This window comes from Parapedobacter sp. ISTM3 (assembly GCF_016533505.1).
In the GTDB taxonomy this organism is placed as follows: Bacteria; Bacteroidota; Bacteroidia; order Sphingobacteriales; family Sphingobacteriaceae; genus Parapedobacter; species Parapedobacter luteus.
On record NZ_JAENGN010000018.1, the window covers coordinates 1 to 57,671 of the forward strand.

Annotated in this window: 54 protein-coding genes and 3 pseudogenes (1 of these 57 running past the window's edge); 35 read left to right on the top strand and 22 right to left on the bottom strand. The window is 51.4% G+C overall.

Annotation, left to right across the window (positions count from 1 at the left end):
* Positions 1-280: hypothetical protein (locus JHJ32_RS19140; RefSeq protein WP_200122059.1), on the bottom strand; the 280-nt coding region annotated here is incomplete at its 3' end.
* 413 nt (positions 281-693) lie between these two features.
* On the opposite strand from JHJ32_RS19140, the gene JHJ32_RS19145 reads away from it, so the two are divergent.
* Entirely contained in the window at positions 694-915 is a 222-nt protein-coding gene (locus JHJ32_RS19145; RefSeq protein WP_200122060.1) for a DUF2281 domain-containing protein, read from the top strand.
* 208 nt (positions 916-1,123) lie between these two features.
* Positions 1,124-1,672, top strand: coding sequence for a hypothetical protein (locus JHJ32_RS19150; RefSeq protein WP_200122061.1), 549 nt, complete (start codon positions 1,124-1,126; stop codon positions 1,670-1,672).
* Positions 1,673-1,857: 185 nt separating this feature from the next.
* Here JHJ32_RS19150 and JHJ32_RS19155 read toward each other — a convergent pair whose 3' ends face one another.
* From JHJ32_RS19155 to JHJ32_RS19170, 4 genes are read right to left on the bottom strand one after another with little or no spacing between them, the layout of a single operon-like run.
* A complete protein-coding gene (locus JHJ32_RS19155) occupies positions 1,858-1,968 on the bottom strand; it encodes a hypothetical protein (protein ID WP_200122111.1) in 111 nt (36 codons plus the stop codon).
* A gap of 50 nt (positions 1,969-2,018) precedes the next feature.
* Positions 2,019-2,528, bottom strand: a complete 510-nt coding sequence (locus tag JHJ32_RS19160; protein WP_200122062.1) for a hypothetical protein — start codon at positions 2,526-2,528, stop codon at positions 2,019-2,021.
* Between the two features lie 8 nt (positions 2,529-2,536).
* A complete protein-coding gene (locus JHJ32_RS19165) occupies positions 2,537-3,016 on the bottom strand; it encodes a hypothetical protein (RefSeq protein ID WP_200122063.1) in 480 nt (159 codons plus the stop codon).
* 17 nt (positions 3,017-3,033) lie between these two features.
* Entirely contained in the window at positions 3,034-3,522 is a 489-nt protein-coding gene (locus JHJ32_RS19170) for a hypothetical protein (protein ID WP_200122064.1), read from the bottom strand.
* A 150-nt stretch (positions 3,523-3,672) separates the two neighbouring features.
* Between JHJ32_RS19170 and JHJ32_RS19175 the strand changes: the two genes are divergently transcribed.
* From JHJ32_RS19175 to JHJ32_RS19205, 7 genes and pseudogenes are all read left to right on the top strand, one after another.
* Positions 3,673-3,882, top strand: a complete 210-nt coding sequence (locus JHJ32_RS19175; protein ID WP_200122065.1) for a hypothetical protein — start codon at positions 3,673-3,675, stop codon at positions 3,880-3,882.
* Between the two features lie 57 nt (positions 3,883-3,939).
* Positions 3,940-5,139: a GTP-binding protein gene (locus JHJ32_RS19180; RefSeq protein ID WP_200122066.1), complete on the top strand. Its 1,200-nt coding sequence runs from the start codon at positions 3,940-3,942 to the stop codon at positions 5,137-5,139.
* 1 nt (position 5,140) lies between these two features.
* Positions 5,141-5,815, top strand: a complete 675-nt coding sequence (gene yidD / locus JHJ32_RS23070; RefSeq protein ID WP_200122067.1) for a membrane protein insertion efficiency factor YidD — start codon at positions 5,141-5,143, stop codon at positions 5,813-5,815.
* 46 nt (positions 5,816-5,861) lie between these two features.
* A pseudogene (locus tag JHJ32_RS23250) lies at positions 5,862-5,987 on the top strand (GTP cyclohydrolase I); the annotation flags it as partial.
* Positions 5,988-6,103: 116 nt separating this feature from the next.
* Positions 6,104-6,529 carry a Fur family transcriptional regulator gene (locus JHJ32_RS19195; protein ID WP_200122068.1) on the top strand — a complete coding sequence of 142 codons (426 nt, stop codon included), beginning with the start codon at positions 6,104-6,106 and terminating at the stop codon, positions 6,527-6,529.
* Between the two features lie 48 nt (positions 6,530-6,577).
* On the top strand, positions 6,578-8,119 hold the full coding sequence (gene cysS / locus JHJ32_RS19200; protein WP_200122069.1) for a cysteine--tRNA ligase: 1,542 nt from the start codon (positions 6,578-6,580) through the stop codon (positions 8,117-8,119).
* A complete protein-coding gene (locus tag JHJ32_RS19205; protein WP_200122070.1) occupies positions 8,103-8,234 on the top strand; it encodes a GTP-binding protein in 132 nt (43 codons plus the stop codon). Before cysS ends, JHJ32_RS19205 begins: the two co-directional genes overlap by 17 nt.
* Positions 8,235-8,274: 40 nt before the next feature.
* Here the strand turns inward: JHJ32_RS19205 and JHJ32_RS23255 are convergent.
* Positions 8,275-8,319 (bottom strand): annotated as a pseudogene (locus tag JHJ32_RS23255) (hypothetical protein); the annotation flags it as partial.
* Positions 8,320-8,516: 197 nt separating this feature from the next.
* Between JHJ32_RS23255 and JHJ32_RS19210 the strand changes: the two are divergent.
* The 5 genes from JHJ32_RS19210 to JHJ32_RS19230 all read left to right on the top strand — a co-directional run bounded on the left by JHJ32_RS19210 (position 8,517) and on the right by JHJ32_RS19230 (position 10,762).
* Positions 8,517-9,116 (top strand): hypothetical protein, encoded by a 600-nt coding sequence (locus JHJ32_RS19210; protein WP_200122071.1) that lies wholly within the window; start codon positions 8,517-8,519, stop codon positions 9,114-9,116.
* Positions 9,113-9,256 carry a hypothetical protein gene (locus JHJ32_RS19215; RefSeq protein WP_200122072.1) on the top strand — a complete coding sequence of 48 codons (144 nt, stop codon included), beginning with the start codon at positions 9,113-9,115 and terminating at the stop codon, positions 9,254-9,256. Before JHJ32_RS19210 ends, JHJ32_RS19215 begins: the two co-directional genes overlap by 4 nt.
* 48 nt (positions 9,257-9,304) lie before the next feature.
* Complete coding sequence (locus JHJ32_RS19220) at positions 9,305-9,898, top strand: TetR/AcrR family transcriptional regulator (protein WP_233632765.1); 594 nt, start codon at positions 9,305-9,307, stop codon at positions 9,896-9,898.
* A gap of 67 nt (positions 9,899-9,965) precedes the next feature.
* Positions 9,966-10,424, top strand: a complete 459-nt coding sequence (locus tag JHJ32_RS19225) for a hypothetical protein (protein ID WP_079718454.1) — start codon at positions 9,966-9,968, stop codon at positions 10,422-10,424.
* 11 nt (positions 10,425-10,435) lie between these two features.
* Positions 10,436-10,762: a DUF3817 domain-containing protein gene (locus tag JHJ32_RS19230; RefSeq protein WP_200122073.1), complete on the top strand. Its 327-nt coding sequence runs from the start codon at positions 10,436-10,438 to the stop codon at positions 10,760-10,762.
* A gap of 64 nt (positions 10,763-10,826) precedes the next feature.
* Here the strand turns inward: JHJ32_RS19230 and JHJ32_RS19235 are convergent, their stop codons facing one another.
* Positions 10,827-12,476: a right-handed parallel beta-helix repeat-containing protein gene (locus JHJ32_RS19235; protein ID WP_200122074.1), complete on the bottom strand. Its 1,650-nt coding sequence runs from the start codon at positions 12,474-12,476 to the stop codon at positions 10,827-10,829.
* A gap of 473 nt (positions 12,477-12,949) precedes the next feature.
* On the opposite strand from JHJ32_RS19235, the gene JHJ32_RS19240 reads away from it, so the two are divergent.
* From JHJ32_RS19240 to JHJ32_RS19300, 13 genes and pseudogenes are all read left to right on the top strand, one after another.
* Positions 12,950-16,021, top strand: coding sequence for a TonB-dependent receptor (locus JHJ32_RS19240; RefSeq protein ID WP_200122075.1), 3,072 nt, complete (start codon positions 12,950-12,952; stop codon positions 16,019-16,021).
* A gap of 5 nt (positions 16,022-16,026) precedes the next feature.
* Positions 16,027-17,709, top strand: coding sequence for a RagB/SusD family nutrient uptake outer membrane protein (locus JHJ32_RS19245; RefSeq protein ID WP_200122076.1), 1,683 nt, complete (start codon positions 16,027-16,029; stop codon positions 17,707-17,709).
* Positions 17,710-17,861: 152 nt separating this feature from the next.
* Entirely contained in the window at positions 17,862-18,737 is an 876-nt protein-coding gene (locus tag JHJ32_RS19250) for an SDR family NAD(P)-dependent oxidoreductase (RefSeq protein WP_200122077.1), read from the top strand.
* Positions 18,738-18,829: 92 nt separating this feature from the next.
* Complete coding sequence (locus tag JHJ32_RS19255) at positions 18,830-19,759, top strand: AraC family transcriptional regulator (RefSeq protein ID WP_200122078.1); 930 nt, start codon at positions 18,830-18,832, stop codon at positions 19,757-19,759.
* 138 nt (positions 19,760-19,897) lie between these two features.
* Positions 19,898-20,712: pseudogene (locus JHJ32_RS19260) on the top strand (DUF808 domain-containing protein).
* Positions 20,713-20,846: 134 nt separating this feature from the next.
* Positions 20,847-22,736: an alkaline phosphatase gene (locus JHJ32_RS19265; protein WP_200122079.1), complete on the top strand. Its 1,890-nt coding sequence runs from the start codon at positions 20,847-20,849 to the stop codon at positions 22,734-22,736.
* 149 nt (positions 22,737-22,885) lie between these two features.
* Positions 22,886-25,318 (top strand): S9 family peptidase, encoded by a 2,433-nt coding sequence (locus tag JHJ32_RS19270; protein WP_233632766.1) that lies wholly within the window; start codon positions 22,886-22,888, stop codon positions 25,316-25,318.
* Positions 25,319-25,338: 20 nt separating this feature from the next.
* Positions 25,339-26,910, top strand: a complete 1,572-nt coding sequence (locus JHJ32_RS19275) for a glycoside hydrolase family 43 protein (protein WP_200122080.1) — start codon at positions 25,339-25,341, stop codon at positions 26,908-26,910.
* A gap of 37 nt (positions 26,911-26,947) precedes the next feature.
* Positions 26,948-27,355 (top strand): (deoxy)nucleoside triphosphate pyrophosphohydrolase, encoded by a 408-nt coding sequence (locus JHJ32_RS19280; RefSeq protein ID WP_200122081.1) that lies wholly within the window; start codon positions 26,948-26,950, stop codon positions 27,353-27,355.
* Positions 27,356-27,382: 27 nt separating this feature from the next.
* On the top strand, positions 27,383-28,036 hold the full coding sequence (locus tag JHJ32_RS19285) for an HAD family hydrolase (protein WP_200122082.1): 654 nt from the start codon (positions 27,383-27,385) through the stop codon (positions 28,034-28,036).
* A 280-nt stretch (positions 28,037-28,316) separates the two neighbouring features.
* A complete protein-coding gene (gene kduI, locus JHJ32_RS19290) occupies positions 28,317-29,159 on the top strand; it encodes a 5-dehydro-4-deoxy-D-glucuronate isomerase (RefSeq protein WP_200122083.1) in 843 nt (280 codons plus the stop codon).
* Positions 29,160-29,195: 36 nt separating this feature from the next.
* Positions 29,196-30,323 carry a DUF4861 family protein gene (locus JHJ32_RS19295; RefSeq protein ID WP_200122084.1) on the top strand — a complete coding sequence of 376 codons (1,128 nt, stop codon included), beginning with the start codon at positions 29,196-29,198 and terminating at the stop codon, positions 30,321-30,323.
* 7 nt (positions 30,324-30,330) lie between these two features.
* A complete protein-coding gene (locus JHJ32_RS19300; RefSeq protein ID WP_200122085.1) occupies positions 30,331-31,101 on the top strand; it encodes an SDR family oxidoreductase in 771 nt (256 codons plus the stop codon).
* Between the two features lie 67 nt (positions 31,102-31,168).
* On the opposite strand, the gene nadD is transcribed toward JHJ32_RS19300, so the two are convergent.
* The 6 genes from nadD to dnaN are packed head-to-tail and all read right to left on the bottom strand — an operon-like array spanning position 31,169 to position 35,655.
* The gene (nadD, locus tag JHJ32_RS19305) at positions 31,169-31,747 is read right to left on the bottom strand and encodes a nicotinate (nicotinamide) nucleotide adenylyltransferase (protein ID WP_079718418.1); all 579 of its coding nucleotides are present in this window, start codon (positions 31,745-31,747) and stop codon (positions 31,169-31,171) included.
* 5 nt (positions 31,748-31,752) lie between these two features.
* Entirely contained in the window at positions 31,753-32,331 is a 579-nt protein-coding gene (gmk, locus tag JHJ32_RS19310) for a guanylate kinase (RefSeq protein ID WP_200122086.1), read from the bottom strand.
* A 2-nt stretch (positions 32,332-32,333) separates the two neighbouring features.
* On the bottom strand, positions 32,334-33,209 hold the full coding sequence (locus JHJ32_RS19315; RefSeq protein ID WP_079718416.1) for a YicC/YloC family endoribonuclease: 876 nt from the start codon (positions 33,207-33,209) through the stop codon (positions 32,334-32,336).
* Positions 33,210-33,269: 60 nt separating this feature from the next.
* Positions 33,270-33,845 (bottom strand): CAP domain-containing protein, encoded by a 576-nt coding sequence (locus JHJ32_RS19320; protein WP_079718415.1) that lies wholly within the window; start codon positions 33,843-33,845, stop codon positions 33,270-33,272.
* Positions 33,846-33,875: 30 nt separating this feature from the next.
* Positions 33,876-34,526: a DedA family protein gene (locus JHJ32_RS19325; RefSeq protein WP_200122087.1), complete on the bottom strand. Its 651-nt coding sequence runs from the start codon at positions 34,524-34,526 to the stop codon at positions 33,876-33,878.
* A 4-nt stretch (positions 34,527-34,530) separates the two neighbouring features.
* Positions 34,531-35,655, bottom strand: coding sequence for a DNA polymerase III subunit beta (dnaN, locus tag JHJ32_RS19330; protein ID WP_079718413.1), 1,125 nt, complete (start codon positions 35,653-35,655; stop codon positions 34,531-34,533).
* 127 nt (positions 35,656-35,782) lie between these two features.
* Between dnaN and JHJ32_RS19335 the strand changes: the two genes are divergently transcribed.
* From JHJ32_RS19335 to ybeY, 3 genes are read left to right on the top strand one after another with little or no spacing between them, the layout of a single operon-like run.
* Positions 35,783-35,983 carry a hypothetical protein gene (locus JHJ32_RS19335; protein WP_079718412.1) on the top strand — a complete coding sequence of 67 codons (201 nt, stop codon included), beginning with the start codon at positions 35,783-35,785 and terminating at the stop codon, positions 35,981-35,983.
* A 51-nt stretch (positions 35,984-36,034) separates the two neighbouring features.
* Positions 36,035-36,454 (top strand): Holliday junction resolvase RuvX, encoded by a 420-nt coding sequence (ruvX, locus tag JHJ32_RS19340; protein ID WP_079718411.1) that lies wholly within the window; start codon positions 36,035-36,037, stop codon positions 36,452-36,454.
* A 34-nt stretch (positions 36,455-36,488) separates the two neighbouring features.
* Positions 36,489-36,914 carry an rRNA maturation RNase YbeY gene (gene ybeY, locus JHJ32_RS19345; RefSeq protein ID WP_200122088.1) on the top strand — a complete coding sequence of 142 codons (426 nt, stop codon included), beginning with the start codon at positions 36,489-36,491 and terminating at the stop codon, positions 36,912-36,914.
* Positions 36,915-37,194: 280 nt separating this feature from the next.
* Here the strand turns inward: ybeY and JHJ32_RS19350 are convergent, their stop codons facing one another.
* Positions 37,195-37,620 (bottom strand): nucleoside-diphosphate kinase, encoded by a 426-nt coding sequence (locus tag JHJ32_RS19350; RefSeq protein ID WP_079718409.1) that lies wholly within the window; start codon positions 37,618-37,620, stop codon positions 37,195-37,197.
* A 151-nt stretch (positions 37,621-37,771) separates the two neighbouring features.
* Between JHJ32_RS19350 and JHJ32_RS19355 the strand changes: the two genes are divergently transcribed.
* From JHJ32_RS19355 to JHJ32_RS19365, 3 genes are all read left to right on the top strand, one after another.
* Positions 37,772-38,620: a 4-hydroxy-3-methylbut-2-enyl diphosphate reductase gene (locus JHJ32_RS19355; RefSeq protein WP_079718408.1), complete on the top strand. Its 849-nt coding sequence runs from the start codon at positions 37,772-37,774 to the stop codon at positions 38,618-38,620.
* Positions 38,621-38,691: 71 nt separating this feature from the next.
* Positions 38,692-39,753 carry a ferrochelatase gene (gene hemH / locus JHJ32_RS19360; RefSeq protein ID WP_079718407.1) on the top strand — a complete coding sequence of 354 codons (1,062 nt, stop codon included), beginning with the start codon at positions 38,692-38,694 and terminating at the stop codon, positions 39,751-39,753.
* A complete protein-coding gene (locus JHJ32_RS19365) occupies positions 39,754-41,028 on the top strand; it encodes a metallophosphoesterase (protein ID WP_200122089.1) in 1,275 nt (424 codons plus the stop codon).
* A gap of 10 nt (positions 41,029-41,038) precedes the next feature.
* On the opposite strand, the gene JHJ32_RS19370 is transcribed toward JHJ32_RS19365, so the two are convergent.
* Positions 41,039-42,205, bottom strand: coding sequence for a VCBS repeat-containing protein (locus tag JHJ32_RS19370; RefSeq protein ID WP_200122090.1), 1,167 nt, complete (start codon positions 42,203-42,205; stop codon positions 41,039-41,041).
* Between the two features lie 179 nt (positions 42,206-42,384).
* On the opposite strand from JHJ32_RS19370, the gene JHJ32_RS19375 reads away from it, so the two are divergent.
* Entirely contained in the window at positions 42,385-43,170 is a 786-nt protein-coding gene (locus JHJ32_RS19375; RefSeq protein ID WP_200122091.1) for a prolyl oligopeptidase family serine peptidase, read from the top strand.
* Positions 43,171-43,227: 57 nt separating this feature from the next.
* Positions 43,228-44,475 carry an ABC transporter permease gene (locus JHJ32_RS19380; protein ID WP_079718403.1) on the top strand — a complete coding sequence of 416 codons (1,248 nt, stop codon included), beginning with the start codon at positions 43,228-43,230 and terminating at the stop codon, positions 44,473-44,475.
* Between the two features lie 130 nt (positions 44,476-44,605).
* Here JHJ32_RS19380 and JHJ32_RS19385 read toward each other — a convergent pair whose 3' ends face one another.
* The 7 genes from JHJ32_RS19385 to JHJ32_RS19415 all read right to left on the bottom strand — a co-directional run.
* Complete coding sequence (locus tag JHJ32_RS19385; protein WP_200122092.1) at positions 44,606-45,973, bottom strand: Gfo/Idh/MocA family protein; 1,368 nt, start codon at positions 45,971-45,973, stop codon at positions 44,606-44,608.
* 67 nt (positions 45,974-46,040) lie between these two features.
* A complete protein-coding gene (locus JHJ32_RS19390; protein WP_200122093.1) occupies positions 46,041-47,879 on the bottom strand; it encodes a gamma-glutamyltransferase family protein in 1,839 nt (612 codons plus the stop codon).
* A gap of 303 nt (positions 47,880-48,182) precedes the next feature.
* Positions 48,183-50,993 (bottom strand): excinuclease ABC subunit UvrA, encoded by a 2,811-nt coding sequence (uvrA, locus tag JHJ32_RS19395; RefSeq protein WP_200122094.1) that lies wholly within the window; start codon positions 50,991-50,993, stop codon positions 48,183-48,185.
* Between the two features lie 209 nt (positions 50,994-51,202).
* Entirely contained in the window at positions 51,203-52,537 is a 1,335-nt protein-coding gene (locus JHJ32_RS19400; RefSeq protein WP_200122095.1) for a DUF5125 domain-containing protein, read from the bottom strand.
* An 11-nt stretch (positions 52,538-52,548) separates the two neighbouring features.
* The gene (locus tag JHJ32_RS19405) at positions 52,549-54,054 is read right to left on the bottom strand and encodes a glycoside hydrolase family 30 beta sandwich domain-containing protein (protein WP_079718398.1); all 1,506 of its coding nucleotides are present in this window, start codon (positions 54,052-54,054) and stop codon (positions 52,549-52,551) included.
* Between the two features lie 18 nt (positions 54,055-54,072).
* Positions 54,073-55,596, bottom strand: coding sequence for a RagB/SusD family nutrient uptake outer membrane protein (locus JHJ32_RS19410; protein WP_200122096.1), 1,524 nt, complete (start codon positions 55,594-55,596; stop codon positions 54,073-54,075).
* Positions 55,597-55,609: 13 nt separating this feature from the next.
* A protein-coding gene (locus tag JHJ32_RS19415) for a TonB-dependent receptor (protein ID WP_079718396.1) crosses the window boundary here: on the bottom strand, positions 55,610-57,671 show its 3' portion. The gene runs 929 nt beyond the window's last position; 2,062 of the gene's 2,991 nt are visible here — the last part of the coding sequence; the start codon falls outside the window, past its right edge; it ends in the stop codon at positions 55,610-55,612.

Below are 57,671 nucleotides of genomic sequence, written 5' to 3' on the forward strand. Positions count from 1 at the left end.
CGTCAACGAAACTATGGCCATGCCGTGATACCAAACGCATGCCGGTGAACGAGCAGGTGCTTTGGTAAAGCCGTAGGATGTGCCGATTGAACAGCCTGTTGCGTACAAAGATATCTTCCTCGGTGTCGATGCGAATGGTTTTATATTGCGCCTCCGGTTCTTGAAGGATATACGCCTCCGCATCGTGCAGATAACCTTCACCACTGTGCTTGGCCGCAAGGAAGTAAGCTTTTTGCTCGGGGAAGTACGTATCCAGTAGGGCAGTCTGCAGGATGGACACGGTTTGGTTTTTCTAACAATCTTATGGCGTTGTCATAGGTCTTAAAAAGGTTGCGATTTCTTGGCTTGGCGAGTAGCAAGTCAAATGCGTAGTTGTTTTCCGTGGCCACGTCCTCCAAATCCAGAAACTGCCCATAATATTGGTAGGCTTTGCGGGTGATGACATCCTGCCGGCTCAAATCGAAGCTCACCGGTTTGACTAAGTGCAACGCATCTTTGCTGCGCCATGCCACGTCAAACTTCACCACGGTAGCTGGCCGCGGCTCTACTGCGTAATCTAATTTGAGGCGTTGGTCGTTGGTAAGACTAAAATCTTTTCCAGAATACTGCTTAGGTATTTGCGGTATTTGGAGAGTAAATGGCCTTCATCTAGTTTTAGAAAAAATAGCTTATCTTTGCGTAAAGGAGATAGCTATGTACACGGCGATAAAAGGAATCTATGAAAATGGTAAAATAACGTTTATCGAAGAGCCTCCAGTAAAGTCTAAAGCGGAAGTAATGATTACTTTTCTCACGGGGCAGGACAGCGCTGAAAAGGTTCTGAAAGGGAAAGTGAAAATTGGACTGCTGGAAGGCAAAATAAAGCTTCCTGAGGACTTCAATGAGCCGTTAGATGACTTAAAAGATTACATGTAAATATGTACTATCTGCTTGACACTCACGTATGCATTTGGGCTTTAGCAGACCAAAGTAAGTTGTCCGATCGAGTACGGGAAACCCTTGAAAGCAATGACAACGGTTTTTTTTAGCTACGACTTTTCAATTTCCTCGTAGCACTACGGAAAACACCGACTGCGGTGTGGTACGGAGAAATGCGCACTAACCGCACGCTACCTTTGTGGCGATGAAAACACTGCTATTACTTTGTGCCGCTTTGCTGACAAGCGGAAAGACAACTCCTGAAGTGACCTTGCCGGCCGCTGACACCTATTTTTACGGTACGCTCAACGGAAAAAAATTCACCGGCAGACCCGGCGAATTCTACTACTGGTTTGCAGGCGAAGATTTGTTTCTGTCTTGCAATTTTTCGGAAAGCGAAATGTTCTACGCATGGATAAACGGCATGGGGCCCACCGCCCGGACGGGTACTTTTGCATGGTACGACGGATCTTCCTATGCAGGGCAGAAAGGTAAAGCCATCCTGCAGCAAATTATTCATGGCGACTCTTATTCTCGCCCAGATACGTGGCGGAAAGTATGTGAACCCGGCGGGCACACTAAATACCAGGCATCGGAAGGTGGCATCACGATCTCCAAGATTGAGACGGCCAACGGTGAGACCTATCTCGAAGGCACGATGACAGCGACTTTGTGGGATAACCGGAATCGGTGCAATGCCGCGAAGGCTGCTGATGTATCGATTGCCTTCCGCATCGCTGAATCCAAATTATAGCGTTGCGGGCTTCGAGTGGGGGAGGAGCCCGTTCATGTCGTGCTAAATCACCTACAGGCAGCTTCGTTTGCGTGATACGCCCGCTGGCCATGCCTGCTCCCAGCCCCATCGATGGAGACAAAGCTTGGGAAAACGGAGCGTATTATTTCGGCGTGGGCCATCAGCGAGGTATCCAGTACCTGGTCTTAAAACGAAAAATCACCCGATGGGATCAGGTCAATACCGGCATCCCGTTGCAGGAGCCAGTTTTTCCGGCGGATTTCCTTCCCCGAGTCGATCAGTTCCTGCCCGCTTATCCTCCCGGACCAGTAGGCCTCATTGCTCTATATTCGATTATTTAATTGTATCATTTGCTTTCTGCCAGTTTCGTGGCCCCACGCAGCTGTATTTCGGCGCGGTTTTCATCTTCCCCATTCAGAAAGACAGTCCCTTTGATGGTAATGGGCTCCTCGCCGAACGTGAGCTTGGTGTTGTCGGCCATGGTTATTTCAGCCATGGGCGGGATGCCGTTCTGTCCGCAGAACATGCACTGGTATATGGGCAGCACCGACAGCAGGAAGACATGGTGGCGACGCCCCGGCTCGATGGGTACCATGTACCCCTTTAGGGTTACCGTTTTACCGTCGAGACGCTTAAGCGATTCGGGGAAATGAGGTGTATAAATCGTTTGCCCGTCTTTGTGCGTCACTTTGTACATCAGCTGATCGAACGTTTCCCAGACAGCGTTCATCAAGGGTTTGTGATCAACGAGATGGGTCGGATCCGCTTGCTGCGCACTTACTGTCAATGACAGCAGCATCAGCACACATGCCGGAAACCCTCTTTTGCAGAACCAAGTTAAAAAACGCAATGCCATTGTCAGGATTAACTTAAATTGCCGGAATACATACATACCAAATCGGAATGTATGGGTCTAAAGTCCTTTGTATGCACTGAAAATAATTTCCCGTTAATCAAAGGTGGAGTGGTAAGAAGCCCCTGAAGCCCTGCTTTTAATTCTTTTATTTTTTGATTCAGGTGATGCGAAAGAATCAAGGTGTGTTGGTGTTCTGCATCCCAGGAACTTAACACATGTTTTTTGTGTTTCTGCAAATGGGCGTAAGGTCCATTTAACCCTTTGATTGTAAGGAAATGTTGATTTTTTAATGCGTCCAGAACGATGCAATTGTCTTCAGATAATATAAATGTAATTTTCCTAATGCTGTTTTTATCTAAAAGTGCCACGATTTGCCCAACTGTATTTTTATCCAAAATCAGCGTGTTGCCGAGCGTGGTATAAAAATAATTATGGCCTTCAAATCTGGCATTGATGGCAGATTCAAGCTGGTCAGTTGGGCAAATCATATATAAGCACTTTCGCATTAGGCAACAGGCCCCGGGTTATAGGGCAATGATGATTGATGTAAAATGATTCTAATTTTATCGTCGTCACAGACTTTGAATACAAAGCTTTTGTTTACAAAAATGTGGCTATCATCGGCCCCAATAAAATGAACGTTGCATTGGACAATAGCCAGATCGTTATGCAGTATGTAATCAAGCTTATTAAACCAAACCTTTACCCATGGCTTTAATTTGAATCCTTTGTCGTCAGGGAAATTGCTGTTTCCTCCGATGAAATAAGCAAGGGCTCCCTCTTTGGTGGGTCTGAATGTTTGCGGCCCATAGGCCAGTGTCGGCTTGAATAGGACTTTGCCACTGTCATAGTCATAGTTGTCACTCAGCACTTTATCGGCAGCTGAGGCTACATCTCCACCTTCAGAATAGATTTTACCGATCAGAACCACATTGTCGCACCAAAGTTGCAAGGTGTCAATCACCATTTTTTCGCTGAATTGTTTTTGTTCCATTTTTTGATTGTTACAGTTTAATATTAAGTCAATGCCACGTTATTTGATTTTCTCCAAGCCCAACAAAGGTAATACATTGTTTTTTCGATTGCAACTTAGTTGCTTTTGTTAAATTTAATTTATAGTTTTGACCGACCAGAACGCAACGATATGATACCACAGGATTTCGAAAGCTGGAAAGATTGCATCGAGCGGCAGTGCCGGATACCGCTGACGGCAGCTTTTGCACGGCAACGGCTTAACGTCTACAACAACCCCGAGCTGCCGGAAACGCAGCAATTCATCCGGCTCTATGGTGAGGAGCACCACAAGCGCGTAGTGGATTGGTTCAGCCGTATCGCCCTTGAACGGATACGTTGAATAAAGACAATGCATGGAACATTTAGATAACGATACAACTATAAAAAAAGGAAATCTATGGGAGCAAAAAAATTACCCGTAACTGTATTGAGCGGATTCCTCGGAGCGGGAAAAACCACCCTATTGAACCATGTGCTGCACAACAAGGAAAACCTCAAAGTCGCCGTCATCGTCAATGACATGAGCGAAGTGAATATTGACGCCCAACTGGTAGAGCGGGAGAACACGCTTTCGCGCACGGATGAAAAGCTGGTGGAGATGAGCAACGGTTGTATCTGCTGTACACTTCGGGAGGACCTGATGGTGGAGGTGGAACGGCTGGCCAGGGAAGACAGGTTTGACTACCTGCTTATCGAAAGTACGGGTATTTCAGAACCTGTACCGGTGGCACAGACATTCAGCTACGTGGACGAAAACAACGGCATCGACCTTTCCCGGTTCAGTTACATCGACACGATGGTGACCGTGGTAGACTGCTATAATTTTTTCAGGGATTTCGGAACCGACGAGACCCTGCAAGACCGAAACATGACCGACGATGAAAGCGACACGCGGACAATTGTGAACCTGCTTACCGACCAAATTGAGTTTGCCAATGTCATTGTGCTCAACAAGACGGATCTGGTATCGGATGAAACAGTAGGCACCTTGGAGGCCGCCATACGGAAACTGAACCCCGATGCAAGGATCATCCGGTCGCATTTCGGGAAAGTGGATACCAGCGAAATATTGGGTACCAAGTCATTCGATTTCGAGAAGGCGGCATCCTCCGCAGGCTGGATAAGGGAACTGGAAAACGAGCATACGCCCGAAACGGAAGAGTACGGTATATCCTCCTTTGTTTTCCGCACGCAGCGGCCTTTCCATCCTCAACGCTGGTACCGGTACCTGAATGAACATTACCCGACAGGAGTCATACGTGCCAAGGGGCTTTTCTGGATGGCCTCCCGGCCCAACATGGCCATCAGCTTCAGCCAGGCGGGCGGCAGCCTCCGTATCGAGAGTGCGGGCGCATGGTGGTGCAGTATTCCGGAGGCCGAACGCTACCGCTATGCGGATTACCTCGAGCACCGCGATTCCATCGAGGGCCGCTGGCACCCGCAATGGGCCGACCGGAAAACGGAACTGGTCTTCATCGGACAGGATCTGGACAAAGAGAAGCATCTGCGTGATCTGGAAAAGTGCCTGCTCACGGAAGAGGAGGCGGACGATTGGCGTTACACGCTGTGGAAGGACGAATTCCCCGAAAATATCTGAAATGGAAACATCTTCTTCATTTCTACGTACACTGGTAATCTTACCCATCCGGGCTTACCAAGTGCTGGTTTCACCACTGTTCCCTCCATCCTGCCGGCATGTACCCACTTGCTCGCAGTATATGGTGGAGGCCATCGGCGAATGGGGCATAACGAAAGGTGTGCCGATGGGGCTGGAACGACTGGCGCGCTGCCATCCCTGGGGAACATCAGGATATGATCCCATACCCCGAAAACCATCGGCGCCTGTGACAAGCACATCTCCGGCAGGGACACCGCCGGAAGTGCTGGAGGAAACCGACCGGCTGGAACTCCAGTTCGGCAAACGGAGCGGACTGATTCCGGTGACCGTACAGGAGAGCGCTTCGGGTCAGATACTCATGCAGGCTTACACCGACCGCGACGCATTCGAATTTACCTGTACCCACGGTAAGGCTGCATTCTGGAGCACTTCCCGAAACGAACTGTGGGTCAAAGGTGCCACCTCGGGTAATACGCTATCTGTAGACCGGATCCTCGTGGACTGCGATCAGGATGTGCTGGTTTATCAGGTCACCCTCGACGGTGCGGGCGTATGCCATACGATCGGCAGGGATGGCAGGAACCGCAAAGCCTGTTTTTACAGGGATTATGACATCGATACAGGTAAATTGAAATTCATCCCGGGTATGGAATAGGAACCCCGGTAAAAAAAGAACCGATCATATGGAAGAACGACTCATCGGGCGGGCACATGTGGGATACATTGGGGAAAAACAGGTCATAGGTCTATCCAAAATCAACCGTGTTGTGGAATATTATGCCCGCAGGCCGCAGGTACAGGAAAGACTGACACTGCAGATATTTAACGAACTCAGGGCATCCGCGATCCATATAGCGGGACGACCACCCTGGAATACGGAGGTGCATTCCTTGAGGCGGAGTGCAGGGAAGAATTCTTCAAAATGATATAAACAAAAGCGATTATGGAAGATCTGTCAAACCTGTTGCGGGAACACGGAATGCGGGTAACGCGTATGAGGCGCACCATATTGAAGATGCTCATCACCTCGAATCGATCGTTTTCAGTGCCGGAGTTGCAGGCCCACTTCGGTGATAAAGCGGACAGGGTGACCTTGTACCGCGTATTCTGGGACTTCCATTCCAAAGGCCTGGTTGAGCGTATCGTGGATATCGACGGCGTGGCGCGCTATATATACCACGATGACGAATGCAAGGCGTTGCATCCCCATTTCCGCTGTAAGGATTGCGGGACGGTCCATGGCCTGCCACAGCTTCCAAAATCCTACATGGAGGCGATGCGGGAGCACCTCGTCGACAGCGCTGTACTTTGGTTTTCCGGAACCTGCCAGGACTGCCTCAGACGGAATCGGCTGCCCATTAATAAGTAAATTTATGAAGAAAATTAGACTCGGACATTCATGAACTTATAACCACGCATGGAGGCCAAGCCAGTAAAAAAATATCCGCTCCTTATCTACAATTCCCTGACGAGAAAGAAGGAGCCGTTTATCCCCCTCCAACCGGGTATGGTGGGTATGTACGTTTGCGGTCCGACGGTTTACGGTGAACCTCACCTTGGTCACGCCCGATCGGCAATAACGTTTGATTCTATTTTCCGCTATTTAACTTTTCTGGGATACAAGGTGCGATATGTGCGGAACATCACGGATGTCGGGCACCTCGAGGATGAGCTTAACGGGCTGGGCGAAGACAAAATCTTACGCAGGGCACGAACCGAGCAACTTGAACCAATGGAAGTAGCCCAGCATTACACCAATCTATACAGGGAAACCATGCGCCGGCTTGGTGTCCGGCCCCCGTCCATTGAGCCGGTGGCGTCAGGCCATATCCCTGAGCAGATTGCCATCATTTCCCGGATCATTGAGCGCGGTTTCGCCTATGTGGCCAACGGATCCGTGTATTTTGACGTACACCGGTATGCGGGGGAATATCCCTATGGCGAACTTTCGGGTCGGACAGTTGGAGGCCAGCTTACCGCAACGCGGGAACTGGAAGGAACCGACGGGAAAAAGAATTTCGAGGATTTCGCGCTCTGGAAGAAAGCAGACCCCATTCATATCATGCAATGGGATTCGCCCTGGGGACGTGGTTTCCCCGGCTGGCATATCGAATGTACCGCGATGAGCCTGAAATATCTCGGTCTCCCGTTCGACATCCATGGCGGGGGTATGGATCTCAAATTCCCGCATCACGAAGCCGAAATCGCGCAGGCCAAAGCGGCATTCGGTAAAGCACCGGTTAATTACTGGATACATAATAACATGGTCACGCTGGAAGGGCAGAAAATGTCGAAATCAAAGGGGAATTTCATTTCTTTACCGCAACTGTTTTCCGGCGAACATTCCCTACTCGAAAACTCCTACGATCCGCTCACCGTGCGGATGTTTATCCTGCAATCCCATCATGGAGGTGAACTGGATTTTTCGAATAAGGGACTCAAGGCAGCCGAATCGGCGTTGGAAAGGTTGAACAATTACCTGAAGACGCTGGACCGGATGGAAATGCTGCCTCTGGGAGAACCGGATAAGTCGCTGGATATGCAGGTGGAATTCCAGTGCGACGCTTGCTATACGGCCATGGGCGACGATTTCAATACGGCAAAAGCAATCGCCGTGCTCTTCACGCTCGGCAAGGCCCTTCAATGGATCGGGACGAATTTTACGCGCATTCCCCTTCAATCGGAAACATGGCAGCTTGCTTTGCATACTTTCCGCGGTTTCATGGAGCATGTGCTCGGTATTGCAGACGGGAACAGTACAGTGGACGTGGATACGGACCTGACGAGGGAATTGCTGAATCTTCTTGCAGACATCCGGACGAAGGCAAGGGCAGAGCGGAATTTTGCACTTTCGGACGATATCCGCGACAGGCTTGGCAAACTTGGCTTAACCACTTATGACATTGCATCAACGGAATTGACTTCAAAACAGGAGAACAATCATGGAAACATATCGTGAAAACACGACGGACGGAACATCCCGGCCGGTAACCATTCTTACCGGATATCTCGGTGCTGGAAAGACCACGTTCCTGAATAGTCTGATGGCTGCAAATCCCAACGCGGCCAAGTAAGCTCAAAAGCGGGCTTTAGGTAATACTTTCGGAAATATTCCCTGTCTGACAGATGCAGCGCTAATTGTAGTTTTTCTCTGTCCATTTCGTTCCTTTGGTGTTATCTTGGTTGACGTCCTGTTTTCAAGTGCTATTTTATCGAGCAGGCTGCAACCCAGGGTTGACCTCACGGCAATGGTAGACCTGGCATTTTTGCTGATTACCTTCCGCACTCGACCGTAATGGGCAAAGCTGGTATCCGGGAAGTGCTATTATGAATACAGCGGAAATACAGTGACCGTGGTGGCACACCAACGTTTGGATCCGATAGTTTACCAACGGGCAACATTCACGATGGGGGACAACGGTTATCCTGCGCATTTGATTTATAATTACGACTGGAACGGCGCAGAATATGAGGCAACCTATACCTACAATTCGGCTGCGAACCTTGTGAAAAAGGAAACGAAGGGGGCGCCGTGGGATGGGCCTGGTGTGCTGACTGGGTCGAGCGACCCTACTGCGTACCAACATACCTACAGCTACGAGTATGAAAACGGCAACCTCATCAAGGCGGTTACAACCGGCACTTTCAACGAGGAAACGACTTATGAGTATCATACCGATAAAGCCAATTATGAGGATTGGAACCAAGGGCTAATTCGTTTTCAGGTCAACTCCCACGCCGGATCGGGATGGGAGCCCGGCATGGGCAAACATAGTAAGAACTTGCTGAAACGATCGCGCTATCGCTCATTCGACTATGGGTATACTTCGGACGTCGAATACCAGTATGAATTCGACGCCGCTGGTCGCGTAACGGCTGTTAATCGGTATACTCAGGTGGATGGCCAGCCAATCGACGGGCGCCCGATGCGGATCGAATTCAGTTACAGTAAATGATTGGACGCTTTAATCCCGGGATACTCGGCGATGGGCTTTACGACGTTCTCGATTGCGGTATTGTTAAAGAAGGTATCGACTTTCCCGAAGGCGTCGGCGGCATACCGGGCATGGATGTTGGTTTAAACAAATCCAACTAAAAATCAGCGGAAAATCCCTTACTTTGTAAAAAATACCAGGTAGTATCCATGATGAAAAAGGCAGAAGCTACCCGTTTAAGCATCCTTCAGAAGGCTTTCGGATTGATTTACGTACGGGGTTATCAAACGACCAGCATAGACGATATCCTGGCGACCACCAACGTGACGAAGGGGGCTTTTTACTACCATTTCAAAAATAAGGATGAAATGGGAGTGGCCATCATCAGGGAATTGCTGGTGCCTACGTTTGAGGCGACGTTTATCAGGCCGCTGCAATCGGATGGCGATCCGGTACGGATCGTGTACAACATGATGGAAGATATACTCATGGCCAATGAATTTTTGAAAGTGGAACACGGCTGCCCGGCGGCAAATTTTACCCTGGAAATGGCACCCTGGCATGTGGATTTTACCAAGGCACTAAACGACTTGTCAACCAAATGGAAAAACGGAATAATCCAGTGCATAGCGAATGGTAAAAAAAGGGGTGAAATAAAAGAGGACGTTTCGGAAGAAGAAGTGGCAGTGTTTATCATGTCGGGGTATTGGGGTATCCGAAATATGGGGAAACTGGCCAACAGCAAATCGGTATACCGGGCTTACCTCCAACAGCTTAAGCTGTACCTGGAAACACTGAAGTAATTTTTTTGCCTTAAAACATACTAAGTGGTATGTTTTTTTTATACCTTTGGCTGTCAAAAAAAATCAGATGTATCAGGTGCTTATTGTTTTGCATTCTTCATTGCGCTGGCTGGTATTGATTAGCCTCGTCGTTTCGTTATACAGGGCTTGCCGGGGATATTACGGTGGTGCGAAATTTTCAAAAGCCGACAATGCCATACGGCATTGGACAGCGACGATTGCGCATATTCAGCTGATGGTGGGAATGACGTTGTATTTCCAAAGTCCGCTGACCAGATTTTTCATGAAGGACTTTCACAATGCCAAGGAGCGTGCTGACCTTTTGTTTTTCGGCTTGATACATGGCTTGCTCATGCTGCTGGCTATCGCCGTGATCACCATCGGCTCGGCTGTGGCCAAACGGAGGCTGGCTGATAAGGAAAAGTTCGGGGCCATGCTTGCGTGGTATTTGGTGGCGCTTATTGTTATTTTTATTGCCATCCCGTGGCCTTTTTCGCCCCTTGCTGGCAGACCTTATTTCAGATAGACAGAACAGAAATGAAAACATTGTTGAAAACACAGGTCGGACGCTTGCGCCTTATCGGATATTTGGAGGGCGCTTCACTGCTTATTCTTGTATTCATCGCCGTGCCTTTGAAATATTGGGCGGATGTCCCTGAGCTGTCCAGAATGATGGGACCCACCCACGGCGCGCTGTTTCTGCTGTTTGTGTTCAATACGTTAAGTGTAGGTATTGAGCAGAAATGGAAATTCAGCGAAACGACCTGGAAAGTACTGCTTGCGTGCCTGGTTCCTTTCGGAACGTTCTACATAGACCGCAAAGTGCTAAGGTACGCTCATGCGCGATGTGAGGACGGTAAGTGAGCCTGGCCGTGAGGCGCTAAGTACGGCATAAGGCATCGGGAAAATGCGTTTTTGCCGCCAGCGGTTATAACAGTGCCCGAGCTACGCTATCCATCGTCACCGAACCTTCTTGCTCAATGACAATGAGCCGCGGGGCTTCAATGCCTTCGTGCTGGGGATAGATGTTGTCCTTGAGCAGCAGCGCATTGGGGCTACGGGAGACAAAGGCGGGCGCAGGGGCATTCCCGGGGCTGCGGGCAAACGTATTGCCGACAACCTTTAGCTCCGGTGCCCCTTCATCCCGGATGCAGGCGGCCGTTGATAGGATGGTGTTGGCTTCGACGACTACGTTTGAGGCTTCGCCATGGATGGTCAGCGCATCGACGGCCGTATCGGCCGTAATCTCATTGCCGCTCAGGATTGCTTCGTTTACCTTGCGCAGCGAAATGGCACCGCGGGGCGACCGGCTGGAAAGCAGATTGTCTTTGAAGACGAGGCTGCCCTCCAGGTGGAAATTGATGTTGCCTTTGAGGTTGTTGCCGATAAACACGAGGCTGTCTACCTGGATGTCATTATGCAGGGCCAGGTAGCCGATATGGTTGGAGTCGAGCTGCAATTTTTCTGCCCTGAGGTCGCGCAGGACACGCAATCCGGTGAAGGTGTTTTTGACCAGGCGGATCTGGCCCTGCCTGCCGACGATCTCGGCAAAATTGTCTGACTTGTTGTCTATCACGTTCACGCCGTCGCACTCGCGGATGTAGACGGCCGGCCGGTTGCTCTGCTCAGACCGGTTGCCCTTGACCAACACCTGCTTGAGACCTACCAGGGTGGCAATGCCCGAGCCATCGCGGGTCTCGGTGCCGTTGACCCAGCCGTTGCCTTTGCTGATGTTTTCTGCGATGTAAGCGTTGATAGCCACTGTACGGGAGGCTTCAGGATTGTTGATATCAATCGCATCGGCCGCATTTTCGAAAAGCTTGTTGCGCGTGATACGGTAATCGCGCTCGACACCCATGGATCCGAAGGCTACTTGCACGCCGCTCATCCCGTTTCGGTGAATGTCGTTGCCATGGATCGCCACATCGCTGCAGCTATGAAGGAAAATGCCGTTTTCTGCATTGTCATGGATATGGCTGCCGCGGATGCGGATTTGCTGGCAGGTCTGTATCCGTATGCCGGTGCCGCGCTGGTAATAATCGGGGCTCCGCCGCTTCATGCCGTAGCCGGCCACCTCCACGTGGTCTATATGGATAGCGCGGCTTTGGTGGATGTAGAACCCCGCGAAGGAAAGCAGCTTGGTGGAGTCGCCGATCGCCTTGGCGTGATGGATGGTGATGCGCTCGCAACTGTCCAGACGCACGGCCTCTCCGTAGGTATGGGCTTCCCGGAAGCTGATGTGGATGTCTTTGACGTTGTGCCCGTAGAAAAGGGGATAATCGGAGTATTGCTTGGCCCAGGTGAAGTCTTCGGCCACGTGCGGCGGCAGCTGCTTGATCATCCCGTTGCTCCGCAGGCTTACCCCCTGCCTGAGGTGGATGGTGCGGATGCGGTATACCCGGTCGCCCGGCAGGTGCACGGTATCTCCCGAAGAGGCGTTGTCGATGAGTGTCTGTACAAATTTGGTGTCGTCTCTTGAAATTGATGTGTCTGCACTGCCCGCCTGCCCGTGGCCTTTCGTGGGATGCATGTTGGCCAGTGCGAGCAAAAGCAGTGACACGAACGGTAGCTGCTTCATGTAAAACCCTTTGTTCTAGTATCCTATAACGCCTGGATAAACCAGGTGACTTCTATTAATAATAACTCAAAATCACGGAAACTATTGCCCCTGCCGCACAGCTTTGCCGGCGAGGGCCGGCCTGATGGGTGCTGTTTTGCGGCGTAGTAAAAACCTATGCGCCATAAACGCTACTACAACGTTTTCGTAAAAAAACCCTTAAACAGGTCAAACCTTGGGGTTTTCTTGTGCGTTTTACCCTTGTCTATCAGCGACGGTCTGCACCCGTGAAGGGACGGACTTCGCCTGTGGAGCCAATTATAAACAGGGGGATTGCATAGGCTCCCGCGGTTCCGGCCAACATTGCTAAATGGGTTTTGCGATAACCTTCCAGATACGAATGGCAGATACTGGCTTGTCGGTGGTTTTCCGTCAACGTGGTTTTCAGAAAAGAAGTAAATGTAATATCCAGTTAATGTCTAAATGCTTAATTTATGAGACAAGTAAAATCCGTTGTTTTTTTGGGATGCTGGCTGATGCTGGCTACTTACCCGTCTGAGGCGCGTAGCCCCGATATGATGGGCAACCGGCATGTGCCGAGCCGCCAGCAGGAGGTGCGCGGAAGAGTGGTGGATGACGCGCAGCAGCCCCTTTCGGGGGCTACGGTGAGCGTCAAGGGAAGCGAAACCAAAGCTTCGACCGATGAATGGGGCAATTTTGCCATTACGCTGCCGGCGGATACGGCCACCTTGGTGGTATCCTACATCGGCTTCGTGACGCAGGAATACCCTGTGTGGGCGGATCGCTCCGGCGAAATCGTGGTAACCATGGAGGCCGAAGCGGCCAACGAACTCGACGAGATCGTGGTGGTGGGCTACGGCACGCAGCGCAAACGCGATATCACGGGCGCGGTATCGTCGGTGGATGCACAGGCGATAGCGGAAGTGCCTGTGACCCAGGCGTCGCAGGCGCTGCAGGGTCGTGCGGCGGGGGTGCTCGTGACCAATACGAGCAACAAACCGGGTGCCGGCGCTACGGTGCGCATCCGTGGAAACCGTTCGTTTTCTGCGGGTAATGATCCGCTGTATGTCATCGACGGAATACCCATCACGGGCGGATTGCAGGACATCCCGCCCCAGGATATCGCCTCGATGGAGGTGCTCAAGGATGCTTCGGCCACCGCTATCTACGGCTCGCGGGGGGCCAACGGGGTGGTCATCATCACTACCAACCGCGGCGCGACCGGTGCAACCGTGGTAAGTTATGACGCGTGGTTCGGCATGTCCAACGTGTATAAGCAGATTGAGATGATGGACGGGTCAAGGTTTGCCGAGTTCAAGCGCGAATCGCGCCGGGCCACGGGCGATTATGACGACAGCGACCCCAACGCAGACCGCAATACGCCGGGGCTCTTTTCGCCCGTGGAGCTGGAGTCCATAGCGCTGGGGCGGAGCACCGACTACCAGGACCTGATGCTGCAAACCGGCCACAGCATGAACCACTCGCTCAGCGTGCGGGGCGGCAGTGAGAAAACCCGTTTCAACATCAGCCTCAATTACATGAACGACCAGGGGATCATCCCCATCCAGGACTTCAACCGCTATGCGCTGCGCTTGAATCTCGACCACGACATCGGCGAGCGGATACGCATCGGTGCCTCCATATTGGGCAACTACAGCATCACCAACGGGCAAAACCTCAACCCGTATGACGATACGCTGCTGGAAAATCCGCTCGGGGTGCCGTACGACGAAAATGGTGAGCTTGTCTTCCTGCCTACGCCCGATGGGCTGCGGAGCAACCCGCTGAGCGAGCTGGTGCCGGGCGCACTGCTCAACCGCAACAAGCGCATGCGCTTGTTTAGCAGCCTCTACGGTGAGGTGCAGCTGGCCGAAGGGCTCACCTACCGGCTCAACTTCGGGCCCGACCTTATTCAAAACCGCGTGGGAAACTTTCAGGGCCGGTATACCAATGCCCGCCTGGGTGGGTCTACTGCCGCGCAGGGCAATGAAGACCTCGTATTCAACTATACGCTCGAAAACCTGGTGCGGTACAACAGGGTCTTCAACGACCGGCATTCATTGGAAGTGACGGGCTTGTTCGGCATCCAGCACCGGCAGTTTGAAGCGACCAACATCAGTGTGCGCGGCATCCCGGTGGAGGAGATGCAGTATTACAACTTCGGGGCGGCGGAAGAGATCCTCGGCACGGGCAGCTCTTTCGAACAGTGGGATATCCTCTCATACATGGGCCGTGTAAACTATGGGTATGACGACCGCTACCTCGTAACCCTCACGGCCCGCATCGACGGCTCCTCGCGCTTTGGGCGCAACCACCGCTATGGGTTTTTCCCTTCGGTGGCCGTGGGATGGAACATCAGCAACGAGTCGTTTATGGAGGGCGCCGAATTTTTTGATCTGCTCAAGCTGCGCGCCACGTACGGCGAGACGGGCAACACCGGCATCGCCCCGTACGGCACGCAGGGGCTGCTGGCGCGCACCACCTATGCCTTTGACGAAACGGGCGCTTTCGGGTTCAGGCGCAACCAGCTGCAAAACGATAACCTGAAATGGGAGACGACCCGCCAACTCAACGTGGGGCTGGATTTTTCGATCTTCAACGGCCGGCTTTCCGGAAGCGCCGAATACTACCGGCAGGATACCCGGGATCTGCTCATGCAGCGGCAGCTGCCCTTTACCAGTGGGTTTGGCTCGGTACTGGAAAACATCGGCGCTACGCGTAATGTGGGCGTTGAGTTCAGCCTGTCAACCGTCAACATCCAGGCGGAGGATGAGCGGGGGTTCAACTGGACGACCGATCTCAATTTTGCAACCAACAAGGAGAGTATCCTGGAGCTGTACGGCGGTGCGCAGGACGACGTCGGCAACCGGTGGTTTATCGGGGAGCCGATACAGGTGTACTATGATTTTGAGAAAATAGGCATCTGGCAAGCCAATGAGGCTGAAGCTGCGGCGTCTTACGGCCGGGTGCCCGGCGAGATCAAAATCAAAGACCAAAACGGCGACGGGGTCATCAATGACCTGGACCGCGTGATCCTGGGCAACAACCGGCCGTCGCTCACCGGGGGCTTCACCAACCGCTTTGCATACCGTGGATTTGACCTGTCGGTCTTCCTCTTCTTCAACGTGGGCAATATGATATACAGCACGTTTCACGAAGCCAATAATACGTTGTTTGGCCGGTACAACAACCTCAACGTGGACTACTGGACGCCTGACAACCCGACCAACGCATACCCGCGGCCAAACCAGAACCAGGAGCGGCCGGTGTATAGCACGTCCATGGCTTACTTCGACGGCTCGTTTCTCAAAATCCGGAACATCAACCTGGGATATAACTTTCCCTCAAGCTGGGCGGCGCGCATCAAAGCGCAATCCCTGCGCTTGTACGTGAGCGCACAGCAACCGCTTATCGTCTCGTCCTACGTCAACAGACACCAGGGCGTCGACCCCGAGGGAATCGATTTCAATAGTGACAGCGAGCAGCTGCCGGTGGATACCCCGCCGGTACGTACTTGGCTCCTCGGTTTGAATGTTAAATTTTAAAAGTGATGAAAAACAAGATTTCAATCCTATATGCCGTGCTGGTGATCGCTTTTGCCAGCTCGTGCCAGCGTATGCTCGACGAAGAAATCCGCTCCCAGGTGAGCAACAACCACCTGTCTACTCCCGAGGGGTTTGAAGATGGTGTCAAAGCGGCCTACTCCACGCTGCGTACGTTCCATGCCAACGAAATGGGCATGACCATGACCGTCTTTGGCACGGATACCTACACCATGGGCTCGGATGGGGCGTATAAATTTGTGAATGAATATACATCGCAGTTTGATCCGCGGACGGGCTTTGTACGCGACCTGTGGAACAACCTGTACATCGGCATCAATGCCTGCAACACGGTTATCGACCGTGCCGACCGCGTGGAGGGGCTTGCCGAGGAAGTGAAGATCATCCGCACGGCGGAGGCGCGGTTCCTGCGGGCTTACTACTACTTCACACTTGTGCAGCAGTTTGGGCCGGTGCACCTGGCCACCGCCGAAACGACGGAAGTGACGACCGAGGCGTCGCGCGCGCCTGTACCGGACATATATGCGGTGATCGTGGATGACCTCCGGACAGCGATAGCCCAGCTCCCGGCTACCACGCCCGACTACGGGCGCGCCACCAAGCCGGCGGCGGAGCACCTCCTCGCCCGTGTGCTGCTCACCCGCGCGACTTCGGAAGCGGCTGAAGATACGGACTATACGGAAGCCGCCGCGCTGGCTGAACAGGTCATCACGGGCTACCAATTCCGCCTGCTGGACAACTTTGCCGATGTATTCGTGCAGGGATCCGGCGAGCGGAATGATGAGGTCATCTGGGCGGTGCAGTATACCCGAAATGCGATCACCAATGGCGCTAATTCGGACGCCGATGGCACGGGCAACGCCGCTCATCGCTACTTCCTCATGGAATATGATGTGCTGCCCGGCATGAACCGCAATGTACGCGACGGGCAGCCTTGGAAGCGGTTTATGCCGACCATGTATACGCTGGGATATCTTTTTGCCGACCGCGAGAATGATACGCGGTACCGCAAGAGCTTTGTGGATGTGTACCTGTGTACCAACCCCGGCACGTATACCGTAGACGGCAAGGAGGTAACCTATGAGCTGGGCGATACGGCGGTGTGGCTGCCGGGGTATGAGCTCGACCCTGAAGTGCGCGCCGCCAAGGACTTTATGGTCATCGAACCGTCGGACTATACGCAAAAGTTGTATCCGACGCTCACCAAATTTCTCGATCCGGAGCGGCCGGATATGAACTATGAGTTTGGCTCACGGGATTTCCTGGCCTTCCGCTTGGCGGAAACCTGCCTCATCGCCGCGGAAGCGTTTATGTATGCCGGTGACCCGGCGAAGGCTGCCGAGTACCTCAACAGGGTGCGCGGAAGGGCTGCATATGACGGGCTGGATGAGGCGGAGGACGCCCGGCGGCGTGCCGCGATGATGGTAGACCCTGGTGATCTTTCGCTGGATCTCATCCTGGAGGAGCGCGGGCGCGAACTTCTCGGCGAGCAACTGCGCTGGTACGATTTGGTGCGTACGCATACGTTGGTGGAACGCGTGCGCGCCCACAACCCCGATGGGGGCGACAATATCCGGGATTTCCACGTGCGGCGCCCCATCCCGCAGGATCAGATAGACCGTACCGCCGGCGGCGCCGAGGCTTTTCCGCAGAATCCGGGCTACAACTGATCGGACCGAGCACCTACCTGTGCGGCCGCCCTGCGTTTGCGGGGCGGCTTTTATTGTCGCCCGTTTTGACTACAAATATCCGCAATTTGACTACAGGCAACCTGCCGTACATCCTCACCTTTGTGATATCATGAAATCTCAAAATATATTATATGATACAGCAACAGGAAAATAACGGCACCCCGCCGACGGCAGGCGGGGCTGGTAAGGTGTGGTTCATCACGGGCGCTTCCCGGGGTTTTGGGCGCATTTGGGCCGAAGCCGCGCTGAGACGCGGCGACAGGGTAGCGGCTACGGCACGCGCCCTGCCGAGCATCGCCGATTTTAACGATAAATATGGGGCAAACGTGCTGACGCTGGAGCTCGACGTCACCCGGCCCGACCAAGTGACGTCTGCCGTGGAACAAGCGCATGCGCACTTCGGAAGGCTTGATATTGTGCTGAATAATGCGGGATATTCGCTCGTAGGCACCATCGAAGAGGCCAGCGTGGAGGAAGTACGGGCACTTTATGATACGAATATTTTCGGCCCCATTTCGGTGATTCAGGCGGCGCTGCCATTGCTGCGAAAGCAGGGCAGTGGCCATATCATGGGTACATCGAGCAACCTCGGCCATGTGACGTTGCCGGTAATCGGCTACTACTGCTCATCGAAATGGGCATTCGAGGCTATCCATGAAAGCTTGGCCGAGGAGGTCAAACCGTTCGGGATCAAGGTAACGATTATCGAACCGGGTGCCTATGCTACCGAATTCGGGAGCCAGCAGTCCCTGAAATTTGCGGCTAGCCTGGATAGCTACACCGATTTGAAAGCACAGTTTGCCGAACGGCTGAAAACGATGGAAAGGGGCGATCCGGAAGCGACGCCGGAAGCGCTGTTCAGCGTGGTGGACGCTGAGCATCCGCCGCTGCGGTTTTTCCTCGGCAGCCATAACCTGCCCTGGGTGCGTGCTGCGTATGCCGAGCGGCTGGCAACGTGGGAGGAATGGGAACATATTTCCAGCTCCGCACAGGGTAAATCGGTATAAACGATACGGAAACGAAAAAAAATTTGGTAACGGTGCCACGATAGCCGATATTTAAAACAGTATCGGTCATCGTGGCATTAAGGGCTTAAAAAATGAAAAAGGAAGAAGTAGACCACCGTAAGTTTGATTCGCTGTCAGACGCGCATCGGGTGCTTGGCTTACCGCAGCCACAGCATCCGTTGATAAGCTTAATCAATGGGGCGAATAGCCCCGGTGGGGTAGGCGGGCCTTGCCGCCCTCACGTGCTGAGTTTCTACAAAATATCGTACAAGCCGAAACTGGGCGGAAAACTCCGGTATGGCCAGGCGTATTATGATTTTGATGAAGGCGGGTTGTTGTTTGCTTCGCCCAACCAAATAATCGGTGGCTCGACCGGCGATGGCGTTGATGGGGGCAACTGTTCGATGTATACGCTGCTCATCCATCCGGATTTCTTGTGGAATTACCCGTTGGCGAAGACGATCAGGCAGTTTGGCTTTTTTTCTTACTCGGCCAATGAAGCGCTGCACCTTTCTGAACAGGAGAAAACAACCGTGATTTCCATTTTCGAGATGATCGAAAATGAGCTGCATGGCAGAATCGATGATTTTAGCCAAGATGTGGTGATCTCACAGATTGAGCTGTTGCTCAACTATGCCAACCGTTTTTACAAACGGCAGTTCATTACCCGAAAGGCCATGAACAATGAACTGCTGCAACAAATTGAAGATCTGCTGGACGATTATTTTGACAGCGAAAAGTCGCTGAGCCAGGGTTTGCCCACGGTTCAGTACCTCGCTGAGCATGTAAACCGGTCGCCCAGTTATCTAAGTGACATGCTGCGATCGTTGATCGGGCAGAACGCGCAGCAATATATTCATAACAAGCTCATCGAAAAAGCGAAAGAGAAACTGTCTACCACCAACTCATCGGTGAGTGAGGTTGCTTATGCGCTGGGTTTTGAACATCCGCAATCGTTTAGCAAATTATTTAAAACGAAAACAAACCTTTCGCCGCTTGCCTTCAGGCGGTCGTTTAATTAACGTGGATAGCCCCCCGCTGCCAGCCTTGTTGAATACCTGATCGGTTGAATGATTTTAATTGATATTTTTATAGCCAGATAAACCAACGACAACATGGCATCGGGATTTTTTGCAATTCTGGACGATATCGGCGCTTTGATGGACGACGTGGCCGCGACGAGCAAGATAGCGACGCGCAAGACCGCCGGTATATTGGGCGACGACCTGGCGGTGAATGCCGAAAAAGCGACGGGCTTCCTGGCTTCCCGGGAACTGCCGGTGCTCTGGGCTATCACCAAGGGATCACTGCTCAATAAGCTGATCATCATTCCGGTAGCCTTGGCACTCAATGTGTTTCTGCCGGTGGCGATTAAAATCATCTTGATTTTGGGTGGATTTTACCTGGCTTATGAAGGTGCTGAAAAAATTATCGAATACCTTTTCCACCGGCCGAAGAAGGGGCATGAAGTGATTGAAGAGCGGAGTACGAACGGGAGGGATGCCGAAAGGGCAAAAATAAAGGCGGCGGTGACCACCGACTTCATCCTGTCGATAGAGATCGTGATCATTGCCCTGGGGACGGTGCTGGATAAAAGTCTATCGATACAGATCCTGACGTTTCGGTGGTTGCGCTGCTGGCGACGGTCGGGGTGTACGGCATTGTAGCGCTTATCGTAAGGATGGATGACGTGGGCTTCCGGCTGATTAAACATTCGCACGATAAGGGGTGGTTGGCTGGGCTGGGGCATCTGCTGGTAAACGCCTTGCCGGTGGTGATCAAGTCGTTGGGTGTAATCGGTACCATCGCGCTCATCTTGGTGTCGGGCGGTATATTCGTGCACAATATCGACTACCTCCACCATTTTCTGCCCGTGTTGCCGCCATTGCTTAAAGAAATGGTGATCGGCCTGGTGGCGGGAATCATCGCGGTTGCCGTCATGACAGTGGGCAAAAGGGTATTTGCAAAGGGGTAGCAGTGGCATGGGTTGCCGGAGTCAGTCTTTACCTAAAGACAATTTTGGTTCAACATTAAGTTAACACAGCTCCGCCACTTTTGCGGGCGTATACTGCTTATTGTCAAATGAGGCAATGATTGAATCGATAAAACATGAAAAACATCATCCATATACTGGGGCTGGCGGCGGCATTGCTGGTGGCGGCATCGGCGTCTTCTCAAATCCGCCCCGTGGCCTACGTGGGCAACGCGCACTCCCATAATGATTACAGCCGCAACAACCCGTTTACCCTCGCCTATAGTCTGGGGTTCGGCTCGATTGAGGTAGACTTGTTCTTCCGCGATGGGGAACTGTATGTGGCTCATGAAGCAAAGGAAATCAGCAGTGAACGCACGTTTGACAACTTGTATCTCCAACCGATACTCCAAGCTTTCAAGGACTCGGAAGACGGGTATCTTTATCCCGACCAGGGGCAACTGCAACTGCTGATAGACCCGAAAACGGATGGTACGGCTATCCTCAACGTGCTGACCGAAAAATTGCGGCCTTACCGGAATCATTTCGACAGCAAGAACAAACCCAAGGCGGTAAAACTGGTCGTGAGCGGAAAAAAACCAAAAGCCGCCAACTTTGCCGACTTCGATGAGATCTTCTTTTTTGACGGGGATTTGGGCGTACATTATACCCCCGAGCAGCTGGCACGCATCGGCTTATTCAGCGCGTCTTTCTCTTCCGTCTCCAAGTGGAACGGCCTCGGAAGGCTCACCGAGGCGGATTTGAAAAAGATAACGGCTATCGTGGATTCGGTACACCGCCTTGATAAAAAAATACGCTTTTGGGCAACCCCGGATACGCGAACCACATGGTACGAATGGGTGAAGCTGGGGATTGATTACATCAATACCGATGACCCGATTGGGGTATCGGAGTTTATGCGCAACTACCCGCGATATGCTTACCAGGAACAAGCGCCTTATGTGCCCTACCAGCCTCGCTATGGCGCCAAACCGGGCGCCGCCGTACCGCGCAACGTTATCCTGCTCATCAGTGATGGAGCCGGATTGTCACAGCTTTGGGCGGCGGCCATTGCCAACCGCGGATTGCTGAATGTGCTCAATATGCCCTACACGGGTTATTTATATACCGGCTCGACGGATAACAGCCATACCGACTCTGCCGCGGGAGGCAGCGCGCTGGCTACGGGCGTCAAAACCCGCAACCGCCATATCGGCGTGGATACCTTAGGCAATCCCGTGACTAATATTCCCGACCGCCTCGCCGTGAAGGGGATGGTGAGCGGCATTGTGTCGAACGACCGCGTGACCGGGGCGACGCCGTCTTCGTTCTATGCCCATGTGAGCGAGCGCGACTTGTCGGACAGTGTCGCCCGTGGCCTGCTCGACTCCAAGCTTTCGCTGGTCGTTGGGGGCTTCCATCCGGCGTTTGCCAAAGCCGACAGTGCCTTGCTCCGCCAGCTGCGGAGCAAAGGGTTTGACGTGCAGCAAGGGGTATCGGGTATCGAAAACAGCAGCAGCAAACGCGTGCTGGCGTTTGCGGAAGACCAAGTGAGCCAAGAATGGGATAAATTGAGCAAGGAGCAAGGGCGCATACGCACCGACTACCGCATGATCGAACATGCATTCCTGCCTTCGGTGAAATTCCTGGAAACACAGAGCGGCGGCAACGGCTTCTTTCTCATGGTGGAGGGAGCCAAGATAGACGGCGGCGGCCACGGCAACTCCATGCCTTTCACCGTAACGGAATACCTGAGCTTCGACAGGTTGGTGGGCCAGGCGCTGGAATATGCAGACGCCGACGGCGAGACACTCGTCATCGTCACCTCCGACCATGAAACCGGCGGCCTCGTGGTGCTGGATGGCAACGATAAAACCGGCCATGTGCTGGGAAGGTTTGCCACGACTGACCACACGGGAATCCCTGTGCCGCTGGCTGCGTATGGCCCCGGTGCTGAGCATTTTCAGGGATTCGTGGATAATTCGGAAATAGCGAAGCGCATCTACGGGTTATTGGGGGTCGAGTAGTGCGGTATGTGCTGATTCGGTGGCTATAGGCCGGCTGAAAATGTATAAAATTTTTGTTATGTGTTATCGGTTTGCCCGATAACTGCTTATAAATGCCTACGTTTGAAGGGCTGAAAAGCAGAATCTAAGTAGGTAAATAAGAGAAACAAATGGATTTTATACGTATGTACAACCTGAAAATGCGCAGGGTGGTCGTATCTTGCCTGTGGCTGTCGCTACTTCCTCTGGCGCAGGGCGCGATTGCTCAACAGCAGATAAAATACCAAGTGCCCCCGCAAAGTATCGTTGATTTGGTAGATGCACCGCGCGCCGCCGTGTACCGGTTCAGTACCGACGGCCGCTGGCTGATGATTTTGCACCCACCGGGCTACCAGTCGATCGAGCAGGTGGCGCAGCCGGTACTGGGTATTGCAGGCTTGCGCATCAATCCAATCACCAACACTTGGGTGGCCGAACAGACGGATACCTACAAAGCGGCAACCATACGAGACTTAAAGACGGGCGAGGAGTTTGAACTAACCGGACTGCCCAAGGATGTACAGATGGCCGATGTAAAGTGGTCTCCCAAAGGGAATGGCATCGCTTTTTTAAACAAATCCCTCAACGATACGGAGCTATGGGTGGCTGATCTTGACCAGCGCTCAGCAAGAAGAATCTTGAGCCAGGTGAATGATACCTACGGCGAATCGTTTCTTTGGGCAAAAGGAGGCGACGCGCTGCTCGTGCGCCAGGTGATCCGCAATCGTGGGCCTGTTCCGCCGCCGCCCGTGGTGCCCGAAGGGCCAATCGTGCAGGAAAATCTCGGAGGCAAGGCTCCTGCCCGTACTTACCAAAACCTGCTTGCCAATGCCCATGACGAGGCACTGATGGAATATTACTTGACTGCGCAATTGGTGGAGGTAGCGCTGGATGGCACGGCCAAGGATGTTGGTGAACCGGGTATCTTTGAACGGGTATCGTATTCGCCAAACGGGAAATACCTTTTGGTGGAAAAGGTCGTCCGCCCGTATTCGTATGTAGTGCCGATCTCCAGTTTCCCCACTGCGGTGGCTATCTGGTCGGCGGACGGCGCGCCGGTAAAAGAACTGCACACTACTCCTTTGGCAGATAACCTGCCGCCGAGCTTCGATGCCGTCATTGCTGGCCCACGGAATTTTGCCTGGCAAAAGAATGCGGAGGCAACGTTGACCTGGCTGGAAGCGCCGGACGAGGGAAACCCGGAGCGGGAGGTTGAGTTTCGGGATGAACTGTTTGCCTTAGATGAGCCGTTCGATATGCAGGCAAAGAAAAAGCTATATGCGGCAAACTACCGGATTAGAAGTGTGTACTGGAGTGAGGATCGGGCAATTGTGAGCGAAAACTGGCGCAAGGACCGGAGTACGAAACTGACATGGATAGATCCGGCGTCGGCAACGGTGATAAAAACGCTGTCTACCCGCAAATCGGAAGATACCTATACTGATCCGGGTAACTTCATCATCGGAAAAAAGGGGCTACTGTTGACTGATAAGAAAGGTCGTGTGTTTACAACGGGTACGGGGGCCTCTCCGGAAGGTGACCGGCCGTTTGTGTTGAGATGGCAGCTGAACGACGGAAAAGTGGACACACTGTTCAAATCGCAGCGGGGGTATTACGAAGAGCCGGTTTTCTTTAACGACAGCGGGATTGTGTACTTCACACGCGAATCTGCGACCGAATCGCCCAACTTGTTTGCGGTGGCACTGCGGGGCAAAAAGGAAAGCCGACTGACTGACTTCCCGGATCCGTATCCGAGCTTGAAATCCGTACAGAAGCAACTGCTGTCATACCCGCGAAAGGATAGTTTGATGCTCAGCGCGACGCTGTATTTGCCTGCTGACTTCAAAAAAGGCGACCCGCCGCTGCCGGTATTGATTTGGGCGTACCCACGCGAGTTTAAGACCAAAGCGGCTGCGGGCCAGGTAAAAGGCTCCGCGCACCGCTACCCGGTGCTCGCATTCCGCTCGCCGGTGTACTGGGTGACGCGGGGCTATGCGGTGCTTGATCAGGCGGATATGCCCATCGTTGGCGAGGGCGACAGCGAGCCGAACGATACCTTCATCCAGCAAATAGAAGATAACGCCCGTGCGTTGATCGATTATGTGGTGGGTATGGGCGTGGCCGACAGGGATAGGATTGCTGTTGGTGGGCATTCCTATGGTGCTTTTATGACGGCAAACTTGCTTGCCCATACCGATTTGTTTGCGGCAGGGATAGCGCGCAGCGGCGCGTATAACCGTACCTTGACGCCCTTCGGCTTCCAGGGTGAAGCCCGTACATACTGGCAAGCCAAGGAGGTGTATGACGCCATGTCTCCTTTTACGTATGCCTCGCAGATTAAATCGCCATTGCTGATGACCCACGGCATGGACGATGAAAACTCCGGCACCTTCCCGATCCAGAGCGAACGGTTGTATGCCGCAATCAAAGGTCATGGCGGTACGGTGCGCTTGGTATTGCTGCCCAAGGAGTTTCACGGCTACCGAAGCCGCGAAGGTGTGCTGCACACATTCTGGGAACAAGATCAGTGGTTGGAGAATTATGTAAAAAACCGAAAAAAATAAGCACAGTAAACGTTGAAGCGATGAAAAACACCGTACGGATATGCCTGGCGATATTGTTGCCAATCGTGTACAACTGTACCGGCAATCGGCCTGCCGATAGGCAGCCCGCTGGACTGGCCATTGTAAACCCGGTTTTGCCCGGCGACCACCCCGACCCGACGGTCATTAAGATCGGCGATACGTACTGGGCGTCCGCCACATCCAACGAATGGGCGCCGTTGTTTCCGATTTATAAATCTACAGATTTGATCAATTGGGAGCAGGTCTCCTATGCGTTTGCTGACCTTCCCCTGTGGGCAAGGAACAATTTTTGGGCGCCTGAATTGGCTTATGACGAGGAACAGGGCAAGGTGTACCTGTATTATACGGCCCGAGATAAATCGACCGGGCGCCTCGCCGTGGCCGTGGCCAGCGCTCCGGCCCCGGAAGGGCCTTACACGGATCACGGGCCGTTGGTGAGCCAGGAGCTGGGTTCTATCGATGCCTACGAGGTAAAGGACGAAGACGGCAAAATCTATTTGCTGTGGAAAGAGGACGGCAACAGCAAAGGCCAACCTACTCCGATGTGGGCACAGGAAATCAATCCGGAGCGAACCGAACTGCGCGGTGAACCTCATCAGCTGTTTGCAAACGATAGCGAATGGGAAGGCAGGCTTGTAGAGGGGATAAGTGTATTTAGGCACAATGATTATTACTACGCGACCTATTCGGCAGGGGCATGCTGCGAAGTGACGTGTAATTATAAAACCGGTGTGGCCCGGGCTAAGCACCTACTGGGACCGTGGGAGAAGTATGAACATAACCCGGTATTGGTAGATAACGAGCATTGGAAATGTGCGGGGCACGGGACGGTGGTAGCACATGGGGATGATTTCTACTACCTCTACCATGCTTATAACCAGGCCGGAAGTGTATACGTGGGCAGGGAAGGGGTTTTGGAAAAGATCAACTGGACAGCCGATGGCTGGCCGGTGTTTGCCAATGATGCCGCCTACGACCGGGATGCCGAGTCAATAAACTATACCGATGATTTTCGGACCATGAGTCCGGTATGGCGATGGCGCGTAAACCAGCCCGCGGAATACCGAGTGGGTGACGAGGGGATCTTCTTGACGGCTTCCGCGGCGAACGATGGCATCGGTTCCCTGCTGGTACAGCCCATCACTTCCATTGATTATGAAGTGACGGCAGACGTGGTGCCGCGCACAACCAATGAGCAAGCGGGCGCTTCCATAGCGATGATTGGCGGCGCGGATAATCGGTTTGGCGCGCCCATTGCCGGTATAGGCGTGGGGGTGTTTGGTAAAAAAGTGAAGGTGTGGCGAATCAAGAAAGATGATATACAGCACCTGCAGGAGCTGGACCTCGCTGGAACGGAGGAGACCATTGCCTTGAGGATGGCCGTGGCCGATGGCCATGTCGTGACGTTTTCGTGGAAAGAGGGTGAGCATGGCGCGTGGAAAACAGCCTTGGAAGGCTATGACGCCGCGCCGCTTGTGCCCTGGGGGATGGGATTTAGGGTGGGCATCGCGGCGCGCGGAAACGGCGGCGATCAAGTCAATATCCGGCGGTTTGAAATCAAGAACGAATGATTGAGAAACAGCCCGTTATGTAATAAACGATTCGACTATGTTGGAGGTCACCTGCGCAATCATTCAAAACGGCCAACAGCTCTTGATCTGCCAACGGTCGGAGGCGATGAGGTTGCCCTTGAAATGGGAGTTTCCGGGAGGGAAGGTGGAGAACAACGAAACAACTGAATCGTGTATCGTCCGGGAGATCAAGGAAGAGCTGAACCTGGATGTAGCGGTATGGAAGGCGTTAAATCCAGTGACGCATCATTATCCGGAGTTTTCCATCAGGTTATATCCTTTTGTTTGCCGTCTGCTCGGTGGCGAGTTAAAGCTGAAAGAGCATAAGCAGGCCTTGTGGGTGGCGAGGAGCGAGCTGCGAAATTTTGATTGGGCGGCGGCTGATCGGCCAGTTGTGGATGAGGTGGTGCACGCCGCTATCGATGGGAACACGTTTTCTACATGACCTCCAAATAACGCTATATTTACTTCTATGGAACAACTCAGTACAGTCATTTTTGATCTAGACGGCACGTTGGCCAACACGCTGCCCTTGTGCATCAGGGCGTTCCGGGCCTCCGTAGAACCGCTGGCTAACCGCGTATTTTCGGACAGCGAAATCATCGCCACGTTCGGGCCTTCGGAAGAGGGTACGATCATGGCACTGGCACCCGACCATTACGAGCAGGGAGTTGAGCGTTATTTGAGGTATTATGAGGAATTCCATACGATGTGCCCCACCGTGTTTGAAGGAATACCCGCATTGCTGGATATGCTTAAGCGGCAACACGTGGCGCTGGCGCTGGTGACGGGTAAAGGGCCGATAAGTACGCGGATTTCATTGGAATATTTCGGGCTGAACTCGTATTTTGACGTCATTGAAACGGGTTCGCCAGCGGGCCCCGTGAAAGTCAGGGGGATAAAAAGGGTTTTGGAGGCGCTGGAGATAAAAGACAAGGAGACGGTAATCTATGTGGGGGATGCGCCAAGCGATATCTCCGCTTCGAGGGAAGCGGGGGTGCCCGTCATCGCTGCGGCATGGGCGGATACCACCGATGCGGAGGCGCTGAAGGCGATGAATCCCGACGGAATATTTTATTCGGTTGGTGACTTTTCGGCATGGGTGGAACGCAAATTAGCGGGTTGATGGGGTTGCTTTAACAATTCTTAACAAATTGGTTATTTTTTGGAAACGTATGCTTCGTATCTTTGCTGCATAAAATTTGTCTTTTCATAATTTAGGTTTATAATTGGTTAGTTAATAGCCCCGATTCTCCCCGTTTCGGGGCTTTTTCGTTTACCAGCTTTCAGAAAATGGATTTGCTAATTCCTTGATTACCGATAGCGTAAACGTTTGCATTGTTGTGATAATGTGCTTAACTTAGCGCAGATTCAATGATACTTTTTGGATACCAAAACGAAAGACTATGAACGTAAACTATGAATCCCGCTATGCGATAGGACCTAATGAGGCCAACGCGTTGGATACGGCGGCACTGCGGGCTAATTTTTTAATTGAAACGGTGTTTGCCGATGACGCCGTCCAACTGGTATACTCACATTACGACCGCTATATTGCCGGAGGGGCCAAGCCGGTAAGCAAGCCGCTCCCGCTCGAGACCATCGATCCTTTAAAAGCAGCTTATTTCCTTGAACGGCGCGAACTGGGGGTCATTAATGTGGGAGGCGCTGGTAAAGTAACTGTGGACGGCGAGTTGTACGAGCTGGGATTTAAGGAGGCATTGTACATCGGGAAGGGCAACAAAGAAGTTGTTTTTTCCAGCAACGATGCGAGCACTCCGGCCAAATTTTATCTCAACTCGGCGCCGGCACACCAAGCTTTTCCGACCAAGAAGGTGACCAAGGCTGAAGCGGAAATCGTAGAACTGGGAAGCTTGGAGACAGCGAATCACCGGACAATCAACAAGCTGTTGGTCAATAGCGTCATTGAAACCTGCCAATTGCAGATGGGAATGACGGAACTAAAGACCGGGAGCGTATGGAATACCATGCCTGCCCACACGCATGACCGCCGTATGGAGGTGTATTTTTATTTTGAAGTGCCCGAAGGCCAGGCCGTGAGCCATTTCATGGGGCAGCCGGATGAAACCCGCCATATCTGGATGCATAATGAACAGGCGGTCATTTCGCCTCCGTGGTCTATACATGCGGGGGCAGGCACGAGCAACTATACGTTTATTTGGGGGATGGCGGGTGAAAACCTCGACTATGACGATATGGATAAGCGTGCGATTGCCGATCTGAAATAACCACTAATACAGATAGACCTGATAATGATTAAAAAAATGAGTTGGACGGGCTGCGTCCTTTGTGTTTGCATGCTATTTGCCGCATGCGGTGGCAGCGAGCGAGGGCATACCTTGGTGGTGAGTAACCCGTTGAATGCCGATCGCCAGGAGCTGGTAAGCGTGCCTTACAGCGAGTTTTGCACTTCCTTTGGCGTAGACAGCTTGTTTCGGGTTGTGGACGCGGCAACAGGTATGGAAGTGCCCTACCAGCTGGAGATGCTGGGGGCAGAGGAGCCTCAACACGTGCTCCTACAGGTATCCGTCCCTGCTTCAGGGACGATAACGCTTGCCGTTGATGCCGATGCTCCGACGACAGCGCTGCGGCCGATGGCCTATGCCCGCTACGTGCCCGAACGGTATGACGACTTTGCTTGGGAGAACGATGTGGTGGCATTTCGCATGTATGGCAAAGCACTGGAAGGACGACCTGATGACGCACAAGGATTGGATTTGTGGTCAAAACGGACCACCGACCTCGTCATAGACAAGTGGTATGCCCATGGCGACTATCATACGGACCATGGCGAGGGGATGGATTATTATTCGGTGGGCCAGACCTTGGGTGCGGGTGATATCGCGCCGTTTGCTGAGGGGGATGTTGTGTATTCTAAGCACTACCGGACATACGAAGTGCTCGACAATGGGCCGTTGCGCACCACATTCAGGCTGGACTATGAGCCTTGGCAGGTGGCAGGTAAAACCGTGTCGGTAAGCAAGGTGTACAGCCTGGACGCCGGCTCACAGCTGAACAAAGTGGCGGTGACGTATACCGTCGATGGCGGCGGTGCATTGCCCGTGGCGATTGGCGTAGCCCGCCGAGCGGACCAAGGGACACACATCGGCGAGCAGCATCGGGGTATCTTCGGCTACTGGGAGCCGGAACAGGGAGACCACGGCATCACGGGCGTAGGTGTGATATTGGACAATGGCGGCTTTGATGGGCTGGAGACCACGCCTACGCAGTACCTCAATTTGCTGACGGTACCGGATGGAGGGACCATCACCTACTACAACGGCGGAGCTTGGAACAAAGCTGGACGGTTTGCGACAGCTGGTGATTGGTTTGACTACTTGGAGGCATTCAATAAGCGACAGGCTTCGCCCTTAATGGTGAATATAAACTAGGATATACATGGCAAACAACAATCGATTTGATTTGACAGGAAAGGTCGCCATAGTGACCGGTTGCAAACGTGGCATTGGCAAAGCAATCGCTGAGGCGCTCGCCGAGGCGGGAGCCGACGTCGTGGGTGTGTCGGCATCGCTCGAGTTGCAGGGGAGCGCGGTCTCGAAAGCGGTTGAGGCAGTGGGCCGGAGGTTTTATGCATATCAGGCTGACTTTGGCGACAGGAAATCCGTTTATGCGTTCATCGAACGTATCCGGGTAGAGCACCCCCGTGTGGATATATTGTTTAACAATGCGGGAACCATACTCCGCAAGCCGGCTGCGGAGCACCCCGATGAATACTGGGACAAAGTCATCGAAGTGAACCAAAATTCGCAATTCGTGCTTACCCGTGAAATTGGCAAGGACATGGTGGCACGGGGGAGTGGCAAGATCGTTTTTACGGCATCGCTGCTCACTTTTCAGGGCGGTATCAACGTGCCGGGCTATGCGGCCTCTAAAGGCGCGATTGGGCAACTCACCAAAGCTTTTGCCAATGAATGGGCATCGAAAGGCGTCAACGTGAATGCTATCGCGCCGGGCTACATTTCCACGGATAATACGGAGGCGCTACGTGCCGATGCCGACCGGAGCCGATCCATCTTGGAACGTATCCCGGCCGGGCGTTGGGGGGAACCCGACGATTTCAAGGGGCCGGCGGTGTTTTTAGCTTCCGATGCATCCAATTATGTGCATGGAACTGTGCTTACGGTTGACGGGGGCTGGATGGGTAGGTGATCTGGCTATAACAGCCAGTGGTCATGGACGCGCGTTGCCGCGATAGCGCCTGCGGCCGGGTAGGGGATTATCGGTATAGATTCTTGCTTTCGATAAAATTCAATACGTTGTCGGGTACGAAATAGCGGATACTCTTGCCTTGCTTGACCGCGTTGCGGATAAATGTGGAAGAAAATTCCATCAACGGTGTATCGGTAATGGTGATGGAAGGGTGGTTTTCCCACTCCGGCGGTGCGGGGTAATTGGGTCTCGGGTACACGAAAATGTGATAGTCGCGCAGGATTACTTCAAAATTCTTCCACTTGCGGAGGGTGGTGAGGTTGTCTGACCCCATAATGAGTACGAACGTTGTCGTGGGATATTTTTCCTGGAGGTGGGCAAGCGTGTCAATGGTGTAAGACGGCTGGGGCAACGAAAACTCAATGGTGCTACTGCGGATACCCTCGGCCTGATCGAGGGCAAGATTGACCATTTCCAGGCGATCATACATATTGATGAGCGAGTCTTTTTTCTTCAGCGGATTGTGCGGCGACACCACTAGCCAAACCTCATCAAGATCGGTATAATGCGCCATATAACTGGCGATAATCAGGTGTCCGGTATGTATGGGATTAAATGATCCGAAAAACAAACCGACGGTACGCATGGTAATTAACTTTTGTCCTGGTGTAGGAAGTTCAATACTAACTGTTCGGCCTCGGCGCAAGCTTTGTCGAGGTCGTCGTTGTGCAGGACGACATCGAAACGGTCTGCATACCTGAGCTCTTTTTCGGCCTTCACGATACGTTCGGCCAGTTTGTCTTCACTATCGGTACCCCGGCCGCGCAGGCGCTGCACGAGGATGTCCAGCGATGGAGGTTGCACAAATATGGCCATTGCGCGGTCGGCGTATTTTCGCTTGAGGTGCAGCCCTCCTTCGACATCGATATCGAAGATGACATGTTTGCCCAAGGCCCATATCCGCTCTACTTCAGAGCGGAGCGTGCCGTAAAACGTGCCGGAGTAGACTTCTTCGAACTCGATGAATTCTTTTTTGGCTATGCGGTGCAAAAACTCCTCCTTGGATATAAAATAATAATCTTTGCCGTCTACCTCGCCTTCACGCGGGGTGCGCGTGCTTGCAGAGATCGAGAAGCAAATCTTATCGGGATGCTTGCTCAGCAGGTGCCTGACAATGGTGGTCTTACCGGCGCCGGAAGGCGCAGAGAAAATGATAAGCTTTCCTTCCATGATCACAGTACGTTTAGCAGTTGCTCCTTGATTTTTTCGAGCTCTTCTTTCATGCGTACGACAAGCTGCTGTATGCCGGCATGGTTGGCTTTCGATCCGAGGGTGTTGATTTCGCGGCCCATCTCCTGCGAAATAAAACCTAGTTTTTTGCCGTTTGCGTCTGCTGCGTCAAGGGCTTGGAGGAAATAATTGCAGTGACTCCTTAGCCGCACTTTCTCTTCTGTGATGTCCAATTTGTCGATGTAGAAAATAAGCTCTTGCTCAAAGCGGTTCATATCTACATTTTCCTTGCCGACGGCGTCGTCCATGTACTGGCTTATGCGATCGCGGATGAGGGGAATACGGTCTGTCTCTACATGTTCTATATCGCCCAGCAGCCGTAGGATTTCGGAGGTTCTGGACGACAGGTCTTGTTTAAGCACGCCGCCCTCGTCCCTACGGAATAAATCAAGCTGGGCTACAGCGTCCTGAAAGGCGCCCATCAGCAGGGCAGCTTCCTCTTCATCGGCTTCCTCTTCGTTGTGACTGATAACCTCGGGCATGTTGAGGGCAACTTCAAAGAGGTTGCTCCTATCGGCATCCAATTCTTTGGCGACCGTTTCCAACTGCCGGTAATAGTTTTTGAGTAATGCTGAATTAATGGTAGCGGCTGCCGCCGTTTGGTCGACATATTCGACGCTGACGACAACGTTGACCTTGCCTCGTTCGATAAGCCGTGAGCACTCGCTTCGCAGCGTAAGCTCTTTATCGGAAAAAGCCTTGGGCAATCGTAACATCAATTCCAGAAATTTTGAATTTAAGGATTTGATTTCAACCGTATATTTTACCTTTTGGTTGTCTCTGGCCCCTAAGCCATAGCCGGTCATGGATTTAATCATATGCAAAGGTAATAATTAGCTTCCAGCTTTGGGCATAGAAGGCCAGCTTTTGGGCTGTTGCTACCAATCGTGCTTGGCAATGATGATGCACAGGTATGATTGGTAGGTGCTGCCTGAGGGTACGCGCACGAAACCGATACCGATGTCCTGGAGGGACGCATTCCACTCATCCGTGCCCAGCAGATGGGCGCGATGCCGGAAGCCCGGCGAGTTTTTGCCGATGATCATGGCTTTTATCCCGTCAATAGCCGTGGCGTGGTTGGCGCCGATGGACTCAAAGTTGTTGGCGTCTTTTCGCTTCAGCCAATCGGTGTTCAGTGAATAACCTGCACGGTGTATGTGATGGTTGGGGCCGTATCCATCGGGATCGGTATGGTCAAAATAGTCACGCCGAGCCATATCCATGGCGCGGGCTTCGGCCACCTGGGCAAGGGTCTGATTCCATCGCAGGGGGGTGCTGCTTACCGATGCCAGTGCATGGCGACCGAATTCACGCCGGAAAGCCTCGGGATGCTGCCGGATTTCGTTGAGCAGTGCGAAAGCCTGCCTCGCCTCCTGTCGATCGATAACCGGGCGGACTTTTGTGTTGAAACAGGAAAACAACGTGAAAATACCGAAAAATAGGACTGATTTCATTACGGGTGTTTACCAAACTGCAGGCAATGATTATGCCGTTTTCCCGGTTTTTCTTCCCCGGAAGATTTCGATGATCGGGGGGAGCAGGGAGAGTAAAATAATGGCAAAGATGACGTACGTAAAGTTGTCTTTAATGACGGGTAGCCCGCCGAAAAAGTATCCGAGAAACAAAAAGGACGCAACCCACAGGATCGCCCCAATGACGTTGTAGGAAGCGAAGCGCCCGTAGCTCATCGTGCCGATACCGGCAACGAACGGCGCAAACGTACGGATAATCGGAATGAAGCGTGCGTAGATGATGGTTTTGCCGCCATGCTTAATGTAAAAGTGCTGGGTTTTTTCAAGGTATTCTTTTTTCAGTAGCTTGTACCGGCCGCTGAACGCTTTGGGACCCACATACTTGCCGATGTGGTAATTGACCATGTCACCCAAAATTCCTGCCACAATGAGCAGAATGCACATCAGCACGATGTTGAGATCTGTTTCTGGCTTGGCGATGATAGCACCGGCGGCGAAGAGCAGGCTGTCGCCGGGAAGAAACGGTGTGACGACCAATCCTGTTTCAGCGAAAATAATGAGAAACAGGATGAGGTAGGTCCACGTTTTGTAATCATTGACTATCTCAACCAAATGCTGGTCGATGTGAAGGATAAAATCAATAAGGGACGTGATCAGATCCAAGGGATTAACCTAAATTGTTCAACATGACGGGCATAACCAACATCAGGATATCTTCGCTTTCATCCGACATGGCAGGGATCAGCAGCCCCGCGCGATTAGGCGTGCTCATTTCAATGACAACTTCTTCGCTGTCCAGGTTGTTGAGCATTTCGACGAGGAACTTCGCATTAAAGCCGATTTCCATGTCTTCGCCCTCAAACTGGCAACTCAGCCGTTCATGCGCTTCGTTGGAGAAATCAAGGTCTTCTGCCGAAATGTTCAATTCGCTGCCCGAGATCTTGAGCCTCACCTGATGGGTGGTCTTATTGGCAAAGATGACTACCCGGCGTAACGAATTGAGGAACGTGTGGCGATCAAGCGTCAGCTTATTGGGGTTTACCCGCGGAATGACTGCTTCATAGTCAGGATAACGTTCGTCTATCAGGCGGCAGATCAAGTGGATGCTGCCAAACTTGAAAAAGGCGTTGGTACTGTTGTACTCCACGGAGACGCTGATGTCTTCGGTAGGCAGCGATGACTTTAATAGGGAGAGCGCCTTTTTCGGTAGAATCAACGAGGTGGGCTTGGCCGACGTGATATCTGTACGGCGGTAACGGACCAGCTTGTGGGCGTCCGTGGCTACAAAAGTGACCGACTGCTCGGCCAATTGCACCAATACCCCCGACATTGCCGGCCGCAACTCATCGTTGCTCACCGCAAAGATGGTCTTATTGATGGCCTCGGCCAACACCGACGCCGGTATATTGACGGAAGAGGCATTGTCTACAACCGGGATTTTTGGAAAATCGTCTGCGTTTTCGCCGCTGAGCTTGTATTTGCCGTCGCCGGCACTGATTTCAATGGCTAACGTCTGCGTATCTACGGAGAACGCCACCGGTTGATCCGGCAGGGTTTTTAGTGTTTCAATCAATATTTTGGACGGCATGGCAACACGGCCTTCTTCCTTGGCTTCAATGGGAAGGGAAGTGACCATGCTGGTCTGCAGATCCGTAGCGGATATAGTAAGTACATTGTCTTTAATTTCAAACAGGAAATTTTCCAAGATTGGAAGTACGGTACTGCTACTTGAGGCTCCGCTGATGGCCTGTAACTGTTTTAATAATATTGAAGTAGAAACAATAAATCTCATGTCCGAATAATATTACGTGCAATGATAAGGAAAAGATTTGGTATTCGGGAAATGAGATTGTGATTTGAATGCCCAAACAATCCCTATACAGTTTTGTTGACTATTTGAAGAACCAACGATTTTGTGTATGGAAACGAATAGTCATCGAACCGATAGCAAAGGGAACCTCCAGGCGGAGGATAACTATGCTGCACATCAGGAGGACCCTGCTCCGTCGCCTGAGGCTATTAAAGAGCCGAATGATAGACCGGCAAGCAAGACCATTTGGATAGCCGTGATTATCGCCATAACGATTATGGCTGTTATCTATTTCCTTTATATTTTCTAAAAGGTGCCCGATAGCAGGTAGTCACATGGATAAATAGCCTATCTTTGCGTGATGCGCATTATGGCTTTTGATTACGGGACAAAACGTGTGGGTATCGCGGTTACCGACCCGCTGCAGTTAATCGCGACAGCGCTGACGACCGTGCATGCAAAAGAAGTGGTGGCGTATGTGAAAGATTACCTGGAAAAAGAGGCGGTATCGTTGTTTGTAGTGGGGATGCCCAGACAAATGGATGGTAGCGATTCGGAATCTGCACAGCACGTCAAGGGCTTCATCCGATTGTTGAGGAGGACGTTTCCTGCCGTTGCCATTGAAACCATCGATGAGCGATTTACATCCAAAATGGCGTCGGCGAGTATTGCACAAAGCGGCCTTGGGAGGGAAAAGCGCCGTGACAAAGCGTTAATTGACAGCGTTGCCGCTGTACTCCTCCTTCAATCATACCTCGAAAAGCGGAGTTTTCAGCAATAACTTGCTACCTTTGGCTCCTATAACAGGTTTTGCCATGGGACAGATCCTTTTTTTTTCTGAAGATACTACCTATCGACTTAAGCACAAGATCGCGTTGCGCATATGGATAAAGGATACGGCCGAATCCGAGGGATTCCGTGTGGGGGATATCAACGTGGTGATATGCAGTGATGCGTACCTGCTTGCTATTAACCGGCAATATCTTCAGCACGACACCTTCACGGATATCGTGACGTTTGACCATAGTGACCGCGAGGGGGTAATTGCCGGCGATGTGTTCATCAGTATTGACCGCATCCACGAAAACGCGACAAAATTTGGCGTGACAGAGCGGGATGAACTGCATCGTGTCATCATCCATGGAATCCTGCACCTCTGTGGCTACCGCGACAAAAAGAAGGCGGAGAAAGCACAGATGACCGAGAAGGAGGACTTCTACCTGGCGAGGCGGGCGTTTTAGCGCATGGGGCGAACCCCCAGCGTCCGCTATACCTCCTGCCATCCGGGTTGGTAAACGCTGCGAATGCCTTTATGGGCTCACATCAAAGTGCCTTCCGGTCATGTATTAAGCCAAATAAATTTTGTCAGATGCCCCTGTCGTAGATGGCGCGGAAGATTAGGTGATGATAAAAGCAGAATGCTTTGGAAGACGGCTTAACGGATCTTAAAAAATCCGTTAAGCCGAAATCAATGTGTGATATTGCCAATTGGCTGCCGCTTTGTGATTATAGCCCCGGGCCTTAAAATCGTTCGAACTGAGAAAAAAAGAAATTGCCTTCAATTTCTGCGTTTTCATCGGAATCTGAGCCATGGATGGCGTTTGCTTCGATCGATTTCGCGTATTTATTGCGGATGGTCCCCGGTTCGGCCTTTGCAGGGTCGGTAGCACCGATCAGCTTGCGGAATTCTTCGACAGCATTCTCCTTTTCGAGGATAGCCGCGATAATCGGACCGGAGGTCATGAATTCGACCAGCTCGCCAAAAAACGGACGCTCTTTATGTACCGCATAGAATGCGCCGGCATTTTCCTCACTTAACCGGATGTATTTCATCGCCACGATTTTAAACCCCCCGGCAATGATATCGTTCAAAATAGCTCCGGCGTGGCCATTGCGCACCGCATCGGGCTTAATCATGGTGAATGTTTTATTAGTTGTCGTTGCCATTAAGAAAATTTTTGCAAAGGTAGGCAAACTTGGGTTTCCGTGCAAATGGCAAACCTGCTATCGAGTTGCCCAAAAAGCTATTTGGATTGCGGCGTGGTCGATTTGTGCTGCAACTTTTTGCTATGAAATTTTATATTTACCTTTGCAGGGTATGGGCTATAATTTACAGGTAACCATCGACAAGGACTCTGGATTTTGTTTCGGCGTGGTCTATGCTATTGACATGGCGGAAGACATACTCGAGCAGGATGGCTACCTCTATTGTTTGGGCGATATTGTCCACAACGATGAGGAAGTGGCCCGTCTCAAAGCAAAAGGGCTCCGCATCATTGGTCACGATAGCTTACCGGAGTTGAAAAACGAGAAAGTACTTATTCGCGCGCATGGTGAGGCACCGGAGACCTATCGGATAGCCCTCGAAAACAACATTACCCTCATTGATGCATCGTGCCCTGTAGTGCTCAAACTGCAAAACCGGGTAAAGGCTTCTTACGACCAGCAAGAGAAAATCCTCATCTATGGAAAGCATGGCCATGCGGAGGTCATTGGGCTGCAGGGGCAGACAAACGGCGATGCGATTGTCTTTCAGGATATCGCTGAATTGGACAATGTGGAATTGCCCGACAGTTTTACGTTGTACAGCCAAACGACGAAAAGCACTGATAAGTTTTACGCCATCAAGGAGGAACTGCTTAACAGGGGATACCAGGTGAACGCTAACGATACGATATGCAGGCAAGTATCCAACCGATATGATGATTTGGGAGACTTTGCCAGGAAGTACGATAAAGTGGTGTTTGTTTCGGGCAAGAAATCGTCAAACGGACGCGTACTGTACGAGGTCTGCCTTAAAAGCAATCCGAATAGTTATTTTGTCTCTGATCCGGCAGAACTCAATCCCGCCATGTTTAATGCTGGTGATACGGTGGGCGTTTGCGGCGCCACCTCAACGCCGATGTGGCTGATGGAACAGGTGAAAGGGGTGCTGGAGACTTATTAGCTAAGTCATCTAAGCATCAAATTATCACCGCCTTACCAGCCAAAACCGATAATTCCGTAACTTTGTAACCGATGAGCAAACCGAAAAAGGGAATTTTATTGGTTAATCTCGGCACGCCGGATAGTCCGTCTGTGCCGGACGTGAAGCGGTATCTTACGGAGTTTTTGATGGACGGGCGGGTCATTGATATCCCTGCTTGGCGACGGTCTTGGTTGGTGAAGGGTATTATCGTTCCTTTCCGGGCCCCCAATTCGGCTAAGCTCTATAAAGAGATTTGGGATGATGACACCGGATCGCCGCTGTTGTATTACAGTATGCGGCAACAGCAACTACTGCAGGAGCGCCTGGGTGATGAGTACTATGTGGAGCTAGCCATGCGGTATCAAAACCCTTCGATAGCATCGGCCTTGGAGCGGTTGAAGCAGATGAAGGTAGACAGTATCCGGATTATCCCACTGTTTCCGCAGTACGCATCAGCGACTACCGGCTCGGTGATAGAGAAAATAACCGACGAAATACGCAATTGGGCGACTTTTCCGGCGATATCCATCGTTAATCAATTTTTTGACCATGAAGGCATGATAGATGTCTTTGCGGAAAACGCGCAGCGGTATCGCCCAGAAACGTACGACCATTACCTGTTTAGTTATCATGGGTTGCCTGTGAGGCAGCTCCTCCATGTAGACGGCACCGGCACGCACCGATGCGACGAGGCAAAATGCCGGGAGCAGATAACGGAAGATAACAAGTTTTGCTATGTGGCACAATGCTATGCAACAACGCGGCTGATAGCGAAACGGCTCAACCTGAATGCCGAGGCTTATACCGTCTGTTTCCAATCCAGGCTTGGTAAAACACCTTGGATACAGCCTTATACCAGCGACGTGCTGAAGGATGTGGCGGCGAGAGGGAAAAAGCGGCTGCTGGTCTTCTGCCCTGCATTTGTATCGGATTGTCTGGAGACGGTGTATGAGGTTGGCACAGAATATGCAACTGAGTTTAAGGAACTGGGAGGAGAGATGGTGCAACTGGTAGAAAGCCTCAATGACCATCCCAAATGGATTGCAGTACTCGAAAAGCTGGTTTATAGCGACCTGCCAGAATGGCTGCAAAAAGAAAAGATGACTGTTTAGATGATTGTTTTTAATACGATAGTGCTGCTTTTGCTGGATTATTACATCTACAAAGCGCTACGGGCTACGCCGATTAGCTGGGCAAAATCTCGCCTATTTCCGAGGCTGTGGTGGGGCTATAGCTTATTTCTAACGACCGCGATTTTCATCAGCATCTATCTCAGTATTCCGTTGATGGTCCGCTCCATCATATTGGTGATGTTTTTCCTCACCTTTATGTGTAAGTTTATTTTCATCTTGGTATTACTGGCTGATGATATCCGCCGCGGCGGGGTGTGGCTGAAGCGGCTCGTTATTCCAAAGAAAAAAACGGTAGTGCCAGCAGTGGAGCCGTCCGACCCATTGCCGGAAAGACCAGTAAAGGGGATTAGCCGTTCTGAATTTTTGACCAAAGCAGGTATTCTGGTAGCCTCCGTGCCGCTCGCGCCAATGGGCTGGGGCGTGATATCGGGAGCTTACGATTATAAGGTCCGCCGCCAGAAGCTTTATCTGCCAAACCTGCCGAAAGAATTCCACGGAATAAAAATCGGCCAACTGTCTGATATTCACTCGGGTAGTTTTTACAACAAGACGGCGGTACAAGGGGGAGTGGAGATGTTGCTCGCGGAGAAGCCGGACGTTATTTTCTTCACGGGGGATTTGGTCAACCATCTTGCCAATGAAATGCGGGATTATCAGGATATTTTCTCGAAGGTACAGGCTCCTTTGGGTGTCTATTCTACACTGGGCAACCATGATTATGGGGATTACCACTACGGCCCTGAGCCGTCCGCCACAAAAGCGAAAAACCTGCAAGACCTGAAAGAGACGCATAAGGTGATGGGCTGGGATCTTTTGCTCAATGAACATCGCAAGCTGCGGGTCGATAATGAGGAACTCGGCATCATTGGGGTGGAAAACTGGGGCACAGGCAGGTTTCCGAAGCACGGCCGCCTCGGTGAGGCCTTAAAAGGTACGGATGAGCTTCCGGTAAAGCTGCTTCTTTCGCATGATCCGTCGCACTGGCGTGCAGAAGTGCTATCGAGACCTGACGTGGATGTCATGTTTGCGGGCCACACACACGGGATGCAGTTTGGTGTGCGCGCCGGCAATTTTAAATGGAGCCCGGCGCAGTACATTTATAAAGAGTGGGCAGGCTTATACAAACAAGGGCACCAGCAGCTATATGTAAATACCGGATTCGGCTTCCTCGGCTATCCCGGCCGGGTCGGCATCTTGCCCGAAATCACGATTTTTGAATTGATAAAGGGCGAGCAACCGTCACGGCGCGCATAGTTGCCGAAAATCATTCGCTCCGGTTCCAATAAATCTTCAAGTTGTGGGTAGACCGGCCCGACGCGATGAGGTCTAATTTGCCATCGCCATCCAGATCGGCTACCGCGAGGTCTTCACAAGCCATATCGCCAATGTCTATGGCCTTGACGGTCCAGGCTTCCCATAACGCATTGAAGGGAATGTATAACTTGATGCCTAAATGGCCTGCATCGTTGGGATTCCGCCATCCGGCGATGACTTGATCCCTGCCTTGCCCGATAAGGTCAGCCACCACCAAACCGTGGCCCTCGCGGAGCTCATCGTCAAGTGTAATCCGCTCGGCCTGGTGTAATTTGGGTATCCCTTTGCGGGGGACATGCGCGACCAATACATGACCATGCAGGGGGCTGATACCCGCTAACATCGGTGTGCTTTCGTCAATGCGGCCCACCCGCACTTCGCTAAAACCATGGCCTTTGATGACCCATTTCCTGCCTCCGTGAGGCCGCCATTTGCCTTTGCTGTAGGAGAACGCTTTCACGCCTTCTTTGCCCCCGACATAAACGCATTCTTGCTCGCCATCGGGATGTATATCAAGGTTGTGCGTCAGGTGCATGGAATTGTCGATGATCCAATGCTGCCATTTCTGCCGCGGATCTGCTGGTTTTTCATAGGCAATCACGTTTACGCCTGCGCCTTCACCGTCTTTATTGCCCCTCCCATGGAGTGGCAATACAATGAGGTGATATTTGCCTTCAGCGGCCTTGGCCCACTGCATGCGGTGCACGGTAGGCTCGTGATGAAGTTTTACCGGCGTCCACAGTTGGGTAGGGTCGTCGGGGCGAATCAGGTAATGCACGGCACCTGACTGCGCTGTATCGGATGTCTCCCCCGGGTTCCATTGGGCGCCAACGGCTACTTCCACTTTTCCATCGCCATCGATGTCCCGGGCGGCGATACACACGTTGTCATGTGCAGTGAGGTTTTCAACCATCACGAATTTCTTCCAATCGCCATTGCGATACCATACAAACTGTTTCTTGTCTGCCAGCAGGATATCCGGTTTGCCATCGCCGTCCACATCGCCGATAGCAATACCATAGCCAATGGCTACTTGGTCATCGATCAATTGCTGTTCAAACGAAGGGTCTTGCGGAGTGGCATACAGCATCGCGAGTCCCAGTAGTAAATCCTTCATGTAAGTCTGGTTTTTCTGATCAACAATCTAACCACACACTTGTTTTTTAGCGAATATGGATGCGCCGTCTATCGCTCCGCGGACGGCTGACGAAGAAAGATATCGCGCTTTCTATTTGGCGAACGCAAATAAAGTAGTACTTTTATCGGTTAATGAAATTACTAAGACCTATTTTGACTATGAAACAAATCTCGCTCATTGTTTTAGCTTGTTTTTTTTCGAATGTGTCTGCCCATGCTCAGGATTTTGCGCCCTTTCAAGCCAAGCAATTGATTCACCGAGGTGATACATTGCCCTACCGGATATTATATCCGGATGGCTATGATCCTCAAAAGCAATATCCCGTATTGTTCTTCCTGCACGGTGCCGGTGAACGAGGAAACGACAATGCAAGTCAATTGACCCATGGCGCAGCCTTGTTTTTGAAGGATAGCGTGCGACAGGCCTTTCCGGCCATTGTGGTATTCCCGCAGTGTCCGACCGAATCGTTCTGGAGCAATGTAGACATCCAATCACAGGCTGATGGCCGGCGTGAATTTTCTTTCCGTACAGGCGGCAAGCCTTCGGAAGGCTTGCGGCTGTTCCTAAGGCTGGTGAAACACACGTTGAGGAATGAAGCGGTAGACAAAAGCCGGATATACATTGGCGGATTATCCATGGGGGCAATGGGTACCTACGAAGCATTGCGGCGAAAACCGAGGCTGTTTGCTGCAGCGTTTGCGATTTGCGGGGGAGATAATACGTTCAATGTGAAAAAATACGCACATGTGCCATTATGGATATTCCATGGTGAGCAGGATGACGTGGTGCCCCCGACGCATTCTCACGCCATTGTTGCTGAACTAAAACGGATTGGTGCCAATCCGAAATATACGTTTTATCCGACGGCTAATCATAATAGCTGGGATGCCGCTTTTGCCGAACCGGAACTGCTTCCATGGCTGTTTAGCCATACAAAGATGTGAGTCTTGTGTAACATATGCCAGCCAAGAAACTCTAATTGCTTATAAAACTGTTTTGAGATGTCGGTCCAAATGTCCAATAGGGAGAATGTGAAGCTGTCATTGCAGGCGATCAGCAGCAATAAGCTACGTACGTTTTTGACGGCGCTGATTATCGCTATTGGGATTACGGCGCTGGTTGGTATTCTCACATCCATTGATGCTATCAAAAACTCACTGACCGATTCCTTCTCGGCTATGGGATCCAATTCGTTCAACATCCGTAATAGGGGGTTAAACGTGCAGATCGGGGGAAGTGGTACACGGCCGAAGCAATTCCCGCAGATCACTTATTATCAAGCCAAGGCGTTCAAGGATGCGTTCGATTATCCGGCGGTGGTTTCCTTGAGTACCTATGCCTCGACCGGCGCTATTGCCAAATATAAGAGCGAACAGACCAATCCCAACATCAATGTGCTTGGCGCAGACGAAAATTACTTGCAAACCGCGGGGTACAATTTATCGTTGGGCCGTAATTTTTCGCAACGTGAGGTCGAATACGGTAGCAACGTGGTCATCGTAGGGTCCGAAATCGTAAAGCGGCTGTTTAAAAGTAATGAGGAGCCACTCGATAAATTCATTACGATAGGTAATGCCCGTTATTCGATTATAGGGGTGCTGGAAGATAAGGGGTCAAGTGCGGGATTTGGCGGAGACAAGGCATGTATTATTCCCCTGCTAAAGGCGCGCGCGGTGATGGCTATGGGACGCCCGTCTTACACCATTACGGTGATGGCGACGAATCCCCAGCAGATTGAGGCTGCTATTGGCGAAGCAACAGCAACCTTTCGAAATGTCCGTGGATTACGGGTCGGCCAGGAGACGAATTTTGAAATCACTAAAAGTGATGCCGTGGCGCAAATACTAATTGAGAGCCTTACTTACGTCACACTCGGTGCCATTGTCATCGCGCTGATCACGTTGATTGGCGCTTCAATTGGTTTGATGAACATCATGCTTGTGTCTGTCACGGAACGTACGCGCGAAATCGGCATCCGTAAAGCTATCGGTGCCACGCCAAAAGTCATCCGTAGGCAGTTTCTTACCGAGGCGGTTGTGATTTGCCTCATGGGAGGCTTTGCGGGTATCTTTTTGGGGATCCTAATCGGAAACGTTCTTGCTGCGGTGATGGGGGCCAGCTTTATCATTCCCTGGAACTGGATCATCTTGGGAGTGGTGGTATGCGTGGGCGTAGGGATGATTTCAGGATATTACCCTGCCTCCAAGGCGTCAAGGCTCGACCCCGTGGAGGCATTGCGGTACGAATAATCTATTTCGGCGAGCAACCATCTCGGCCGATCGCTGCCAAATGGCTAACCGGATTGCGGTTTACGAGGTCTTTGCGGTATTTCATTTCCGAAGCCGAAGCCCATTGATTTTTTTCGGCCCACAGGGATAATTATATTTTGGGCTCCCACCCCGGTTCGTAGGTTCGGCTCCAGAGTTCTTGCGCTGCTGCATCGCCGATGATATGGCCATTTTCTGGGTTTATGCGCAAATCGCGTTTTAGGCGCCAAGCGATATTACTCAGCAACATGGCCACTGTGCTTTTATACCCCAGTTCGATGTCGCAGTTTGGGTGTCGGTCATTGCGGATGGCATCCAGGAAATCCACCACATGCATGTTATCCATGCTTAAACTTGGACTCGCGGTATTCCGGCCCTCCAAGGCACCTTTTTCTGCTTCGGATCGTTCTTCCTTGGTCAACTTGCCGCGAAGGTCATAGATTTTGTAGCCGTCCCATCCGGTTTCCAAGCTGCCGTTTTCGCCATAAAAAATGACTCCGCGGTCTAGCCCTTCCACTTTTCGACCATTACAACTGCGGCTTTCCCAGACAATCACGGCTTGGGGATACTCAAGCGTAACAACTTGGGTGTCCGGAGTTTCCCAATCGTCGTTGAAATGGTAACGGCCGCCAATGGAACTAATTCGTGAAGGAAACTCGACACCAAGACCCCACCGGGCGACGTCTACTTCGTGAGTGCCGTTGTTGAGGGCTTCTCCGGTGCCCCAATGCCAGAACCAGTGCCAGTCGTAATGAATCAGTCCCTTCTGATAAGGCATGCGCGGTGCAGGGCCCTGCCACAATTCATAATCCAGCCAGGAAGGGACGCGGCCGGGTTTTAAAAATGTGGCTTTGCGGGTGTTGGTGTACCACGTTTTTGCCATGTATACTTTTCCAATAGCTCCGTCGTGCAAGTGTTGAATGCCCTTGGTAAGCACAGGGGCTGAACGCCTTTGCGCCCCCATTTGTACCACCCGGTTGTATTTCCGAGCGGCCGCGACAGCCATTTCACCTTCGGCGGGATTGTGTGCCATAGGCTTTTCAACGTATACGTGCTTCCCCGCTTGGCAGCCCATAATGGTGAGCGGAGCATGCCAATGGTCGGGCGTTGCCGTATAGATGGCATCGATATGTTTATCTTCGAGTACCCGGCGAAGGTCTTTTTCGGCCTTCGGTACAACAGTTTGGCCTGCCTCGGCCACACGTCTGATTGCCTTGCGAATGGCTCGTTCATCGACGTCGCAGACACAGGACACTTCTGCATTTTTATGGCGAGCGAAGGTGCCGCTCATGCTGCTTCCCCTACTGTTTACACCGATAGTGGCCACATGTATCCGTTCATTGGCGCCGATAATGTTGCGGTAGCTTTTAGCTGAAAAACCCATCACAGGATTGCTGGCCAGAATGTTGTTTCCCAACGAGAGTGCAGCGGTGCCGACGCCAAGCTTTTTGAGGAAAGCTCTTCTTGAATTGCTGTTCATGATATTGTTATTAGCGTTTAATACCAATACGGGCACGGCTATCAGCGCACCAGCATGGATAGGAAATCTACCAACCTATTCCATAATCCTCGCCGTTGTTGCTACTGCCGCCCCATAGTGAGCCATGAGCCTCATCGATAAAGATGGCATTGATGGGACCGCTGGTGCGGTTGCCCTGCCGTACGGTATAGCCCATGGCTTTCAGCCTGTCTGCGACTTCTTGGTCGGTGGAATTGCTCAGTAAGATGCTTCCCGGACGGGGCATGCGATCTTTGAACAGGGTGCCGCCCAGCGAAAGCCACAGCTGGTTGCTATTGATGTTGGCTGCTTCCGTCGCTTGCTGCACCGTCATGTCGAATTCCACCATATTGAGAAAAAACTGCAGGAGGTTCTGTTCTTGCGTATCTCCCCCCTGCACGGCGAAAGCGAGGTAGGGGCGGCCTTCCTTCAGAGCCATCGATGGTGTCAGCGTCACCCGTGGGCGTTTGCCGGGAGCAACAACGTTGAACGGGTCGATGATGGAGTCAAGCACGAAGCTTTGCATTCGTTGGCTCATCCCAATGCCGGTGCGGCCAGCGATGCAAGCCGGTAGCCATCCTCCGCTCGGTGTGATCGAAACGACCCACCCTTCTGCATCTGCCGCTTCTACGCTAGTTGTGCCCCGGAGCAGCCGATCATTGTAAAGGCTATCTGCACTTGCCGTCGTCGCATAATCAAATTCCAGAGCCCCATTCAATGCGCTGATGGCATCGTGTTTGGGCACGAAGTTTTCCAGTTCGCCGAGACCGGAAGTGTCAGCCAAGAGCTTTTGGCGCTGGGCCAGCAGCGATTTGAATGGATTGGTCGTGCCCTCATAAACGTAAGGATCGCCCGGTTGCGGATTGGGATCATTGCGATCGGGGTTGATCAGTTTGGCGCGTTCTTGCGCATATGCCTTGCTCAACAAGCCCTTAATGGGGGGGCGGGGAGTAAAATAGGGATCACCATAATAAAAATCGCGATCGGCAAATGCCAGATTCATGGTTTGGTATAGGGTATGGATGTATTCAGCCGAATTGTAGCCCATGGCTTTCAAATCGAAGTTTTCAAGGATATTCAAAGCCTGCAAAAGTGCCGGTCCCTGTGTCCATTCCTGCAGCTTGTATACATCAATACCTTTGTAGGAAGTCATTAACGGCTCCTCTTCGATGGGCTTCCAATTGGCGAGATCGTCCATGGTGAAAAGCCCGCCTTGTTCTTGGTTTCCGCGTACGATTTCTTTCGCGATATCGCCTTTATAAAAGCGGTCATATGCGGCCATGATTGCTTCTTCGCGAGACTTGCCCTGTTTTAGGGCTTCTTGCTCGGCGTCCACCATCTTCTGGAGGGTGGCTAACAGATCTTTTTGCACGAAGATTTCGCCGGGCTCCGGAGCTTCCCGTTCCTCGCCGAGGTGAGGCAGGAAGACGGCCTTGCTATATGGCCACTGCTTGATGCGTTCTTTGCCCCGCTCTATGCTGTTGGCTGTTTGCGCATCAATAGGGTACCCGGCAGCCATGTCCATTGCCGGCGCTAAGATGTCTTTGAGGCTTAATTTGCCGTATTCAGCCAGCATATAGCACAGGCCACCAGGCGTTCCGGGAGTAACAGCGGCTAAGGGACCGTATTCTGGCGGGAAATTGTATCCTTTTCCTTTGAAAAACTCCGGTGTCGCGCCGGTCGGGGCAACGCCCAGGGCATTGATGGCAATAACTTTTCCGGTATTCGGGTTGTAAATAAGTGCCTGTGTCTCGCCACCCCAACTCAATACATCCCACATGGTGCAGGTGGCTGCCAGCATTGCACAGGCGGCATCCACGGCGTTGCCGCCCCGCTCGAAAATGAGCGCTCCTGCAGTAGCAGCCAAGGGCTTGCCAGTAATGGCCATCCAGTGTTTGCCGTGGAGAGGAGGTTTTTGAGTGGGTTGGGCTATGATTGTGCTAAAAAACAAAAAGCTTAGCATTGTGGACAGTAGGCAACGTTTCATTCTTTTATAAAAATACTTGGTTATATAACAATATGCTACAAACAATTGTGCAAAGCATGCACTCAAGTCCTAAAGGTAGGGTTTATCCCCTGAAAATGGCAAGAAGGGATTGTAAATAGTTGGTTAGGTAGCACGTGGCGGTCAAGAAACGCTTGATACCCGTTTTGTTTTGACCAATTTGGTCAAACAAAACGGAAAATTTTATCAAGTAAGGCTTCCTAAGTAATTACTCAGAAAATGGGCAGTATGGGTGTTGGCATTTTTTACCATTTCTTCCGGTGTCCCTTCGAAAACAAGCTCTCCGCCTCTTTCGCCACCTTCGGGGCCGATATCAATCACCCAGTCGGCGCTTTTGATCATGTCCATGTTGTGCTCGATGACGAGGATACTGTTGCCTTGTGCTATGAGCGCATCAAATGATTTCAATAGCTTTTTGATATCGTGGAAGTGTAAGCCGGTTGTGGGTTCGTCAAAGATGAACAGCGTATTTTTGCTGTTATTGCCCTTGATGAGGAAAGACGCCAGTTTGATACGTTGGGCTTCGCCACCAGACAGTGTGCTTGATGATTGGCCTAACTTTACATATCCGAGGCCTACATCGGCCAGCGGCTGGAGCTTAGCCAGAATTTTGGACTGACCGGAAAAGAACTCAAGCGCTTCATCCACACTGAGGTCTAAAACATCAGACACGTTTTTTTCCTTCCAAGTGACGTCTAATACATGCTGCTTAAAGCGCTTACCACCGCAGGCCTCACAGGTGAGTACGATATCCGCCATGAACTGCATTTCGATTTTGACCTCACCTTCACCTTGGCACACATCGCATCGCCCCCCCTCCACATTGAAGGAGAAAGCCGCAGGCTTGAGTCCAGCAGCTTTGGCGGCGGATTGCGCGCTGTATAATGTGCGTATTTCGTCCCACGCTTTGACGTATGTCACCGGGTTGGACCGCGATGAGCGGCCGATTGGGTTCTGGTCAACCAGCTCGACATGTTCGAGTCGCTGGATGTCGCCGTCGATGCCATCATACAGGCCGGTTTGCTCGCCTGCGTAGTTGCCAAGCGCCTTTTGCAATGCTGGATACAAAATACGCTTCACCAAAGAGGTCTTACCTGAGCCGGACACGCCTGTCACGACGGTAAATACATTCAAAGGGAAGCTTACATCAATTCCTTTCAGGTTGTTTTCACGCGCGCCTTTGACCAATATGGCATCGTGCCACTTGCGGCGGCTTGTTGGTACGGGAATACGTTCCTTTCCGCTGAGGTACTTGCCGGTCAGGCTGTGCGGGTCATTTAGGATTTCGCCATAAGTGCCGTTAAATATGAGGCGGCCACCATTCACTCCAGCTTCGGGCCCTATGTCAATCAGGTAGTCTGCGGCCTGCATCATCTCTTGCTCATGCTCCACGACCAACACGGTATTGCCCACGTTGCGTAATGACTTAAGTACGCCGATAAGGCGCTGTGTATCCCGGGGATGCAAGCCGATACTTGGCTCGTCAAGTACATATACCGAACCGACCAACGAGCTGCCGAGCGATGTAGCTAAATTAATGCGCTGGGACTCGCCACCTGATAAGGTGTTGGACAAGCGATTCAATGTCAGGTAGCTCAACCCTACGTCTGTGAGGAACTGGAGCCGATTGCAGATTTCGGTAAGCAGGCGTTGTGCGATTTTCGTTTCACCCTCCGACAAATCCAGATTTTGAAAGAAAGCCAGCGCAGCGTCCAACGGCATTAACACGACGTCGGAAATGGACTTCCCATTTATTTTAACATACGCCGCATCCTTGCGAAGACGTGTCCCTTTGCATTCGGGGCAATTGGTTTTTCCGCGATAGCGGGATAACATGACCCGGTATTGAATTTTGTAAGTTTGTTCTTCAAGTTCTTCGAAAAAGCGATTCAACCCGTCAAAATAGTGGTTGCCGGTCCATAATAACTCCTTCTGAGCATCGGTAAGATCGCGATACGCCCTATGGATAGGGAAATCAAATTTTATGGAATTGCGAACAAGTTGCTGGAGCCATTGACCCATCTTTTCGCCACGCCAAGGAGCGATGGCGCCATCGTATACCGAGCGACTCTTGTCTGGGATGACTAAATCCGGATCGATGCCGACGATGCGACCGTAGCCTTCGCAGCGTTTGCACGCGCCGTAAGGGTTGTTGAAGCTGAAAAAATTGGGCGATGGCTCTTCAAACGTCATGCCATCTAACTCAAAGCGGTCTGAAAATGTATGGATCTTGCCGTTTTCGTCAATGTAGCAATCTCCTTTGCCCTCGAAAAATGCTGTCTGCACCGAATCTGCAATGCGGCTGGCGGTGTCTTCCTCCCCATCTACCGCGATGCGGTCAATCACGATGGATAAATCTCCAACTATGGCCGTTTGGTTTTCGATGGCGGTATCTTCCAGCAAGGACTCTATTTTTTGTATCTTCTCTTTGTACACTACCCGTACAAAACCTTTTTGCAAGAGGATGGCCAACTCTTCTTTAAGCTTGCGATTATTGCTGGGATGCAGAGGAGCAGTCACGGTAGCTATGGTGCCTTGGGGCAATGCGGTAACAAAGTTGGTCACCGACGTTACGGTATCCTTCTTTACTTCTCTGCCGGATATGGGGGAATATGTCTTGCCGATACGAGCATAGAGTAATTTCAAATAATCGTAGATTTCCGTGGAAGTGCCTACCGTAGAGCGTGGATTGCTGGTGATGACCCGCTGTTCGATAGCAATGGCCGGCGCGATGCCTTTAATGTAGTCAACCTCGGGCTTACTCATGCGCCCCATAAATTGCCGGGCGTAAGACGAAAGGCTCTCTACATAGCGGCGTTGGCCTTCAGCATAAAGCGTGTCAAAGGCAAGCGAGGACTTGCCGGACCCGGACATGCCTGTAATAACCACAAGCTTGTTTTTCGGAATGGCCACATCCACGTTTTTAAGGTTGTGTACGCGTGCACCTTTAATGATAATATGTGTTTTGGGATCAAGCGTTGCTATTGCTGTATTCATTCGTGCATGATTGCATTTACGGCCTCATGAACCCCGCCCTTTCATCGCCTTCTGAGTCTGCGATGTCACAGCAGGGTTCATGTGGATAACCACTCCGTAGGCTGGCCTATGCGGAGGCATACAAAAGTACGGATAATTTTTTTAGTATCAACAACCCCTTGTTAATGCTTTTGCATAACAAGGGGTTGTAAGGGGGGAAGAAGGGGGGACTACTTCTTTTCGACTGTTAAAACGCCGTTGTCGTTGCCTCCGGTAAGGTCTAGCGTGAAGACATAAGTGGCACCGGTTTCTAATGTTTGTCCTTCGGTAATGCCGAGATTGCCCGGATCCCGGCCGTTGCTCCCGTCACCCACGAAGATAAGATCGCTGGTGGTGCTGAGGGCTGCATTGGTAAATTCGCCGCCCCAACCCTTTTGATGGAAAAATTTAAAATTGATATTGTTTGTTGAGACGGTGGTACCAGCAACCACGGTGATTTGATAAATCTTATCTGCCACCGGGGCCATGCAAAGCGCTTTCTCAGTAGTCCAACCGACAGCATTTGTCGCTATTGAGGGTTTTCCGATGCCTTCACCGATGACCCACACTGCGCCGGATCCATCAGCTTGTAGCGTGGATAAGCTTGTGCCGGTCAGTGCTTCTACGATGAAGTACTCATGATTGAAGTCTGCCGATATTCGATAATTGCCGCTCTTCGCTTGAAATAGAAGGTTACCCGAGGCGTCGCGTGTAAAGAAATCCGGATCGAACCACCACGCATCTAAGTCGTCAAAACCATCAATTACCACTTGCTCTTCACGATTCAAAGCAAGATCGACCCGATACATGTTATCGTCCACCCGATCCATTACTGTTTGGTTAATGGCGTATGCGATGATGAACGGAGAGGCTTCATAGTTCAAGGTATTGAACATAATGGTATAGTCGCCCGAGAATGCATTGGAGAACGGAATATTATTGATACTGCCCTCCTTGATAGTATGCTCTTCCCAGCCAAACGTCAGCTCATTTCCGTTGTCGCCGTAAGCTGGTGTTTTGATGTATCCGTTTACCTTCGCCGGAAAGGTAGTAGCGGCGGCGTACGTATATAGGCCTGTGCGTTCCATACGATATTCGGTGTCTTCTGCAATCAATGTTAAATACGGGTAATCGGGACGTTCGACGGGCAATTCAAGGGTTTCTTCACGCGTCGTGAAGTTGATGTTTTGCAATACCAGCTTAAGGGTCGCCGTACCATTCGGTACATGAGCATAATAAGGGATATATATTTTGCCGGTGTAATCGCCCTCCGTTTTCGTACGGATGACCGTTTCAGATACTAGTTCATCACTGTAATACAAGTGTGCTTTCAACGTAGATAGCGGTATGCGCGCTTCATCTGAGACGCCCACAGTGAATTGAAGACTATCGCCGAAATAGGCAGAAGAGAATTCCGTTTTGATGTTTATAACGGGATTTCCCGGCGCTTTCTGCTCTTCCTTTTTGCAGGCGTTCATCGTGACTGCGCCGAAGAGAATTAAAAAAGTTATTAATGGTTTTCTCATAATTTTACGGTCTAATTCCAACGATAAGAGACTACTGATTTTGCCGGGATTTCATAACGGAAGTGGTTTGTGCCATCTGCGAATGTAATGCGCCTTGTTTCGTTTGTATTGTTGAGTAATACGACAGCATAGCTACCGTCAAGGTTTTCAAATGCTGCGTGCGTTACGCCAGCCGCGGAATAGCCACTGGTCCCGATACGGGTTGCCCCCGGTTTGACCACCGCTGAAAGGTGGCTGATGATGTAATAGTGTGAGTTTCTACGGATGGTTTTGTAATCGTTTTTATTGATATCTACTGCACCGAAGCAGGTCTGGCATCCGCCGTCGCGATTAGGACCGCGCTCGCTATCGAGCATCAGATTCCAAACGATGACGGCCTTGCACCAGTTATTTACCGTGCCGAGGGCAACTTCTTCCATGTCATCCATCAGGCGGGAGGGTAAGTTCTGACCGTCGTTCCATGTGCCGATGGATGTTTCTGTAAAAATTAACTCTTTATCGGGGCGTTGTTGATGAATGTCAAGCAGCTCCTGGCGGTTACCCCCATAATTGTGATAAGCCGCGCCGGCCACAAAGGACGCCGCTACATCATCTTGATATATTTTGATGGGATAATCAACTTGATCGGCCATGTTGTCATAGTTATAGTTGTGGTCGAAGACATAGATTTTTGTTCCCAAACCTGCGGCCTGTAACTGTGGACCGAGTGCTTCTTTGATAAATGTTTGCTGCTCCTGCCAGCCCATGAATAGGGAAGCTGAGTTGCCCCGGTTGAGTGGCTCGTTTTGAGGCGTTACGGCGTAGATGGGAATTCCTTCTGCTTGTAGGGCTTGTATCCATTTGACGAAATACAGCCCATAGTCCTGATAGTAAGCAGGATTGAGGTGGCCACTAGTCCATGAGTTGTGTGGTTGCCGGTCGACGAGGTTATTCACCTTCATCCAACGAGGGGGGGTCCATGGCGAACCGATGATTTTGATGGAAGGATTGATGGCCAGAATTTCCTTTAAGACAGGAATGACATAATCTCGCTCCTCGCTTTGCAATGCAAAATTTTCAATACCCGGATTGTCACAGAGCGAATACTCGCTGAGTGAAAAGTCTGAACAGCCAATGGCTATACGGATATAGCTATGTCCGTAACCGTCCGCTTCGGAGAATGTTTCCTTAAGGAATTTCGCCCGATCCTCGGCAGTCATTTGCATAAGGTTGTAGCTGGAAGAGCCAGTCACTGCCGCGCCAAACCCGTCCATTGTTTGATAACGCTGGGAGGGATTGAGTGTAATGGTTGTTGGTGACATGTTGGATGATGTGCTGAAATCCACAGCCTGTTTAGCTAAATCGTGAGATAGATTGGCTGTGGTTACATAAATCGTTACATCGCCCGTCACCTCAGGATTGTCCTCCTCATGAGGTTGGGGCGATTCATTGACTTTGTCCGAGCTGCACGCTGAAACCAGTATACAAAAAGCAAATAATGTGGTGAAAACACGTTTTAAGAAGGCTAATACTTGCATGGAAAATGTTTTATCGGATTAATAGCCGGGGTTTTGAACTAAATTGGGATTCTGATCCAGAACAGCCTGTGGGATAGGCATGCGATAGGAGTTTTCACTAAATGGATAGACCTGTGGCCGTCTTCCTGAATCGTTGGCAAAAACGGCATTCATCACCTCTTCCACCTTGTTCAGTCGAACCAGGTCAAACCAACGTTGCCCTTCGAAAGCCAGCTCCAGGCGTCGTTCTTTCAAGAGCGCATCCAACATGGCTTCTTTGCTGGCACGCACGGAGCTGCTCAATCGTGGCAGACCACCGGCCCGCTGACGGATACGGTCTATAATATCGGCGGCGGCAGCCAAATCGGCCCCATCGCGCATAATGAGAGCCTCGGCCTTGAGCAGCAAGATGTCGGCGTATCGGTATTTGATGATGCTGCTGAACGCTGAACGGCATTTGTACATAAAGGGGTAATTGCTTGAAGGGTAATAATTGCTCCAGCTGGTTTCATAATATACAATGGATTCTCGGTAGCGTACTTCGTCGCCTTCATTTTGAAAGGTGCGGATAAGGTCGCGCGAAGGGGTTACCCATTTTGCCCAAGTAAAATTATTGTTCCAGTTGGTCAGGTCGCGGCCAAACATCCACGTTACCCAGTTGCCGCCGCCGGAGAAAAACTGTGCTTCTAGGATTGATTCTTGGGTGTTACGCATTTTTGTATCCGTATTACTGGCATTCATGCCGAACAGGTCGCTGTAATCGCTTACAAGGTCAAAGCCGTCGGCAGCCAGTTCGTCCGCATATTGGATGACTTTATTATAGTCTCGAATGGGTTTCTCGGCATATATTTTGGCCAGCAGTGCTTTAGCCACAGATTTAGAGAAGCGTGTTTTGTCCGACAGGTTATTGTCCGGAGCCGCACCTAATGCGTCCAATAAGTCCTGTTCAATTTGGCGATACGCCTCCTCCTCTGTAGCTTGAGAGGGAAAATAATCATCATATACTTCTCCGATGGTTTCCGATGTAATATCTTCTGCTTCGGTGGTGATGACGGGGATCGATCCCCAAAGACGGACCATATCAAAAAGAATCATTGCCCTGAAAATTTTGGCCTCGGCCTTATACCGTTCGCGCTCAGCTATGGTTAGCGATGCGTCCTGCACGCCGTCAATATTGACGATGAGACGGTTTGCTCGTGCAATATCCTCAAGATAGCGGTTCCAATCACGGTTGATGACGGAATTGGAACCCTCAATGGCATTGTTTTCAAAGGGCACCACTTCGGCGCCAGTCGTACCCGCGTAGGCGTTATCCGCATGAGCTTCTGCAATTAGCAACAAGTCCAGATACCAATGCTCTTGACGCTCCCTTAATTGGTTATAGAGTGTCACCAGATGACCTTCCACGGCCGCTTTGTCGCGAAAAACCACCTCATCGCCGCCCTCGGTGATGCCTTCTGTCACATCAGAATAGGTGTCTACCGGCTCGAAGATTAATGAGCAGGAGTTCATAAACAGCAGAACACTGCTCAACACTATTGGAAATATATATTTGGTATTCATTGGTCTATGGTTTTTAGAATTCAACATTAATCCCTACTACGAATGAACGGTTTTGAGGGTAGGTCCCCCAGTCGATGCCTTGCACTGCTCCACTGTTTCCCCATTGGTTTACTTCCGGGTCCATACCGGAGTAGTTGGTCCACGTGAGTAGGTTGGTTGCTGACACGTATGGTTGTAGGCGATTGATACCCCAGCGCGTCAGCAGGCTGCCCCTGATATTGTACGACAGGGCAACGTTTTTGACCCGTAAATAGCTGCCATCCTCTATGAAGTAAGTGGAGTTTCGGATGTCAAACCCTGCTTTGGGCACCTCGGTAATCTGGCCGGGTATACGCCAACGGTCGAGTACGCGGGTTGACTGGTTTTTGCCGTCATACATGCCTTCGGTTTCCATGCGCGAGGCGTTGTAAATATCATTGCCATAAGATCCTTGTAAGAAGATACTCAAGTTGAAATTTTTGTAGGAAAGCGTATTGGTAAGACCAAAGGTGAAATCTGGATTGGGATTACCGATGTAGGTGCGGTCTGAAGAGGAAAGTCGGCCGTCATTATTGAGGTCCCGATACATGAGCTCACCGGTCTCCGGGTCTACGCCGTCACTGATATAGCCGAAGAATCCACCCAGAGGCCTGCCAGGCTCATTGCGGACTACGGCTTCGTTAACCACTTCGCTGGTGGTGGCGGCACTATAGATTTGCTGTAGCTCAAGGCTTTCTAGCTTATTGCGGTTGAAGGATATATTGAAGTCTGTATCCCAGCGGAATTCGCCTTCGCGGAAGTTCTGACTGTTGACCGTGATTTCAACCCCACGGTTGGTCATCACTCCTTCATTGCGAACAATTGAATTAGCCGCTGCCGCACCTGCGGGCAGCGACACAAACATCAACATATCCGTGGTGCGTTTATAGTAATAATCAAGGTTGACGGTCAGCCGATTCCGGAGCGCCATAAAGTCAAGACCGATATTGGTTTGCGTAGTGGTTTCCCAGGTCAAGTCAGGCGTACGTAGGTTGGCTTGAGAGATAGCGGGCAAAGCGTTTTCCTGGCCCTCAACGAACCACTCGATGCGGTTGATGGTATAGCGTTGCAGGTAGGCATAGTCGCCAATGCCTGATTGGTTACCCGTTTGTCCCCATCCCCCGCGGATTTTTAGATCATCCAACCAGGTTACGTTTTCCATGAATGGCTCAGCGGACAGGCGCCATGCCGCAGATACCGATGGAAATACCCCCCAACGGTGGTCGGGATGTAGCTTGGACGACCCGTCTGCGCGGAGGTTAGCGGTGACGAGGTAGCGGCTATCAAAATTATACGATGCTCGGCCGAAATAGGACATGATTCCCCATTCCGAACCACCCGAACCAGTACCATTCCAAGCGATCTTATTTGCTGCATTCAATGTTGGAATTAGATCATTACGGTAGTGCGATCCGCTGATCCAATTGTTGGTATATTCAGATTGCGTCCACGACGTACCGCCCATCGCTTCAACGTTATGTCGGTCAATGCTTCTGGCATACGTTAAGATATTATCCCAGGTCAGCACCGTATTCATATTGCGGTTGTCTGATCCCTCACCATATTGGTTGCGACCCCAAGCTGTAGAAACAGGATCAAGAAAAGCAGTACTCACTGCATTGCGACGGTCTACCGTGAATGATGATTTAAGCTGCAACTCCGGTGTAAACAGTAGCGTGGCGTGTCCTGAAGCGAGCAATCGGTTTTCGCGGGCCTTATTGTTTTTGCTGCGCGCCATGTTTTCCAATGGGCTAGTGATGTTGCCTATCCCGTAGAAGTTGTTGTAATATTGGGCGGGGTTTTCAGGATTCCAGATCGGTGCATAAGTAGGTGTGTTGATCACTGATAGTACGACGCCCCCCCGATTGGCACCGGTGCCAGATATAATACCATTGTTGTTGTAATCGGAATACGATACGTTGGCACTGATATTCAACCAATCACGTACTTGGTTATCAATATTGGCGCGGAAGTTATAACGTTTATAAAATGCGGTGGCTAATACGCCCTTTTCGTCTAGGTACCCACCTGAAAGGAAGTATTTCAGCTTTTCCGTG

What these genes read in the sequence shown, in the direction of transcription:
- JHJ32_RS19400 (WP_200122095.1), bottom strand. Translation starts at nt 52,537, where the DNA reads ATGAGAAAACCATTAATAACTTTTTTAATTCTCTTCGGCGCAGTCACG.
- JHJ32_RS19165 (WP_200122063.1), bottom strand. Translation starts at nt 3,016, where the DNA reads ATGATTTGCCCAACTGACCAGCTTGAATCTGCCATCAATGCCAGATTT.
- JHJ32_RS19295 (WP_200122084.1), top strand. Translation starts at nt 29,196, where the DNA reads ATGAGTTGGACGGGCTGCGTCCTTTGTGTTTGCATGCTATTTGCCGCA.
- cysS (WP_200122069.1), top strand. Translation starts at nt 6,578, where the DNA reads ATGGAGGCCAAGCCAGTAAAAAAATATCCGCTCCTTATCTACAATTCC.
- JHJ32_RS19225 (WP_079718454.1), top strand. Translation starts at nt 9,966, where the DNA reads ATGTATCAGGTGCTTATTGTTTTGCATTCTTCATTGCGCTGGCTGGTA.
- JHJ32_RS19270 (WP_233632766.1), top strand. Translation starts at nt 22,886, where the DNA reads ATGGATTTTATACGTATGTACAACCTGAAAATGCGCAGGGTGGTCGTA.
- JHJ32_RS19250 (WP_200122077.1), top strand. Translation starts at nt 17,862, where the DNA reads ATGATACAGCAACAGGAAAATAACGGCACCCCGCCGACGGCAGGCGGG.
- JHJ32_RS19180 (WP_200122066.1), top strand. Translation starts at nt 3,940, where the DNA reads ATGGGAGCAAAAAAATTACCCGTAACTGTATTGAGCGGATTCCTCGGA.
- JHJ32_RS19390 (WP_200122093.1), bottom strand. Translation starts at nt 47,879, where the DNA reads ATGGCCATTACTGGCAAGCCCTTGGCTGCTACTGCAGGAGCGCTCATT.
- JHJ32_RS19275 (WP_200122080.1), top strand. Translation starts at nt 25,339, where the DNA reads ATGAAAAACACCGTACGGATATGCCTGGCGATATTGTTGCCAATCGTG.
- yidD (WP_200122067.1), top strand. Translation starts at nt 5,141, where the DNA reads ATGGAAACATCTTCTTCATTTCTACGTACACTGGTAATCTTACCCATC.
- JHJ32_RS19255 (WP_200122078.1), top strand. Translation starts at nt 18,830, where the DNA reads ATGAAAAAGGAAGAAGTAGACCACCGTAAGTTTGATTCGCTGTCAGAC.
- JHJ32_RS19350 (WP_079718409.1), bottom strand. Translation starts at nt 37,620, where the DNA reads ATGGCAACGACAACTAATAAAACATTCACCATGATTAAGCCCGATGCG.
- JHJ32_RS19375 (WP_200122091.1), top strand. Translation starts at nt 42,385, where the DNA reads ATGAAACAAATCTCGCTCATTGTTTTAGCTTGTTTTTTTTCGAATGTG.
- JHJ32_RS19145 (WP_200122060.1), top strand. Translation starts at nt 694, where the DNA reads ATGTACACGGCGATAAAAGGAATCTATGAAAATGGTAAAATAACGTTT.
- JHJ32_RS19285 (WP_200122082.1), top strand. Translation starts at nt 27,383, where the DNA reads ATGGAACAACTCAGTACAGTCATTTTTGATCTAGACGGCACGTTGGCC.
- JHJ32_RS19410 (WP_200122096.1), bottom strand. Translation starts at nt 55,596, where the DNA reads ATGAATACCAAATATATATTTCCAATAGTGTTGAGCAGTGTTCTGCTG.
- JHJ32_RS19300 (WP_200122085.1), top strand. Translation starts at nt 30,331, where the DNA reads ATGGCAAACAACAATCGATTTGATTTGACAGGAAAGGTCGCCATAGTG.
- gmk (WP_200122086.1), bottom strand. Translation starts at nt 32,331, where the DNA reads ATGGAAGGAAAGCTTATCATTTTCTCTGCGCCTTCCGGCGCCGGTAAG.
- JHJ32_RS19335 (WP_079718412.1), top strand. Translation starts at nt 35,783, where the DNA reads ATGGAAACGAATAGTCATCGAACCGATAGCAAAGGGAACCTCCAGGCG.
- JHJ32_RS19240 (WP_200122075.1), top strand. Translation starts at nt 12,950, where the DNA reads ATGAGACAAGTAAAATCCGTTGTTTTTTTGGGATGCTGGCTGATGCTG.
- JHJ32_RS19160 (WP_200122062.1), bottom strand. Translation starts at nt 2,528, where the DNA reads ATGGCATTGCGTTTTTTAACTTGGTTCTGCAAAAGAGGGTTTCCGGCA.
- JHJ32_RS19205 (WP_200122070.1), top strand. Translation starts at nt 8,103, where the DNA reads ATGGAAACATATCGTGAAAACACGACGGACGGAACATCCCGGCCGGTA.
- JHJ32_RS19380 (WP_079718403.1), top strand. Translation starts at nt 43,228, where the DNA reads ATGTCGGTCCAAATGTCCAATAGGGAGAATGTGAAGCTGTCATTGCAG.
- JHJ32_RS19150 (WP_200122061.1), top strand. Translation starts at nt 1,124, where the DNA reads ATGAAAACACTGCTATTACTTTGTGCCGCTTTGCTGACAAGCGGAAAG.
- kduI (WP_200122083.1), top strand. Translation starts at nt 28,317, where the DNA reads ATGAACGTAAACTATGAATCCCGCTATGCGATAGGACCTAATGAGGCC.
- hemH (WP_079718407.1), top strand. Translation starts at nt 38,692, where the DNA reads ATGAGCAAACCGAAAAAGGGAATTTTATTGGTTAATCTCGGCACGCCG.
- JHJ32_RS19230 (WP_200122073.1), top strand. Translation starts at nt 10,436, where the DNA reads ATGAAAACATTGTTGAAAACACAGGTCGGACGCTTGCGCCTTATCGGA.
- JHJ32_RS19245 (WP_200122076.1), top strand. Translation starts at nt 16,027, where the DNA reads ATGAAAAACAAGATTTCAATCCTATATGCCGTGCTGGTGATCGCTTTT.
- JHJ32_RS19170 (WP_200122064.1), bottom strand. Translation starts at nt 3,522, where the DNA reads ATGGAACAAAAACAATTCAGCGAAAAAATGGTGATTGACACCTTGCAA.
- JHJ32_RS19235 (WP_200122074.1), bottom strand. Translation starts at nt 12,476, where the DNA reads ATGAAGCAGCTACCGTTCGTGTCACTGCTTTTGCTCGCACTGGCCAAC.
- ybeY (WP_200122088.1), top strand. Translation starts at nt 36,489, where the DNA reads ATGGGACAGATCCTTTTTTTTTCTGAAGATACTACCTATCGACTTAAG.
- JHJ32_RS19215 (WP_200122072.1), top strand. Translation starts at nt 9,113, where the DNA reads ATGATTGGACGCTTTAATCCCGGGATACTCGGCGATGGGCTTTACGAC.
- JHJ32_RS19175 (WP_200122065.1), top strand. Translation starts at nt 3,673, where the DNA reads ATGATACCACAGGATTTCGAAAGCTGGAAAGATTGCATCGAGCGGCAG.
- dnaN (WP_079718413.1), bottom strand. Translation starts at nt 35,655, where the DNA reads ATGAGATTTATTGTTTCTACTTCAATATTATTAAAACAGTTACAGGCC.
- JHJ32_RS19220 (WP_233632765.1), top strand. Translation starts at nt 9,305, where the DNA reads ATGATGAAAAAGGCAGAAGCTACCCGTTTAAGCATCCTTCAGAAGGCT.
- JHJ32_RS19385 (WP_200122092.1), bottom strand. Translation starts at nt 45,973, where the DNA reads ATGAACAGCAATTCAAGAAGAGCTTTCCTCAAAAAGCTTGGCGTCGGC.
- JHJ32_RS19405 (WP_079718398.1), bottom strand. Translation starts at nt 54,054, where the DNA reads ATGCAAGTATTAGCCTTCTTAAAACGTGTTTTCACCACATTATTTGCT.
- JHJ32_RS19280 (WP_200122081.1), top strand. Translation starts at nt 26,948, where the DNA reads ATGTTGGAGGTCACCTGCGCAATCATTCAAAACGGCCAACAGCTCTTG.
- ruvX (WP_079718411.1), top strand. Translation starts at nt 36,035, where the DNA reads ATGCGCATTATGGCTTTTGATTACGGGACAAAACGTGTGGGTATCGCG.
- JHJ32_RS19370 (WP_200122090.1), bottom strand. Translation starts at nt 42,205, where the DNA reads ATGAAGGATTTACTACTGGGACTCGCGATGCTGTATGCCACTCCGCAA.
- JHJ32_RS19265 (WP_200122079.1), top strand. Translation starts at nt 20,847, where the DNA reads ATGAAAAACATCATCCATATACTGGGGCTGGCGGCGGCATTGCTGGTG.
- nadD (WP_079718418.1), bottom strand. Translation starts at nt 31,747, where the DNA reads ATGCGTACCGTCGGTTTGTTTTTCGGATCATTTAATCCCATACATACC.
- JHJ32_RS19320 (WP_079718415.1), bottom strand. Translation starts at nt 33,845, where the DNA reads ATGAAATCAGTCCTATTTTTCGGTATTTTCACGTTGTTTTCCTGTTTC.
- JHJ32_RS19355 (WP_079718408.1), top strand. Translation starts at nt 37,772, where the DNA reads ATGGGCTATAATTTACAGGTAACCATCGACAAGGACTCTGGATTTTGT.
- uvrA (WP_200122094.1), bottom strand. Translation starts at nt 50,993, where the DNA reads ATGAATACAGCAATAGCAACGCTTGATCCCAAAACACATATTATCATT.
- JHJ32_RS19365 (WP_200122089.1), top strand. Translation starts at nt 39,754, where the DNA reads ATGATTGTTTTTAATACGATAGTGCTGCTTTTGCTGGATTATTACATC.
- JHJ32_RS19195 (WP_200122068.1), top strand. Translation starts at nt 6,104, where the DNA reads ATGGAAGATCTGTCAAACCTGTTGCGGGAACACGGAATGCGGGTAACG.
- JHJ32_RS19315 (WP_079718416.1), bottom strand. Translation starts at nt 33,209, where the DNA reads ATGATTAAATCCATGACCGGCTATGGCTTAGGGGCCAGAGACAACCAA.